Source organism: Vibrio sp. ED002 (genome assembly GCF_023277445.1).
GTDB classification, from domain to species: domain Bacteria; phylum Pseudomonadota; class Gammaproteobacteria; order Enterobacterales; family Vibrionaceae; genus Vibrio; species Vibrio jasicida.
In genome coordinates, this window is sequence record NZ_CP080238.1 from 3,114,260 (window position 1) to 3,171,930 (window position 57,671).

The 57,671-nt window shown below is 45.5% G+C and carries 49 protein-coding genes (2 of these 49 running past the window's edge); 27 read left to right on the forward strand and 22 right to left on the reverse strand.

The window, feature by feature from the left end; all coding sequences use genetic code 11:
* Positions 1-379, reverse strand: the 5' portion of a protein-coding gene (locus ITG12_RS14520; RefSeq protein WP_038878983.1) for a YtjB family periplasmic protein. It extends 227 nt beyond the left edge of the window; the window shows 379 of its 606 coding nt (coding positions 1-379); its start codon is at positions 377-379; its stop codon lies off the left edge, out of view.
* Between the two features lie 91 nt (positions 380-470).
* On the opposite strand from ITG12_RS14520, the gene serB reads away from it, so the two are divergent.
* Positions 471-1,451, forward strand: a complete 981-nt coding sequence (serB, locus tag ITG12_RS14525; protein ID WP_038865916.1) for a phosphoserine phosphatase — start codon at positions 471-473, stop codon at positions 1,449-1,451.
* Between the two features lie 56 nt (positions 1,452-1,507).
* On the opposite strand, the gene ITG12_RS14530 is transcribed toward serB, so the two are convergent.
* The gene (locus ITG12_RS14530) at positions 1,508-3,856 is read right to left on the reverse strand and encodes a PilZ domain-containing protein (protein WP_248873159.1); all 2,349 of its coding nucleotides are present in this window, start codon (positions 3,854-3,856) and stop codon (positions 1,508-1,510) included.
* Between the two features lie 151 nt (positions 3,857-4,007).
* Here ITG12_RS14530 and radA point away from each other — a divergent pair, with 151 nt between their 5' ends.
* Positions 4,008-5,387, forward strand: a complete 1,380-nt coding sequence (radA, locus tag ITG12_RS14535; protein ID WP_038865921.1) for a DNA repair protein RadA — start codon at positions 4,008-4,010, stop codon at positions 5,385-5,387.
* Positions 5,388-5,604: 217 nt separating this feature from the next.
* Positions 5,605-7,692 (forward strand): elongation factor G, encoded by a 2,088-nt coding sequence (gene fusA / locus ITG12_RS14540; protein ID WP_038865922.1) that lies wholly within the window; start codon positions 5,605-5,607, stop codon positions 7,690-7,692.
* 117 nt (positions 7,693-7,809) lie between these two features.
* Here fusA and ITG12_RS14545 read toward each other — a convergent pair whose 3' ends face one another.
* Entirely contained in the window at positions 7,810-8,736 is a 927-nt protein-coding gene (locus tag ITG12_RS14545; protein WP_039976176.1) for a LysR substrate-binding domain-containing protein, read from the reverse strand.
* Positions 8,737-8,833: 97 nt separating this feature from the next.
* On the opposite strand from ITG12_RS14545, the gene ITG12_RS14550 reads away from it, so the two are divergent.
* Complete coding sequence (locus ITG12_RS14550) at positions 8,834-9,043, forward strand: DUF1127 domain-containing protein (protein ID WP_038865927.1); 210 nt, start codon at positions 8,834-8,836, stop codon at positions 9,041-9,043.
* 63 nt (positions 9,044-9,106) lie between these two features.
* On the opposite strand, the gene ITG12_RS14555 is transcribed toward ITG12_RS14550, so the two are convergent.
* From ITG12_RS14555 to ITG12_RS14590, 8 genes are all read right to left on the reverse strand, one after another.
* Positions 9,107-9,958: a hypothetical protein gene (locus tag ITG12_RS14555; RefSeq protein WP_038865928.1), complete on the reverse strand. Its 852-nt coding sequence runs from the start codon at positions 9,956-9,958 to the stop codon at positions 9,107-9,109.
* A gap of 3 nt (positions 9,959-9,961) precedes the next feature.
* On the reverse strand, positions 9,962-12,352 hold the full coding sequence (locus tag ITG12_RS14560) for a fimbria/pilus outer membrane usher protein (RefSeq protein WP_038878992.1): 2,391 nt from the start codon (positions 12,350-12,352) through the stop codon (positions 9,962-9,964).
* A gap of 10 nt (positions 12,353-12,362) precedes the next feature.
* Complete coding sequence (locus tag ITG12_RS14565; RefSeq protein ID WP_038865930.1) at positions 12,363-13,046, reverse strand: fimbria/pilus periplasmic chaperone; 684 nt, start codon at positions 13,044-13,046, stop codon at positions 12,363-12,365.
* A 95-nt stretch (positions 13,047-13,141) separates the two neighbouring features.
* Positions 13,142-13,735 (reverse strand): hypothetical protein, encoded by a 594-nt coding sequence (locus tag ITG12_RS14570; protein WP_038865931.1) that lies wholly within the window; start codon positions 13,733-13,735, stop codon positions 13,142-13,144.
* A gap of 206 nt (positions 13,736-13,941) precedes the next feature.
* Positions 13,942-14,577, reverse strand: coding sequence for a response regulator transcription factor (locus tag ITG12_RS14575; RefSeq protein ID WP_038865932.1), 636 nt, complete (start codon positions 14,575-14,577; stop codon positions 13,942-13,944).
* A gap of 332 nt (positions 14,578-14,909) precedes the next feature.
* Positions 14,910-16,601 carry an AMP-binding protein gene (locus ITG12_RS14580; RefSeq protein ID WP_038865934.1) on the reverse strand — a complete coding sequence of 564 codons (1,692 nt, stop codon included), beginning with the start codon at positions 16,599-16,601 and terminating at the stop codon, positions 14,910-14,912.
* A 153-nt stretch (positions 16,602-16,754) separates the two neighbouring features.
* Positions 16,755-17,570: a transglycosylase SLT domain-containing protein gene (locus tag ITG12_RS14585; protein ID WP_248873160.1), complete on the reverse strand. Its 816-nt coding sequence runs from the start codon at positions 17,568-17,570 to the stop codon at positions 16,755-16,757.
* 11 nt (positions 17,571-17,581) lie between these two features.
* Positions 17,582-18,445, reverse strand: a complete 864-nt coding sequence (locus tag ITG12_RS14590) for a LysR family transcriptional regulator (RefSeq protein ID WP_038865937.1) — start codon at positions 18,443-18,445, stop codon at positions 17,582-17,584.
* Positions 18,446-18,777: 332 nt separating this feature from the next.
* Between ITG12_RS14590 and ITG12_RS14595 the strand changes: the two genes are divergently transcribed.
* The 14 genes from ITG12_RS14595 to ITG12_RS14660 are packed head-to-tail and all read left to right on the forward strand — an operon-like array spanning position 18,778 to position 30,326.
* Positions 18,778-18,981 carry a Flp family type IVb pilin gene (locus ITG12_RS14595; protein ID WP_038865939.1) on the forward strand — a complete coding sequence of 68 codons (204 nt, stop codon included), beginning with the start codon at positions 18,778-18,780 and terminating at the stop codon, positions 18,979-18,981.
* A gap of 27 nt (positions 18,982-19,008) precedes the next feature.
* Positions 19,009-19,452, forward strand: a complete 444-nt coding sequence (locus ITG12_RS14600) for a prepilin peptidase (RefSeq protein WP_038865941.1) — start codon at positions 19,009-19,011, stop codon at positions 19,450-19,452.
* 16 nt (positions 19,453-19,468) lie between these two features.
* Complete coding sequence (gene cpaB / locus ITG12_RS14605) at positions 19,469-20,314, forward strand: Flp pilus assembly protein CpaB (protein WP_038865943.1); 846 nt, start codon at positions 19,469-19,471, stop codon at positions 20,312-20,314.
* On the forward strand, positions 20,314-21,663 hold the full coding sequence (locus ITG12_RS14610; protein ID WP_248873961.1) for a pilus assembly protein N-terminal domain-containing protein: 1,350 nt from the start codon (positions 20,314-20,316) through the stop codon (positions 21,661-21,663). The genes cpaB and ITG12_RS14610 overlap by 1 nt, the downstream gene beginning before the upstream one ends.
* Positions 21,660-22,136, forward strand: a complete 477-nt coding sequence (locus tag ITG12_RS14615) for a hypothetical protein (protein WP_038865944.1) — start codon at positions 21,660-21,662, stop codon at positions 22,134-22,136. Before ITG12_RS14610 ends, ITG12_RS14615 begins: the two co-directional genes overlap by 4 nt.
* The gene (locus ITG12_RS14620) at positions 22,136-23,371 is read left to right on the forward strand and encodes a chromosome partitioning protein ParA (protein WP_045405536.1); all 1,236 of its coding nucleotides are present in this window, start codon (positions 22,136-22,138) and stop codon (positions 23,369-23,371) included. The genes ITG12_RS14615 and ITG12_RS14620 overlap by 1 nt, the downstream gene beginning before the upstream one ends.
* Positions 23,368-24,645 (forward strand): CpaF family protein, encoded by a 1,278-nt coding sequence (locus tag ITG12_RS14625; protein ID WP_042603172.1) that lies wholly within the window; start codon positions 23,368-23,370, stop codon positions 24,643-24,645. Before ITG12_RS14620 ends, ITG12_RS14625 begins: the two co-directional genes overlap by 4 nt.
* A complete protein-coding gene (locus ITG12_RS14630) occupies positions 24,645-25,547 on the forward strand; it encodes a type II secretion system F family protein (protein ID WP_248873962.1) in 903 nt (300 codons plus the stop codon). The genes ITG12_RS14625 and ITG12_RS14630 overlap by 1 nt, the downstream gene beginning before the upstream one ends.
* On the forward strand, positions 25,544-26,404 hold the full coding sequence (locus tag ITG12_RS14635; RefSeq protein ID WP_104037343.1) for a type II secretion system F family protein: 861 nt from the start codon (positions 25,544-25,546) through the stop codon (positions 26,402-26,404). Before ITG12_RS14630 ends, ITG12_RS14635 begins: the two co-directional genes overlap by 4 nt.
* Positions 26,404-27,102 (forward strand): tetratricopeptide repeat protein, encoded by a 699-nt coding sequence (locus ITG12_RS14640; protein ID WP_038865949.1) that lies wholly within the window; start codon positions 26,404-26,406, stop codon positions 27,100-27,102. The genes ITG12_RS14635 and ITG12_RS14640 overlap by 1 nt, the downstream gene beginning before the upstream one ends.
* Positions 27,103-27,116: 14 nt before the next feature.
* Complete coding sequence (locus ITG12_RS14645) at positions 27,117-27,602, forward strand: TadE/TadG family type IV pilus assembly protein (RefSeq protein WP_038865950.1); 486 nt, start codon at positions 27,117-27,119, stop codon at positions 27,600-27,602.
* Positions 27,602-28,126, forward strand: coding sequence for a tight adherence pilus pseudopilin TadF (gene tadF, locus ITG12_RS14650; protein ID WP_038865953.1), 525 nt, complete (start codon positions 27,602-27,604; stop codon positions 28,124-28,126). Before ITG12_RS14645 ends, tadF begins: the two co-directional genes overlap by 1 nt.
* 2 nt (positions 28,127-28,128) lie before the next feature.
* Positions 28,129-29,637, forward strand: a complete 1,509-nt coding sequence (locus tag ITG12_RS14655; protein WP_248873161.1) for a pilus assembly protein — start codon at positions 28,129-28,131, stop codon at positions 29,635-29,637.
* Between the two features lie 5 nt (positions 29,638-29,642).
* Positions 29,643-30,326 carry an OmpA family protein gene (locus tag ITG12_RS14660; RefSeq protein ID WP_248873162.1) on the forward strand — a complete coding sequence of 228 codons (684 nt, stop codon included), beginning with the start codon at positions 29,643-29,645 and terminating at the stop codon, positions 30,324-30,326.
* A 106-nt stretch (positions 30,327-30,432) separates the two neighbouring features.
* Here the strand turns inward: ITG12_RS14660 and chrA are convergent, their stop codons facing one another.
* The gene (gene chrA / locus ITG12_RS14665) at positions 30,433-31,572 is read right to left on the reverse strand and encodes a chromate efflux transporter (RefSeq protein ID WP_248873163.1); all 1,140 of its coding nucleotides are present in this window, start codon (positions 31,570-31,572) and stop codon (positions 30,433-30,435) included.
* Between the two features lie 90 nt (positions 31,573-31,662).
* Here chrA and ITG12_RS14670 point away from each other — a divergent pair, with 90 nt between their 5' ends.
* Positions 31,663-32,622, forward strand: a complete 960-nt coding sequence (locus tag ITG12_RS14670; RefSeq protein WP_248873164.1) for a LysR family transcriptional regulator — start codon at positions 31,663-31,665, stop codon at positions 32,620-32,622.
* A gap of 10 nt (positions 32,623-32,632) precedes the next feature.
* Here ITG12_RS14670 and ygjK read toward each other — a convergent pair whose 3' ends face one another.
* From ygjK to mrdA, 7 genes are all read right to left on the reverse strand, one after another.
* Positions 32,633-35,005, reverse strand: a complete 2,373-nt coding sequence (gene ygjK, locus ITG12_RS14675) for an alpha-glucosidase (RefSeq protein WP_248873165.1) — start codon at positions 35,003-35,005, stop codon at positions 32,633-32,635.
* A gap of 15 nt (positions 35,006-35,020) precedes the next feature.
* Entirely contained in the window at positions 35,021-36,076 is a 1,056-nt protein-coding gene (gene ygjJ, locus ITG12_RS14680; RefSeq protein ID WP_248873166.1) for a protein YgjJ, read from the reverse strand.
* A gap of 354 nt (positions 36,077-36,430) precedes the next feature.
* Positions 36,431-37,873 (reverse strand): amino acid permease, encoded by a 1,443-nt coding sequence (locus tag ITG12_RS14685; RefSeq protein WP_104037336.1) that lies wholly within the window; start codon positions 37,871-37,873, stop codon positions 36,431-36,433.
* A gap of 203 nt (positions 37,874-38,076) precedes the next feature.
* Positions 38,077-38,526 (reverse strand): beta-galactosidase subunit beta, encoded by a 450-nt coding sequence (locus tag ITG12_RS14690; protein ID WP_063344817.1) that lies wholly within the window; start codon positions 38,524-38,526, stop codon positions 38,077-38,079.
* A 3-nt stretch (positions 38,527-38,529) separates the two neighbouring features.
* Entirely contained in the window at positions 38,530-41,628 is a 3,099-nt protein-coding gene (gene ebgA / locus ITG12_RS14695) for a beta-galactosidase subunit alpha (RefSeq protein ID WP_248873167.1), read from the reverse strand.
* A gap of 340 nt (positions 41,629-41,968) precedes the next feature.
* Positions 41,969-42,955, reverse strand: a complete 987-nt coding sequence (ebgR, locus tag ITG12_RS14700; protein ID WP_248873168.1) for a transcriptional regulator EbgR — start codon at positions 42,953-42,955, stop codon at positions 41,969-41,971.
* A gap of 241 nt (positions 42,956-43,196) precedes the next feature.
* Entirely contained in the window at positions 43,197-45,095 is a 1,899-nt protein-coding gene (gene mrdA / locus ITG12_RS14705) for a penicillin-binding protein 2 (protein WP_038879032.1), read from the reverse strand.
* Positions 45,096-45,551: 456 nt separating this feature from the next.
* Here mrdA and galE point away from each other — a divergent pair, with 456 nt between their 5' ends.
* The 4 genes from galE to galM all read left to right on the forward strand — a co-directional run bounded on the left by galE (position 45,552) and on the right by galM (position 50,219).
* Positions 45,552-46,571, forward strand: a complete 1,020-nt coding sequence (galE, locus tag ITG12_RS14710) for a UDP-glucose 4-epimerase GalE (protein WP_038865969.1) — start codon at positions 45,552-45,554, stop codon at positions 46,569-46,571.
* 95 nt (positions 46,572-46,666) lie between these two features.
* Positions 46,667-47,719 (forward strand): UDP-glucose--hexose-1-phosphate uridylyltransferase, encoded by a 1,053-nt coding sequence (locus ITG12_RS14715; RefSeq protein WP_248873169.1) that lies wholly within the window; start codon positions 46,667-46,669, stop codon positions 47,717-47,719.
* Between the two features lie 228 nt (positions 47,720-47,947).
* Positions 47,948-49,108, forward strand: a complete 1,161-nt coding sequence (gene galK / locus ITG12_RS14720; RefSeq protein WP_248873170.1) for a galactokinase — start codon at positions 47,948-47,950, stop codon at positions 49,106-49,108.
* Between the two features lie 52 nt (positions 49,109-49,160).
* Positions 49,161-50,219: a galactose-1-epimerase gene (gene galM, locus ITG12_RS14725; RefSeq protein ID WP_248873171.1), complete on the forward strand. Its 1,059-nt coding sequence runs from the start codon at positions 49,161-49,163 to the stop codon at positions 50,217-50,219.
* Between the two features lie 183 nt (positions 50,220-50,402).
* Here galM and ITG12_RS14730 read toward each other — a convergent pair whose 3' ends face one another.
* The gene (locus tag ITG12_RS14730; protein WP_042603189.1) at positions 50,403-51,401 is read right to left on the reverse strand and encodes a substrate-binding domain-containing protein; all 999 of its coding nucleotides are present in this window, start codon (positions 51,399-51,401) and stop codon (positions 50,403-50,405) included.
* A 259-nt stretch (positions 51,402-51,660) separates the two neighbouring features.
* Positions 51,661-53,070, reverse strand: coding sequence for a PTS glucose transporter subunit IIBC (gene ptsG / locus ITG12_RS14735; RefSeq protein WP_038879045.1), 1,410 nt, complete (start codon positions 53,068-53,070; stop codon positions 51,661-51,663).
* Positions 53,071-53,450: 380 nt separating this feature from the next.
* Between ptsG and ITG12_RS14740 the strand changes: the two genes are divergently transcribed.
* The 3 genes from ITG12_RS14740 (at position 53,451) to ITG12_RS14750 (ending at position 56,416) form a co-directional block, all read left to right on the forward strand.
* Entirely contained in the window at positions 53,451-55,220 is a 1,770-nt protein-coding gene (locus tag ITG12_RS14740) for an SgrR family transcriptional regulator (protein WP_038879048.1), read from the forward strand.
* A 121-nt stretch (positions 55,221-55,341) separates the two neighbouring features.
* Positions 55,342-55,674 (forward strand): tRNA-binding protein, encoded by a 333-nt coding sequence (locus tag ITG12_RS14745; protein WP_005436572.1) that lies wholly within the window; start codon positions 55,342-55,344, stop codon positions 55,672-55,674.
* Between the two features lie 145 nt (positions 55,675-55,819).
* On the forward strand, positions 55,820-56,416 hold the full coding sequence (locus tag ITG12_RS14750) for an outer membrane beta-barrel protein (protein WP_005436574.1): 597 nt from the start codon (positions 55,820-55,822) through the stop codon (positions 56,414-56,416).
* Positions 56,417-56,456: 40 nt separating this feature from the next.
* Here ITG12_RS14750 and ITG12_RS14755 read toward each other — a convergent pair whose 3' ends face one another.
* Positions 56,457-57,008: a gamma-glutamylcyclotransferase family protein gene (locus tag ITG12_RS14755; protein WP_038879051.1), complete on the reverse strand. Its 552-nt coding sequence runs from the start codon at positions 57,006-57,008 to the stop codon at positions 56,457-56,459.
* Positions 57,009-57,208: 200 nt separating this feature from the next.
* On the opposite strand from ITG12_RS14755, the gene ITG12_RS14760 reads away from it, so the two are divergent.
* Positions 57,209-57,671, forward strand: partial view of an NnrS family protein gene (locus tag ITG12_RS14760; protein ID WP_038879240.1) — the start only. It continues 722 nt past the right edge of the window; only the first 463 of its 1,185 coding nucleotides appear in the window; the start codon lies at positions 57,209-57,211; its stop codon lies beyond the right edge, outside the window.

Below are 57,671 nucleotides of genomic sequence, written 5' to 3' on the forward strand. Positions count from 1 at the left end.
GTTGGCGCCCGATAGAGGCTGTCGCCAGCGGTGTATCTAATCCTAGCACTTCACGTACCGAAAGCGCCTCTTCACTGGAAGCCAAACGTACACCTTGCGCATCATAGATGGTGGCATCAAATACTAAACGGTCTTGCGCAAGTTGGTTGGTTAACTTAAGTAGACTTTCTTGATCTTTATTTATGATCATTTCACTAGCGGATAACGACGCTTGCGAAATCAAAACTTTTGTCAGTGTTTCAAGCTGCTGTGCTTGAATCTTCTCGTTGCCCTTACTGATCACGACACTGTTTTTTATGGTGATAAATAGCATCACGCATAGCAGGATCAGCGCTAGGATTCGTAGGGCATTCCTCACTGAGAACAGGGATTCACTCATGCTGTTTACTCGTCCATTCAAAACAAAACAAAGACTTGCCTTTTTAGCTTGTTGAGGTAACGTTTTAGCAAAGTCACAAGGGATTATATACATGGACGCGTCAAAAAGCTTGCCTATCAGAAGGCATACGACTCTTTTAAAACGACTACCCGAAACTCGCTTTGCCACCCAGCTTGATAAAGCCAAGGCTAACTGGATTGTGTTTGGTGAACATCTTGAGCCCCGTAACTTCGAAGACATCGATTTTTTTACTGGTTTCTACAATCCAATCTTAGACACTTGGAAAGTTGGGCAGTATGAAGTTGCATTGATGGCTGGGCAACTCACTCCAGAGCACGAAATCATTTTGAAGAACCTTAACCTTGATTATGCGTCGCTTAATGAAGTGCCGGATCTCTCTACGCCAGGGCTGGTGGTTTTCGATATGGATTCGACGGCGATTCAAATCGAGTGTATTGATGAAATCGCTAAGCTGGCAGGCGTTGGTGAAGAAGTGGCAGAAGTCACCGAACGAGCCATGCAAGGGGACTTGGATTTCGAACAAAGTTTGCGTCAGCGCGTGGGTAAACTGAAAGGTTCCGATGAAGCGATTTTGGAACAAGTACGTAGCCAACTACCATTTATGCCTGACTTTGAAGCGCTGATTGCGACCTTTAAAGCATTAGGTTGGAAGACGGCGATTGCTTCCGGTGGCTTTACTTATTTTTCTGATTTCATCAAAGACAAAGTTGGCTTGGACTTTGCTCAATCGAACCAATTGGAAATTATCGATGGCAAGTTGACCGGTCAGGTACTTGGCGATGTTGTCTCTGCACAAACAAAAGCGGATATCTTGGTTGAACTTGCAGAAGAGTATGACATTGAACAACACAATACAGTGGCCGTAGGCGATGGAGCCAATGACTTGGTGATGATGTCTGCAGCAGGGCTAGGTATTGCTTATCATGCGAAACCAAAGGTCGAGCAACAAGCGCAGACATCAGTTCGATTTGCGGGGCTCGGTGGAGTGTTATGCATTCTGTCAGGCGCTTTGGTTAAGCAACAGAAAATCAGCTGGCAAGCAAAGCCATAAGCTCAAGGTTTAAGACCGACCAATAGAAAACACCGCCTATAGTTGGCGGTGTTTCTTTATTCGGTGAGTTCAAGCCTGACGACGACCTCTTCCGTGATGTCTTCAAACTCACTGTAACCGACGAGAGCAGTCAGTTCTTTTTCTAACTTGCTGGCTTGATGGACACCAAATTGAGTCAGGTCGCTCAAATCTTGGCGCAGCAAAGAGGTCATTGGATCAAAGATCGGCGCGGTTGAAATACGTGTGGCATAGAACTCGCCCATCATGCGCGCTTTCTTAATAAATTGAATGCGCTCTTTCACACTGGTGAAATCTTGGTGCAGTTTAGACTCGAGGCCCGTGATCTTGCTGCCTACCTTCATCAGGCTGATATAAATGTCTTGATGTCTTGCTTGTGCGCCATCGATACGCTTGATGGGGTCGGCAATCAATGTGCTGGAGCGACCCTTAAACAGAGGTTCTAGCGAGAACAGTTGATTGTGGCCCAAGCGAGCGTACAACTCGATGTGTTTTGGAAGTGGGAAGTTCACCCCTATCACTGGTGTTTTAACCGAAGAGGTGGCACTTTTACTAATAAAGATCGGAGTACTCAAGGTACGAGAAAGTAACACGCTGTGCAGCCTTTCTAGCAATGGGTTACTTGGTAGCACCTCTTTTTGTTGAATGAGTTTGTCTTGGTTGTGTTCAATAATGCTATTAAAGAAAGCAATCACGCGCATGGTTTTGCTGTCTTCGTCTATCACCATTTGCACACTACGGCCATCAGGACTCACTCGAATAATACGATAAGGTACCTCGGATAGGGGCAGTTTCTTATCGTAGAGCTGCAACTCACGGAAATTGATGTGAACCTCTTGCCCTGAACGCAGCGCAGTAGGTTCATCTAACCTGATGCCCAAGCCACGTTTGGAAATATCCATGGTGAAACCAGCGGCTTTTAGGTTGCCAGCATCCAATACCAACGGTGTTTTGAAACGGTAGCGAGGTTCCTTGCGACGTGATTGCGCATCGAAATAGATACCTTTAGGACTGCCAATGATCTTCCTCGGCTGACGAAATGAATTTAATGTGTTCGCAGGAACACGAGGTTTCTCCGTCAGTAGGTAATCTTGACCGGATTTATCATCAGCGATCTCTTGCAAAATACCGACATGTGTTAGTCTTTGTGAGCTTTCAGCAAGCTCAGAAGAGAACGCTGCAAGGTCATTTTTCTCTTGTTCAGAGAGTTCAAAAATTGAAATACGGAACGCACGCCAACTTGAACGTTTTGCACCTAAGTGCCAAAACAGTTGGCGTTGTTCTCTAGTCGCTTCTGGACGGAGCATTGAATAGAAGTAGGTTTTATTTTCATGCTCATGGGTAAAGGAATAAAGCACATTGGTTGTTCCTTTAACTCCAGGCGTAATAAGCGATGCCATTCTTTGCTCATGGAACAACGAACCAAATACTTGCTGATTACGTTCATCGTGCCAGTACTGCCATAACTTTTGGTTATTTGGCGTTAACATGGCTAACTTAAGTTCGCTACCTTCGAAGAACAGAGGTAGATTGCTCGTGTGCTTGAGAGCAATGTGCTCGTAACCACGAGTTCGAGCGCGAATGATTTTATCTTGGTTGTCATGACGAGCTCGTTTTGCTGCACTGTTTAGTGCTTCGTCAATCACACGAGCGATGATGTTGGTTTCCGTCAGGCGAATCGTTCTTAGGTAGCGAATCGAGTCATTTTCATAACAATCATCTACGGCCAGAACACGATAGGTCATTGGCTTTTCAATGCCAGCGACCTGAGACTTGCTCGCAAACTCAGTAAAAGTCACCTGAATGACTTCTCCCAGACTGTATTTAAAAGCGCTAGGGACTTTGAATTTCGCCCCCGAACAAGAAAGGTCGATGCTCAACCCATGGATAACTTGCTCTTTTGAACGAACGATTTCCACTTGGGACTGTACTTTTAAACGCTTCTCTTGACGTTTTAGGTCATACCCAAGGTGCACAGGCTCTGCAAGAAAAGGGCTTTGCGGATCGGTCAGCGATCGTTCTTCACTCTTACCATTATTTTTGCTCATCACACGGAAGTTATTGCGTGTGTTGACCAAAGCCTCCCACATGCCCTCGGTGTAACCACCGTACTTTTTCAGGTTCTTGTGGTAAGCGTTAAAGGCGACGTCATCCAGCCAATGTGGAATGCCATCTAATAAGTATTCACGACATTCACCTTTCACTCGACCTCGCAAATCAATGCTCTTTTTACAAGGAGCCATGACACGGTTGAGCTCCATCTTTACTAGAATTTTGGCCGATGGTGGCTCTCCTTCAGTCAATTGACCCAGGACGAAATCAAAGTCATCAGCGCCATAAACAGGGATGAGGCGTTCTGCGAGCGAGAGAATTTCAGATTGCTGCATTATTTCTGTTAAAGTATGTCGTTATTCGAATTATATCGGCTAAGCAAAGCAAAACTTGAGTATATCAATAGTTCTGCTCATATAAGGTCTGACATGGCTGTGCTTGGTCACATTTGTTGAAAAAACCGAGTGTTGAAAAAATCGAGGCATCATGGCGAAAGCAAAACGAGCATATGTTTGTAATGATTGTGGCGCAGACTTCCCGCGTTGGCAGGGGCAATGTAACGCATGTGGCGCGTGGAATACGATTACTGAAGTTCGTATTGCAGCCTCTCCGACGGTTGCGCGCAATGAACGCTTGAGTGGTTATGCTGGTTCAGCAACAGAATCGAAAGTTCAAACCTTATCGGAAATCGATTTACAAGAAGTCCCAAGATTCACCAGTGGTTTTAAAGAACTAGACCGTGTTCTAGGCGGTGGTGTTGTTCCTGGCGCTGCGATTTTGATTGGTGGTAGCCCTGGTGCGGGTAAGTCGACCTTATTACTGCAAACCATGTGCTTACTCTCTTCTCAAATGCCAACCTTGTATGTGACGGGGGAAGAGTCTTTGCAACAAGTCGCGATGCGAGCCTCTCGCCTTGGGCTGCCGAAAGACCATCTAAAGATGTTGTCGGAAACGAATGTCGATAAAATTTGCCAAATCGCCGAGAAAGAGCAACCTCGCATTATGGTTATCGACTCGATTCAAGTTATGCACGTGTCTGACGTTCAGTCGTCACCGGGCAGTGTAGCGCAGGTACGTGAATCAGCAACGGCATTAACGAGATACGCAAAGCAAAACAATGTCGCCGTCTTTATTGTTGGTCACGTAACAAAAGATGGTACCCTTGCCGGCCCGAAAGTACTTGAGCACATTATTGACTGTTCAGTTCTGCTCGATGGTGGCACTGACAGCCGCTTCCGTACTTTGCGTAGCCATAAAAACCGTTTCGGTGCTGTGAACGAGCTCGGCGTATTTGCCATGACGGGGCAGGGACTGAAAGAGGTCAATAACCCTTCGGCGATTTTCCTATCCCGTGGTGAAGAGGAAACATCGGGTTCTTCCGTTATGGTGGTGTGGGAAGGTACGCGTCCTCTATTAGTAGAGATTCAAGCGCTAGTGGACTACTCACAACTGGCAAACCCGCGTCGTGTTGCGGTTGGCCTAGAACAAAACCGCCTGTCTTTATTATTAGCGGTACTGCATAAGCATGGTGGTCTTCAAATGGCAGACCAAGATGTGTTCGTGAATGTCGTCGGTGGTGTAAAAGTGACAGAAACCAGTGCTGACCTTGCGTTAGTTATGGCGCTTTTATCGAGTTTCCGCGATCGCCCGTTACCGAAAGATGTTGTCGTGTTTGGTGAGGTTGGCTTGGCGGGTGAGATTCGCCCAGTACCAAGTGGCCAAGAGCGTTTAAATGAAGCATTTAAACACGGCTTTAAGAAAGCGATAGTGCCAGCGGCGAATATGCCTAAGGGTGGAATTCCTGGTATGCAAATCCATGGTGTGAAAAAACTCTCGGAGGCCATCGAAGCATTTGATGAGTTGTAAATGCCATCTTGTGCCCCAATTTAAGGGGTAACAATAATGTTGAATCCATCCTCATTATTCTTGAATTAAGCACACAAATTGCGAAGTTTGACTATTATTTGAGGGTGGAAAATCGACGTTAAAATTTTTTTTGTTCCAATGGCACGCAAAGGTATCCGTCTTGACAGATTGTGATATACTCTGCGCGCACTTTATACCTTATTAACAGAGTAAGACAATGACTGATTTATCAAAATACAGAAACATTGGTATTTTCGCGCACGTTGATGCGGGTAAAACTACCACAACTGAGCGTATCCTGAAGCTTACTGGTAAAATCCATAAGACTGGTGAAGTACACGACGGCGAGTCTACAACTGACTTCATGGAGCAAGAAGCTGAGCGTGGTATTACAATCCAGTCTGCAGCAGTAACTTGTGAGTGGAACGGTCACCGCCTGAACGTAATCGACACTCCTGGACACGTAGACTTTACAGTTGAAGTATACCGTTCACTTAAAGTTCTTGACGGTGGTATCGGTGTATTCTGTGGTTCTGGTGGTGTTGAGCCTCAGTCAGAAACAAACTGGCGTTACGCGAACGACTCAGAAGTTGCTCGTCTGATCTTCGTAAACAAACTAGACCGTATGGGTGCAGACTTCTTCAACGTTGTTGACCAAGTTAAGAACGTACTAGGTGCAAACCCACTAGTTATGACTCTACCAATCGGTCGTGAAGACGATTTCGTTGGTGTTGTAGACGTACTAAACCGTAAAGCTTACGTTTGGGATGACACAGGTCTACCAGAAAACTACGAAATCCAAGACGTTCCTGCGGACATGCTTGATGACCTAGAACAGTACCGTGAAGAGCTAGTTGAAACTGCTGTAGAGCAAGACGACGACCTAATGGAAGCTTACATGGAAGGCGAAGAGCCGACTATCGAGCAACTAAAAACTTGTATCCGTAAAGGTACTCGTGATCTAGCGTTCTTCCCAACGTTCTGTGGTTCTGCATTCAAAAACAAAGGCATGCAACTTATCCTTGACGCTGTTGTAGATTACCTACCAGCTCCAAACGAAGTTGATCCTCAGCCTCTAACAGATCCAGAAACTGGTGAAGCAACAGGTGAAGTAGCTACAGTAGACGCTGACGCGCCACTAAAAGCACTTGCGTTCAAGATCATGGACGACCGTTTTGGTGCACTAACATTTATCCGTATCTACTCTGGTCGCATGAAGAAGGGTGACACAATCCTTAACTCTGCAACTGGTAAGACTGAGCGTATCGGTCGTATGTGTGAGATGCAAGCTGACGAACGTAACGAACTTACTGAAGCTCAAGCTGGTGACATCATCGCTGTAGTAGGTATGAAGAACGTTCAAACTGGTCACACTCTATGTGATCCTAAGCACGAATGTACTCTAGAAGCTATGATCTTCCCAGAACCAGTAATCTCTATTGCTGTTTCTCCAAAAGACAAAGGTTCTACTGAGAAAATGGGTATCGCGATCGGTAAAATGGTTGCAGAAGATCCATCATTCCAAGTTGAGACTGATGAAGATTCAGGTGAAACTATCCTGAAAGGTATGGGTGAACTTCACCTAGACATCAAGGTAGACATCCTTAAGCGTACTTACGGCGTTGAGCTAGAAGTAGGTGCTCCACAGGTAGCTTACCGTGAAACTATCACTAAACCAGTTGAAGATAGCTACACGCACAAGAAACAGTCTGGTGGTTCTGGTCAGTTCGGTAAGATCGACTACCGTATCAAACCAGGTGAGCCAAACTCTGGCTTCACGTTCAAATCAACAGTTGTTGGTGGTAACGTACCTAAAGAATTCTGGCCTGCAGTTGAGAAAGGCTTTGCGTCAATGATGGATACTGGTGTTCTAGCTGGCTTCCCAACTCTAGACGTTGAAGTTGAACTATTCGACGGTGGTTTCCACGCAGTTGACTCATCAGCAATCGCTTACGAAATCGCAGCGAAAGGTGCATTCCGTCAGTCTATGCCTAAAGCAGGCGCGCAACTTCTTGAGCCAATCATGAACGTTGACGTGTTCACTCCAGAAGACAACGTTGGTGACGTAATCGGTGACCTTAACCGTCGTCGTGGTATGATCAAAGACCAACAAGCTGGTACTACAGGTGTTCGTATTAAAGCTGACGTTCCTCTATCAGAAATGTTTGGTTACATCGGTCACCTACGTACTATCACTTCTGGTCGTGGTCAGTTCTCTATGGAGTTCGCACACTACTCAGCATGTCCAGCAAACGTTGCTGAGCAAGTAATCGCAGAAGTTAAAGAGCGTGACGGTAAGAAGTAATTCTTAAGTTAACTCTTTAAAATCTCAAAGCCTCGCCTAGTGCGGGGCTTTTTACTATCTGTTCTCTCACTTTCTATCAATAGCACTTGTTACTGGGCTCGTCATTAAATCTTAGTTTTATTGAGCCAAGGTTATGGTCTCAAAGTCTCTAACCGTGGTCTTTTCAAACTCAGCAATCTCTTCTTTTATCCACTGGCTAAACGATAGTGCTTTTGGTCGTTTCAGGTAACCAGTGGGAGCGCAAAGGTAATAAGCATATTTGGGTTGAATTCCTATATCGCCAATTCGAACCAGTTTACCTTCTTGAATATAACGATACGCCAAGCTGTGCTTAACCAAAGCGACACCTTGTAGAGACAGTGCACCTTCCAGTACTAAATGAGATCCACTGTATTTAAGGGTTGGCTTGGCTGACTTATGGCCTAGTGTCTCTAGCCACAAACACCAATCTAAATCTGGCCACAAATCCTCAATCAGTTCTGCTTTGTGTAAATCTTCAACCCGATAGATTCCGTGTTCCTTTTGATAAATGGGATGACAAGCCGGATAAAAAGCCTCATCCATCAACCACTGAGACTCTAAGTTTGGGTAATCGCCACGGCCGTAACGAACACACAGGTCAATCTGACTATCTTGAAATGATACCAGTTCATTGGTGGGCTCCATCAGTAGTGATAACTCAGGGTGCCTTTGTCGAAAAGCGGTAATACGAGGAACCAACCAATGATGGGCGAAAGATGGCAAGGTTGAAATAGAGAGGTGATTCGGGTTGGGATCTTGGTTAATCAAACGCACACCTTGTTGAAGGTGATTAAACCCTCGTTCAGCTTGAGCAAAAAGCAAATTGCCCTCTGGAGTGAGAAGTATCTTACGGTGTTGGCGCACAAATAAATCGGTACCAAGAAAAGCTTCCAATTGACGTATCTGTTGGCTAATCGCTGCTGGAGTCACAAACAAGTGTGTTGCTGCAACTTTAAAGCTGCCTTCCTTTGCTGCGATATAGAAGTAATACAGTCCCTGTAATGGTGGCATCCGCTCTTTCACATTAGTTTTCCTTAACTCAATGTCAGATTCTATCGTTTGAGCATTACAGGGTAGTCGTTGATTATTAAGTGGTCAATGTGAATCAAAAGGAGGAGATATGAACAATACAGCACAAACTTGTGGGCGATGGGCCTCGAAACCACGTCAGCGTTTAGTTCAGTATATCTTTTCCAAGTTAGTCGTATGGAGAAAGAATTACCGTACACGGCGTCATCTATCAGACCTTCCAGAGCATCTTTTGGATGATATTGGTTACAACGAAAGTGAAGTACAAAAGGAAATTCAGAAACCGTTTTGGCGAGATTGAACGCTAGCTAAAGAAAAAGCCAACGGGCAATTCACCGCTGGCTTTGTACTTGGTGGTTTCACTTTAAGGCATCGCTTTCACTTCTACCGTAATCGTGTCCTGGTATCTTCCCGCACGGGCAAAATCAATGTTGCCTAGCGTTACTTCGAGAGGTAAACCCCACCGCTTAGTATCTTCATTATTAGAGAAGGTATAAACCGACTTCTGGTTTACCTGGGTATGGTTAAACTTGAGGGTATAGGGAATCGTAAAGTCTGGTTCTGACTTTTGTTTTAACTCACCATACTTTTGTTTAATGACTAAGCGAACGTTTGAATTAGACAGAAGATCAAAATCAGACCGGTAGGTTCGGTTGGATTCAAGTTCACCTAACTGGAAGCGATAACCTGAATTGCCGGAGCGCTGAAGGTTGGGAGTATTCGGTGCAGAGTTAAATGCGACAAAGGCGGGTACCTTTAGTTTTACTTTTGCATTCTTGGTCTCTTCTTTTCTATCTAGTGAAATGGAGGCTTCTAGCAGGCCGGTATAATTCCCAGAGGCAGATGTTTTGGCCTCTGGGACTTTAATCCAAAACTTGGTTCTCTGGCTATTATCAAGTGGAAGTTGGAACCCTTTATTAGGAAAGTGGCTTAATTGACGAAAGTTTTTGTCTAAGATCGTCAGGGGCAAGTTTCCACTTATTGAGCTCAAGTAGCTAGATTGCTTATTGTTAACCGAGACCATGGCCATCGGAAAGCGGCAGCGTTGGATGTCTCTTGAGAGTTCAAGATAGACGGGTATATAAGCGCCTAAATCGCGTTTAAATTCGACGTTACTTCTGTCGACATTGAGCGTCCATTTGCCACTGCATTCCGCCCAGACTGAATGGGAAAGTAGGGCAAAACCAAGCACTGAGAGTTTGATTAGGTGTTTCATTGTTTATCCCTCTTTAATAAGTAAAGTGGGTAGATAAATCAGATTTTCATTTGTATCAGGGACGTTCAGTTTCGTTGGGGAGAAGCCATCTATCATGATGGTGTAATCGCCCGGCGCAACGCCTTCTACAACAAATCTACCTGATCGGTTAGTGAAAAATTCATACGTTTTCTGTTGTCCAACTAACTGACCTTGGAATAGTTTTAATGGTTTATTCTGGCTAAGTTCAATCGTACCAATGATGGTTTTCGATGCCGCAGACCCTATTTTTATGAGGTGTCCGGTTTGAGACCCTGGAGTAATGCTGTACTCACTGTCGCCAAAGTCATACCCGACGGGCGCATCAGGCACATTGATAAATATCGTTGATAACTGGTGCCCACCAGACAATTGAACCGCATTATTTATTGTAGAAGTTGATATGGCTTCTGCGGGATCATCCGCGACAGCATTGATCTCGACGTCTGCGTTTAGTGACTCATGAACTGCGACAATCGCAACTGGGCCATTTATTGGGCGCGACCACGCCAAGTTACCGTCTGCTAATGTCAATGCCGTACTCGCGCGAACGGAAGCCGTTTGGTAACTGTCTGCGTTATCAAATTCTAGGTGGGAGACCTTGGCATCGGCAATAAATCGGTTGGCAACATAATCGCCTTCAACGGAATAGGTTTGTGAATCTGCATCGCCTTCCGCGGTCATAGCATAGCCATAGCTGCCAGTGTAATCATCGGATGGACGTTGGAATTGTGCTCGATAAGTATCGGGCTCATTCGAATAGGAAACATTGGCGTTATATTCCCCAGAAACCGAATTCCAATCCCAATCCGCGGAGAAGGTGAAGCGCGTTTCATCAATATTGTCGTTTGGGTTCTCCTCTTTTTCTACACCAGCAGAGAGCGAGAGGCTATACCATTGCCACGCAATTTCTGACGAAACTAGCCATTCAATTTCCTCCTCTTCAAAATCACGATAGTCCCCAGTTAAGATGAGATTGAGATCATCCGTAATGGTAAATACATAGTTAGAGAACACTCGTAACCCTGTCGCTGAAGGGCCAATTTGCCAAGGCAGTGAAAAATACTGATCTTGATATTCAGCACCTAAGCGAAAGTTTGGTGAGCCATAACTGTCCGTTCCCCAAAGTTGATGAGAGTAATCCAGGCTGTAAATGCTGCCAGTTTCATCATTGGGTTTGTTGTTTTGAGCGGAAGCCCTTAACCCCAAATTCCCCCAATCTGAACCAATGGTAGCGATAACACCAAGTTGTTGCCCATCTGGGTGATACAAGCCGTTTACGCCAAGCGTTAAGGTATCGCTGATACCGTAATCGTAATACCCAGACGTTACCCATTGCTCATCATCGTATTTGAAGTTGTTGTCCTCAATCGTCGAAATCAGTCCTGAGTAAAATCCAAAATCAGAGATGCCTTCACGCAGTAGGCGAGAATTGAAAAATTGGCTATAAACAATGGTGTCTGTGCGGCCTGATTGATAACTGATGTCTAACCGAACATCATTAGTGCCAGAGACCAGCGGAAGGTCATCAAGGGTGTATCGGCCTGGTGGAAGTCGGATTTCGGTGAGGAAAATATCATTGATGTAAATCTCCACATCAGCACTTTCGTTAAGCACTAAAGGTTGTGTACCACCATTTTGAATATTGCGAGTTGGTTGAAGGTCTTGATACAAACGCTCAAATGCAACGCCGCCTAACGGTGTACTAGGTAAATGACCGGCACTGGTTTGAGTCACATCACCGAAGGTTAAACGCCAAGGCGTGCTCGGTTCATCGAAGAAGAGTCTTGCCTCCCCACGATAAACGTCAGAGTCAATATCGTCGCCATCAGTAATAAAACCCGAGACGTCGATATTGGCACCACGAACCCCACCTATGTTGGCCTTCACCAACCATTCTCCTAACCATGTCTGCGTATTTTCACTGTCTGAATCGCTAAACAAGGTGTAATCAGTACTGGCATTGAAGGTGTTTTGCATGGTCCAAAATGCACTCTCTGAATATTGCGCAGGCTCGTATTTACTGCCGAAAGAAAGCAGAAAATCAGCCGCTGCGGATTCATCAATCACGAGGTTGATGCTTTGATCTGATGAATTGAATTCTGCTGCTATTCCCATCTGCTTCAATTGCTCGACCGTGACATACTCATCTGGTAAGTTTCGGAGGGCGTCGAGCGTACCAGCATTGACTAATTGCTCAGTTGCTTGTGTCAATTGTTCTACATTGATGGAGCCAACTGTGATCCCATCCGAATACGCATCGATTTCCCCAAGGGTCCTTTCCCCCCATATCAACGGAAATGGAAATAACCAACTTTGAGCAGTTGCAGTTTGCAAGGTCAGCAAGAAGATAAGGCCTATAATGAGATTCTTCATGAAAACCTCATTAGTCTAATGTTTTTACGGTGACTTTCTTTGGTTGTCCTAACTTGCTAGGAAGGGCGTATTTCACCGTGCTACCCGGCATTAAATAAGCACTACTCTTATTGCTCAACACTTCCCAATCGATAGTCTCGTTTGACTTGCCTCCGGAGAAATTGAATTCCATCCCGTTCATATTCAGTACGCGTTTGCCATCGTTGGTTAACGCAACTTGGTTATTTTGAATCGACGCTTTTGGAATGGATTTGCTGGATGCTGGTGAAACGAAGGCAAGGGTCGCAAACTCTAATAACATTGAGATCGAACTGTCATCCGTCTCGTCTTCGACCTGATTTTCAAGTTCAATCTGAGTAAAGATAATTCGGTAGGTGACTGTCTGGCTGATGTTACCTTTCGGCATGTGACGGACGCGGAATGTTTGTGATTTTTGTCCATCGATTTTGGCTTGAGGTGGGAGAACTAAGAAGTCCTCTTCTGATGGCGTTAAGATTTCCTCCCCACTAGAGAAATCAGCTTGATAGACACTCACTTCAAGCAAAATGGGCTCTTCTTCTACATTTGTTACTTTATAAAGCCCTTGGGAACCCCGTCCCACATCATCAAGCTCTAAGTAAATCGGACTTACCTCATAAGCAAATAAGACAGAACTGAACAATAAAGAAAAGAGAAGAGTGGTGATCCTAGCCATAGATTTATCTCCCTATAACAAACTTGGCTCGATAACCGAGCCAAGTTTTTTTGCCTTTACCTTTAAAAGATATTATCTATAAAGATGTCGTTCGGTTAAGGCATTACTGGACCTGATGCAGCAAGGCTTACTTTGATACGACCTTTATATTTACCAGCTCGTGCAAAGCCTGAATCTTCAGGTTTCACGTAAATTGGATGCTTGTTGATCTTGTTCACCAAGTGCTCACCAACTGATGGAAGCGGAGTTGCCATTTGCTCCATGCCATGGTGGTTTTTAGTGTTCGCAACGGTTTCAGAGCCAATTTTTACTTTATAGTTAATTTTCATGCCCATATTGTGTTTAGTAACACCGCGAAGTTTGTAAGCAGTTACTGAGAAGTCCAAATCAGTACCGTAGTTACACCAAGCGCGTAAGTTACCAACTAACACTTTCTTGTTGTTGAACCCGTTATCCCACGAATCTGAGTGCACTTTGTTTGCTTTACGCAGAACATTGTTTTTCACATCTTTCTTACCGATTCGTAGTAAACAACGTTTTGGCACACGACCTTCAATACGAATCGTTTTTTGGTCAGTTTTGCTCAGCGTTGTAAAGTCTACTGGGTTGTTAAACTGAACCGCAGAAGCGCCAAAAGAAAGTGAAGCAGCAGCTGCAGCTACAGCTGAAGCAAGAAGTAACTTTTTCATAACTCAATCCCTCGTTAGTAATGAATGCATATCGTTGCATCGCTCTACTAGCTTATGAGGGGAGGAGTCTCTCAACCTCACCGACAAAGGTGAGATGATGTTATTAGTTAGGGTGAAAAAGGGGTGAACTTGGTTCAACTCAATTTGATTTCACCCTGTCTAATGTTGAATTAATCAATAATCCTTTTTTATTTCTTATAGTTAGCTTAGAACTGATCTTTTGCCATCGCCATTAACTCGTAGCGAGAATGCACATCTAATTTATGCAATACGTTGGACGCATGAGTTTTGACCGTATTCACACTCACATTTGAGTGTCTTGCAATTTGCGTATTAGAGAGACCTTGAAGCATGAGTTTGCAGACTTCACTCTCTCTTTTGGTAAGTAAGAATTTAGAGCTAAGCTCTTCGGCCGCGACGACAGGGTTTTCAGTCCCCTGTTGGTAGTGATGAATGGCTTTATTTAAGATGTGGCGCGGGAACCAAACATCGCCATTTGCGACCGCAGAGACGGCTTTGGGAAGCAGTTCCAGTCCATGGCAAATCTGCCCTGAGTAGCCTTTTTCTAGCCACTCTAATGAGGTTTGGGAGCTGACATTAACGGCGATCCACTTTTCATCTCGTTCGTTAGGCGCAATACCATATCGTTTAGGGCATGGCATGGTCTGTACGTCGAACAATATGATTGAGTTGAGACTGTTTTCATCCAACTGGGTGAAGCGGTCGCTATTGACGAAGTTGACGTATGGAAAGGAAACCTTAATTAAGTCGCGAATCACCCTAGAGTATGAATTATCTCGACTTAAAAGGTGTACAACAAAATGCTGAGTACTGAATTCCATGGCAAATATTCCTGTAGGTCTAGTCTTTGATTTTTTATTAACCTAGTTCTCAACGCGTTGATGTATAAAAGTATTTAACGAATAGACTGCGGCATATGATTCATGCATTTTCATATTGTTGTAAGCAAAACTACGCTAACAAATCATGTGCACCTGTATTAAAAAAGGTTAGTACCAAATGACTAGAATACAAATATCGATAAGACAATAAGTTAGGAAAATAAGCGGTGAAGCTAGAGCGGGCGGAGTATGAAAAGGTATGAAAAGAATCACCCCTGATGCGCAACTTTGTCAGCATCAGGGGTGATATTGGGGTGAGTTAGGAAGGATAATTACAAATCTTCTTCCCAAACAACGAGATCGCCTTTCGGCCAGTTGTGACCAATTTCATGATACTTTTGTTCAAGCACATGACGTTTTATCTTGAGTGTTGGTGTGAGCACGCCATTCTCTATACTCCACGGGTCTTGGATCATCAATACCCCTTTAATCTGCTCATGAGACTCTAAATCTTGGTTCATTCTCTCAATCACTTTACGAGTGGTACGAGCGTAGCGCTCTCGATCAAAGTTCGGGAAGTCATGTGGCACGACCAACAGAATCGGTGCAGGCAGACCTAAGCCGATCAAGCACATCATTTCTACACGGCTGTACTCAAAGAGCTTATTCTCAATTGGTACTGGAGCAACAAACTTACCCTTGGCGGTTTTAAAGGTGTCCTTTTTACGACCTTGAATGGTGAGGTAGCCTTCCGCATCAATAAAGCCGATATCGCCTGTATGCAGCCAACCATCGCTGTCAAATGACTCTTGAGTTGCGATGTCGTTTTTGTAATAACCCGAGAATAAGCCGTTACCACGAACCATGATTTCATCATCGTCAGCAATTTTGAGTTCAATACCTGGGCCTGCATTACCAACCGAACCAATTTTATCTGCTCGAAATGGGTAGTTGAGGGTGCTGTAAGCGAAAGATTCAGTCATGCCCCAAGCTTCGGTAATGTTGAGGCCGACACTGCGGTACCACTCCAATAAGGCAGGAGATACTGGCGCAGAGCCACATCCCAATACACGTGCTTGATCAAGGCCAAGGCCGTCAGCCAGCTTCTTCTTAATAAGAGAGTTGACGAAAGGAATCTTCAACAGAATATTGAGTTTTTTCTGTGGCAGTTTGTCTTGAATACGTTGTTGGAACAGTGTCCATAAGCGTGGTACGGAGATAAACAGCGTAGGGCGGTGCATCTTCACGTCTTCGATAAAAGTATCGAGTGACTCTGGGAAAGCAGTCGTTACGCCACCCATGACTGACGAGCCAAAGATGTATACCCGCTCAGTAATGTGCGCAAGCGGCAAGTAAGAGAACAAGCGATCGTTTTCTTGTATACCAATATGGTTGATCAGTTGTTGTACTGACCAACTGAACGCGCCATAGGTCAGCATTGCGCCTTTAGGCAGGCCAGAAGTACCAGATGTATAAACCAGAGACATTAGCTTATCATCGTAGTGCTGAGGACGCTCCTCACTCGGCTGCGCATTAGCGATCAATGCTTTAAATTGATGTTGGCACTTCGGCGCGGTATCGTAAGGTAAAGCAATGCTGATCACATCAGGCATGGCATCAATGACTTGTTGGGTCGCGGCCGGATCATCCAACTTACCGCCTATGATCGCTTTACTTTCACTGTGTGTGAGGCAGTACTCAATGGTATCTGCACCCGCAGTCGGGAAAATAGGTACGCTGACGTAATCGCCGAGCATCATGGCAAGGTCACAGATAAACCATTCGGCACAGTTTTTTGAAACCAGCGCGACTTTATCGCCCGGCTGAATCCCCAAATTGCGCAAAGCGGTAACCAATTTTAGTGCTTGGTCGGCCACTTCGGCGTAGGTGAACTCAACAAACTGTCGGTTGATGATTTGTTTTAAGTAGACTTCATCTGGGCGCTCCGCTGCCCATTTGAGAATCATTTCATTTGGTGGTGGGAGAGCGCAAGTCTGCTCACTTAACTCGTTAGGCTGAATCATTCTCTAACTCCATGTTAATCGCAGGTTTGTTGTTGTTAATGTAATGTTAACGATAGCATGAGTATGATTATTTGGGGAGAGAAAAAACAGTAACTTGCTGTCAAGGATCACAGCTTATCGATTCTTTGGGCCAAAGTACGGTTAAGTCCATCATTAAGGTGTATTGGTGAGGTGCTTTTTATAGTGCTGATAAAGCTTCATCACTTTCGCGACATAGAGCCGAGTTTCCTCAATTGGCAGTGCTTGTGTCAGTCGAAAATAGACATCTTCATCATTTAATTTATTCATTTCTTTAGTAAAATTTGGAATGGACTGTGTATAAGACAAGTAGCGCATTAAATTCGATAAACCGCAGTTGTAGGCCGCAATTGCGAGTAAGGTTCGACTCTTTTCTGAGTGAATAGCGTGTAAATACTCCGTTTCGAGAATATGTAAATATGCCGTGCCTATATCGATATTAAACTCAGGCTCAAACAATGCTTCTCTTTCTATCCTTCGGCCAAAATAGAGCTGCTGAGAGACTTCTAATGCTCCACCGTTTTCCATCACCTGCATCAAGCCAATTGCATCGGCATGAGATACCGCATTGGGGTTAAATGCGCTTTCCGTATGAATGACAGCAAGAATAAGAGCAGGATCAATCTGCCATTGTTTTGATGCTGCGACGATGGTGGGTAAATACTGTAACGCGGCAGGCGATGTTGGCTTTTTGATGAACGAATAAACGGTTTGGGAAGAAGGCGTATTTTTTCCTCGAAGTTCAATAACGTGATTTCTTGAACTGGTAGAGGCGGTTGGAGCAGGTTTCAGCCTGAGCTTTTTATTGTTCAATGATTGCCGATTTTGTTGAGCAACGGAGTTTTTGTCTACCGCAGTCATTTTTGCTTGAATTGGGTAAGAGGCATAAAGCAAAACAATGCTCAAGACGATGAGAAGGTAGTTTTTGAATAATGGAGAGTAGAAAGACATCTCGACTCCAGTTAAAAGTGTTTGTGCCCTTTTCTTAATTTATCGTGCAACCATTGATGGTATTTGCCGTAGTCAGAGTGTATTGGCCAAATCAACGAGGCGTACAGCTGCTTCCCAAACAACGCACTTTCGCTGGGGGCCTTTGCTAACACCCCCTGATGCATGGAGTTATCAATCGTATGTTGCGGAAGGAACGCCATGCCTTTCTTAGCAATACACAATTCCATGATGGTACTGATGTCATCGAGTATCCACATGTTGTTTTTGGCTACATTCGAAAGGTCGATCAAATCTTCGCACCCATCCAATAAGAGTAGTCGAGACTCAGTGGGCTTACCCTCTTGAATTAACTCTCGATGTACAATCCAATTGCAGTTGACGGTAAAAAGCTCATCAATATTAAAGTCTAATTTGGTGCGGTGATAAGGGTTGCAGATGGCAATATCGATTTGGTTATTATTGACGTATTGACCCAGAATTCGACTTGGTTTAGTGACGACAGTAAGTTCAATTTCAGGAAAGGCTTCTGAGAACTCAATGAGTGCACTTTTGACTTCGTTGTTAAACACCAGAGAATCAATGCCGACTCGCATATGGTATAGATCAGTTCTCAACAGGGATTCGGCGATTTGGCTCAGTTCGTTGTACTTGTTGATGATGGGCGTTGCCAGCTGATAGATCTTCTTTCCCCGTTCTGTTGGTTCAACTTGTTTGTTGCTTCTGTCTATTAGCAGATAGCCTAGCTCCTCTTCTAAGCTCTTCACCGCACCACTTACCGTCGATTGAGACTTACCTAACTTTCTCGCTCCACTGCTGAAAGAACCATAAGTGATCACGGCATGAAAAGAGATCAGATTGTCGAAGGGAAGTTTCATCGAGGTGCTTCCTCTTTCCTCTAGTCCTTAAGTTTTAGCTTAATGGGTATGAAGAAGGCTTAACTAACAATTTAGCTAAGTGTGATATGCGTCACAGTTTAAGTTTATGGTACAAAATCTTATTTTTGCCAGTCAAAGAAGAAGAGTGATAGCTAATTGACTGAACTGTAGATAGAAGTTTTTTCTGATACCTCTAAAGAATAAGGACAATTGGAATACAGAGTATTGGCAGAATCGGTCACACCGATGTTGTTCATTTTTGAGACAGTGATCCGGTGTCTACGATCAAAGTGCTAAGCAATTAGTACGAAACAAGGAAAGAGGGACAAACCATGATTACTAAACTTTATGTAGACATTACAAACTACCTAAATGAACTTAAAAATGATGAGCAGGGCGTTACTGCTATTGAGTACGGATTAATCGGTGTTGCAATGGCGGCATTCTTGATTCTTACCTTCGCTTCTGATGGATCTCTTATTACGGCATTGGATGGAGCGTTTGATGACATTGCTGCTGACTTGGATGCATTCTGAAACTAAAACAGGTTTTCCAATTATTGAATGTTGTTTTTATACATCACGTTAGCAACAGTCTGTCTTGTTGTGTCGCTTTCTGATATCAGAGAGCGAACCATCAAAAACAGTCACGTATTGGTGATTGCCGTTTTAGCGATTGCGATTGGCATTGCAGACTTTTCACTATCAAGTCTTTGGGTTTTAGGTATTTGTTGGTCTGCTTTGCTTTTCCTCCATGTAATTAGGGTACTTGGAGGAGGGGACGTAAAACTTATTGCTGCTTTTTCTTTCTCACTCCCAACTCAAAGCCTTTTAGAGGCATTGATTTTCGTTGGGATATACGGAGGGATATTGGCAGTAACCTACCTGATACTACCGCGACCATCTCACGTTACTGGAGAGGGTAAGAAATCTCAGATCGGGCTCCCCTACGGTGTTGCAATTTGTTGTGGGTTTTATACGGCACTTCTTTTGAAAACATCCGTTTAAAAAACGGGAGGGGCGTATGCGATCTCGTATAGGGATGGTTTTTGCACTGTTAGCATTACTGGTTGGAGGCATCGGACTTTACAACCATATGACTGCCCAGCCTCAACAGCAAAATCCAACCGTATCCCAACCAAGCAATTCAGATGAGCCACAGGCTCATTATGTTCAGGTCTGGCGTGCGAAGAGCAATCTAGAGCGCGGAACACCTATTGAAATCGATGATGTTCAAAAAGAGCAGATGTTGCTTAATATCGCTTTAGAAGAGGGGATTAACTCCGATATAAAGCTGGATTTCTCACCGTCTACTCTCCTTTCAAAAAACATTGAAGCTGGAAAAATCGTCTTCTCTGAATATCAAGTTAAAGAAAACGATCCTCGTTATATCGACCTTCTCATTACCGAAGGGAAAGAGCCGTATTCTTTACTGGTGAGTACTCGTAACTTGGTCAAAGGTTATATCCGTCCAGGTACTAATGTTGATGTACTTTCCGTGGGCTCCCCAAAAGAAAACTTATCCGATGAAGATACCGACGCAATTGATTTTAGTGGCGTGAACGCACAATTGATTTTGAGAAACGTCAAAGTGCTCAGTGTCGGTAATACCAAAGAGCCAGTGGACTCCCGAGTTAAATCAAATGTCTCAAGTGAAGATGATCATCAAATAGTCATCGTTGTTGAAGTCGAGCCCAGTGAGATCGCCAAGTTATCTATCGCGCAGAAAACGATGCATCTAGAGGTATACCGAAGCCATCGCTACAAAGAGCCTGTTTTCGCGGAAGTTCGTGATGTGATCGGCAATTATAGTGGCGTGACCGAGTTAAGAGGATCTTCTCGTCAATCTGCCCAAGGAGAGGAGCTGTGATGAAAACAAAAAGGATATTCTCATACGCTTGGTTTTTGGCGTTTTTATTTAGTTTTTCCGCTTTCTCTGGCGATCGTTATATCACGGTCAGTGATGGTCAACACATTGAGGTGAAAGAACCGATCTCGACCGTATTTGTCAGTGACCCTGAAATTGTCGACTACAACGTTGTAAATGAAAATACCGTCGTTGTTTTTGCCAAGGAGGTCGGGCAAGCCAGATTCATCATTTACGGTAAATCGAAGAAAGTGCTGCTCTCTGACCGAATTATTGTCGATATTGATCTGTCGTTGGTCCGACGTCAAATCAAGCTTCACTACCCTGAACTCAACATCAAAGTTGAATCGGTGGGTAATCAGGTCGCAGTGAGTGGAGTTGTTGAGTCGGAACAGCAACGTGATGATATTTATCGAATGGTCGCTACTTTGCTCGGAAGAGACAAAACGGAGAAGTGGGAAGAGACCCAAGTCTTGGAGTTTGAAAGTGACGCTTACGATGTTGAAGAACCTCAAAGCATGATCTTTGCTCGCAATATGACGTGGGAAGGCATATTAGAACTTATTGAGGTCGCGACGGATCAACAGGTCAATGTGAAAATATCGGTCGCTCAAGTGACAGAAACGTTCGCTCAAACTGTAGGTGTGGATTGGTCTTCTGTTGGGGCGGATGTCGGTGAGTTTTTATTCCAACAATTTGATGCTGCCGATCTCACCACTTTGATCACTGCACTTGGTAATGAAAACGTTGCCCAAGTCCTCGCCGAGCCAAACCTTACCGTTATCTCAGGAGAGTCTGCGAGCTTTCTCGTTGGTGGCGAAGTGCCCGTGATTGTTACCACCAATAATAATATCAACATTACCTTCCGAGAGTTTGGTATCAAACTCGACCTTACCGCGAAAGTCCTTCATGAGGGCAAAATTCGAATGCGCCTCATGCCTGAAGTTAGCGAAGTAGAAAGATACATTCGCTCTGCTGGGCTGGAAGTACCCCAATTTGCGACTCGAAGAGCGATGACCACGATTGAACTTGGTGATGGCGATAGTTTTGTACTTGGTGGGCTGATGAGTAGTGCCGATTTAGAAGAGCTGCAAAAAATTCCACTGCTTGGCGATATTCCTGTTCTCGGGGCTGCGTTTCGCAAAGCCTCTACAGATAGACGACGCACGGAGCTGATCATTGTTGCGACCGTTAATCTTGTCAAACCAATGAAGAAGAAAGATATCCAAATGCCCTACATGAGCAAAACGTCGACACTTCGCCGTTGGTTGAAAATTTCGGATAGTGAAGAAGGCAACAAAGGCAATGACCCAACCATTCAATTGCTGTCTCAGGGAGGTTTTATTCAATGAAAACTTTATTTGTGGCAGTGCTAAGCGCGTTATTACTTTCTGGGTGTGCTGAGCGTTATTTCAATGGACCAGGAGCGGAAGCGCTTATTTACCCTGAAACCCATATCTATCAGTTTACGGTGAAATCTACTCAACAAACGGAAGAAAAGTTGAACATGATTTTTGACACGGTTGACGAGATAGATTCAGGGGCGAGTTACCTTGTTGAATATCGGAGCAATAAGGGTAAAAAAGTGGTTTATAAATCACTTAAAGACAAGACGGCGTTGCGTTTGAGAGCGGATGAGTTTGTTGTGCGCCAAAACAGTTCGCTGTCGAATGACATCCAACTGACGATTACTTACCACGCATTAGTGACGCACCAGTGCGCACCTTCTGAGATAGAAGAGGTGAATGTCAGTCGGAATTGCTTTTCTGAAGTAGCTCGGATGAAGCAAGTCTCACACAAGGAACGTATCGTGGAGGGATTGTGATGTTTGACTTAGGAAAATCTCTCAAAGAGAGCAAACCGCAAATCATAGAAAGTGCACATGGGCCAACAGGGTGTGTACTGCTTTACCAGAGCTTAGAATGTATGTCTTTGGTTCAAGAAATGTTCGAGTTTGAAGGGTGGAGTGCACCAACGTGTGTAAAACAGAGTTCAGTTCCTAAAGGTTTTTACTCAGAGCAAAGCGGAAATATTGTCATTCTTGAACTCACGGAGTCATCTGACATTGTCACGGATGCTCAAGCGTTAACCAACCAAATGCCGACCCACAAAGGTATTATTGTCATCGGTACAGAAGACTCCATCTGCGTCTTACGTCAGCTCAAAGAGTTAGGGTTCTATTATCTTTATTGGCCAATCAACAAGCATGAGTTTGCTGATTTCGTCATGAATGTACATCGTAATTTGCAGACTTACACAGGGGTAAGTAAACAGCGAAAAGCAAAGCGTGTTGCAGTTGTCGGAAGCAAAGGTGGGATAGGGACGTCGTTTATTGCCACTGAAATTAGCTCGAAGTTAGCCTCCAATAATATCGATAATGTGTTGGTCGACCATCAATACAATGACAGCAATATTGATGTACTCCTTGCGTTAGATGACTTCAAATCTCGCTCCATCGACGAATACTCTGTCCCTATCCATGAGTTAGATACGGAAGGGGCATTAAGTCATCTGACCAAAGTGCGTAAAAACCTACGTTTACTTTCACTTAATAGTGACCGATCTCAGTCAGACATTTTCAGTTATAGCCAGACACTTTGCGAATTATTGAGTCGAAACACCAACTTTATGATTGAAGACTTCTCGGGAAGCGTCGACTTTCGTGTTGACCCCAATATGTTGATTGAAAATTACGACGTAGTCGTGGTGGTTTTTGAGCCTTCGGTTTCTTCCGTCCGCAATGCCAAAGCGTTACTTGAACAGCTTGAGAATAAGCAGCTTTCAATGAGCAAGCGGATCCGGATTATTACACTTGCAAATCACCACCGACCAGAGAACACGTTTGTTATCGAACAAAATGATCTCCAGAAATATCTTGGTTCTGAAGTCAATCTTGATATGGGGTATTGTCGCTCACTGGCTCACCTTCTTATTGAGGGCAAGCGCGCGCACAAACACGACCGAAATATCAATCATGCTATCGATGATCTTACTCGTTTGATCAATGGACAATCCACTCAACATGCTAGCGGTTGGCTCGCTAGATTGGGGGTAAGATGAGTTCAAATAAAGAGATCTACACGGCTTTTCGGTCACAGATTTTTGAGGCTTTAGATGTTGAAGCAATACAAAGCCTTTCTCGTTCGGAAATTGAAGGGCAAATCCGAAACGCTGTCGATGTTTTAGCGACGAACTTTGATCGTCCAGTCACGACCATGATGAAGTCAAGTTTGGTCAAAAGCATGCTGGATGAACTCTTTGGTCTTGGGCCTATTCAATCGCTGGTTGATGACCGAGCGATAACTGACATCATGGTAAATGGCCCCAATAACGTCTTTTTTGAGAAGCATGGCAAATTAGAAAAGTCGGACATTACCTTCATCGATGAAGAGCAAGTCCTGACGATAGCAAAACAAATTGCTGCGCGGATCGGACGTCGTGTGGATGAGCTTTCTCCTACCGTAGATGCGCGTCTTGAGGATGGTAGTCGTGTCAACATCGTTATTCCACCCATTGCTTTAGATGGCACCTCAATTTCGATACGTAAATTCCGCGAACAAAATATCGGGCTAGAAGAGCTTGTTGATTTTGGTTCACTGTCGATGGACATGGCGAGATTGTTATCAATTGCTTCCCGTTGCCGAATGAACATTCTGATCTCGGGTGGTACGGGTTCAGGTAAAACCACCTTATTGAATTCGCTTTCACAATACATCAGTGAAGACGAGCGTATTGTGACAATTGAGGATGCGGCAGAGCTTCGTTTAGAGCAACCCAACCTAGTTCGCCTAGAAACGAGAGCGGAGAGTGTGGAACACACGGGCTTAGTGACTCAGCGTGATTTGGTTATTAATGCGCTTCGTATGCGCCCTGATCGAATCATCCTCGGTGAGTGTCGCGGCTCAGAAGCATTTGAGATGCTCCAAGCAATGAATACGGGTCACGAAGGCTCCATGTCGACACTACATGCTAACTCGCCACGAGATGCAATATCACGCGTGGAATCCATGGTAATGATGGCGAACTTAAATCAGCCTCTCGATGCTATTCGACGCGCGATTGTGAGTGCTATTGAGCTGGTGGTTCAAGTGAACCGACTGCGTGATGGTTCAAGGAAAATAACCAGCATCTCTGAAATCGTAGGGCTCGAAGGCGATAGCGTGGTGATGGAGGAAATCTTCCGTTTTCAATACGACGAAGTGGGTTATGGTGAAGCAGTAAGAGGACGCTTTATGACCGAGGGCCTTATGCAGCGCTCCGAGCTTGTTAAGAAAGCACATTTTTACGGCTTGTATGAAGAGCTAATGCAAGCCTTCCAAGGAGCAAGATCATGATGTTATGGATTGCTTTTATCTTATTTGGTATTGCCGTTTTGCTTTTAACGAGTCACCGAAGAAGCAAAATAGGGAATTATTTTCCAGAGACTGAAGTCGACGAAGATATTATTGCGGCGATTAATTTGAACGCATTGATGGAACAAAAGCGTTGGCAGAGATTCAAAAATAATTTATCTCCCGCAATAAAGGTTTTAGGGCCAAGAGCAAACTTCATTATTTTTGTGTTTATCGTTCTTTCTGCTTATTTAAGCTATTACGTCATTTATGAAGTTCTCAATATTGAATCAATGCTACTTTCTATTGGTATTTTTACATTTTCAGTAGTTTGGGCCTATTACTGGTTGCAAAACAAACGTCGCTTAGATTTCGAGAAGAAATTTCCGGACGCATTGAACATTTTGATGAGTGCCGTAACCGCTGGTGAGAGTTTAATGCACGCTTTTTCTTTTGTTGGCGAAAACATGGAAGGAGAAGTCGGGCGAGAATTTAAAGAGATGGGCGATCGACTTAAGCTGGGGGAAAATGCAGAAAAGGTGTTACTTCGCTCTTGTAAAGCATTCCCTTATCCAGAATACATCTTCTTTACCATTACGATACGCGCCAATATTAACCGTGGTGGACAACTAAAAAATGTATTGGCAAGGCTAATTCGCATTTTGGTTGATGCCAGAACGTTAGAGTCGAAAAAAATGGCGATGACCTCTGAGGCACGCATCTCCGCTAAAGTAGTCGCTGCAATACCGATCGCATTTGCATTTATGGTCAATCAAATTGATCCGAGCCACATCGACTTTATTCTTAATGACCCTCAAGGGCGGATGGTACTTTACTATGTTGTAGGTAGTGAGGTGTTAGGTTTATTCGTTGTTTGGCTTCTTGTAAAAGGAGTAAGACGATGATTTTATCGCTGAGTATTTTATTGATTATTTTTTCGTTGTCATTTTTGATCTATGACTATTATTTCACTCGTAAAAAAGAGTTGGTACTGAGCAAGTATCTTAAATATGGCCAAAAACAACCGGCAAAGAAAAAAATCGATTCCTTCATTGTTAAATTTGGTGAAGGAAATAAAAAAGATTTAGAGCAAAAACTTCTTAACGCCGGATACTACAATAAAGATTTAGCGAAATATTACTTCCCTTTAAAAGCAGTTGTTTTTCTTTTAGTAACCGTATTTATATGGTTGTTAGACATGGCATTAATTAATAAGTTATTAATTTCAATCATTGCTGTTATTAGTATCATCATTGTTCCAGATCTGTTGCTCGAGATGCGAAAGCGCATGTTAGTGCGAAAGGTTTCGAAAAACCTTCCTTATGTCCTCGATATTATGTCTGTTTGCGTGCAAACCGGTATGACAATTGAAGCGTCGTTTGCGTATTTAGCACAAGAGCTAAAAATCTTCGATAAAGATTTATGTTATCAAATCAATAAAACATCAGAAGCCGGCAAAGTACATGGGATAGAAAAAGCATTGCATGATCTTTCCGTTCGCTTGCCTGCACCAGAAATCAACAGCTTTGTCTTAACGATTATTCAAAACCTTCACTATGGCGCATCCGTTGCGAATGTTTTAAGTGATTTAGCCGAAGATATGCGTCGGATTCAATTACTCGAAATTGAAGAGAAAATGGGTAAATTGTCAGCCAAAATGAGTGTGCCTTTGATCTTGCTGATCATGTTTCCAATCGTCATTTTTATTCTTGCTCCTGGCTTTTTACAAATCGACTTTACGAGCTTTAGAGGGGGTAAATAATGAATAAGGCGACTTTTTTGAGTATTCCACTACTTTTGCTGTTTGGTTGCTCCTCCACAATAGAGAGTGAAGAGAGTGTGGTGCAAAACATGGAGCGTGTTGATAACCATACAGGCCTGATTAATCACTATAAAGGGCATCTAGAAAAGCGACCTGAAGACGTCCAGATCATGCAGGAATTGGCAAAAGTGTATTTTGATAAGGGCGATATCGAGTCGGCTAAGTTTTATGCTGACCATTTGCTCAATCAAGGGGTGAAGAATAGTGAGCTCCTGCAATTAAGAGGTCAGATTCATAGCCAAGATGGTGAAGATTCTTTGGCTCTGAAACGCTATAAAAGCTCGATTGAAATGGGCAACAACAGCGGAGAAATCTATGTTTTATCGGGCATCTCCTATTGCAATACCGACCAGTTCTCTCAAGCAAAAAATGCGTTCAATCAAGCTCGTCTAAAAGGCTATAACGACGTGGCGGTGAAAAACAATTTAGCCGTAGTTTATCTTGCACAACGACAGTATGACGACGTGATATCGCTATTGGTTCCTGTTTATCAAGAGAACCCAAGTAACCAGAAAGTGCGAGCGAATTTGGCTATCGCACTGTTCAAAGTAGGGGATGTCTATCAAGCGAGAGATTTACTTGAAGGAGCATTTACCGATTCTCAAGTAGCGCAAATCTCGAGGAAGTTACACCGGTAATAAGGGTGGACGGTATGGAGTATTCTCGAAGAAAGGTAAAGGGCGTAACCGTAGTTGAATTTGCATTAGGGGCCGGGGTTCTTGCTCTTGCTCTCGTCATGCTTTTTGAAATGGGATTTAGAATTTACGTAACCAACTTGGTTGAGTATGCGTTGAGGGAGTCAGTCAGAAATACAAAGGTGTTTGAAGGCGGAAACTCCTACGATAACTACAACCTAACATTGGATTCGGCGATGAAGGACGGAGGGGCATTATGGACGTCACTCGTTCCTGCTGAAAACTTTGAAGTGTCTGGTCGGTACTATTTGACATACGCCGATCTGATTTCAGGTACCAGTTATTCTGATGCCGAGATGGGAGAAGACGATCAAGGGTATGCAATCGCTGAAATTACGTTGACCTATAACTACACGCCAATTTTGAACGTATTTTCCAACGATGTTATCCCGATTACTAAAAGCACACTGATTAACCTAGAACATGAAGGTTGGGAGGAGTGATGATGAAAATACGATCCCGACAAAAAGGTGTTTTTGCTATTGAGCTGTTTTTTGTTTTGATTGCTCTCATTAGCATCTTTTATTTCATGACGGACATCAGTGACAAGTTATTAGCTCGTGCTCAACTTGATCGTGGGAGTTTTGCGCTAGCTAATATCCTTAAAGAGCGAAGTCGTTATTACGACGAAAGATTACCTTTAAACGCAAGTGATGAAACGGACATGCAGACACTTGCGTCACGTCTACTTGATACGACACCAGGCAGCGTCGCTATCAAAATTGAAGCATTGCACAATAAGGCGACGTTAAATGCTTTTGAAAGTAACGAGTACAAAAATCTCGGCTGTGAGGCTGCGGGTTTAGATACGAAGTCAGAGTTAGCACCCGTTGAGAATGGCGTGATTTTCTCTTTGTATCAAGTAACGCTTTGTCAGCAAGAAAACTCTTGGTTTACCCAGCTTTGGGGGAATTCAGGCGCATCCACGATGACAATCACATCCAGTTCTGTTGTGGTGGGGAGGTAACGATGAATTTCACTATTAAACAACGAGCTCCAATTCATTCAGGTCGCAATCAAAAAGGGATTGCGGCAATTTGGTTCGCACTGAGTTTAGTGCCTGTTTTTGGTATGACATTTTTCGCCGTAGAGGGGACGCGTTATATCCAAGAGACAAGTCGACTGAGAGACGCAGCGCAAACTGCTGCATTGGCCATTACGATAGATGACAAGTCGAACCAAGCAGATGCATTGGCGACGATGTACATCAATGACTATGTACGTGATATTTCCCATGTTGATATTCAAACGGTTAGGACGTACGAAGAGCCAACAGAAGACAACGATAATACGGAAAAAATTCAATATTCCGTGCAAGCGGTTACCACTCACAACTCGTGGTTTGCCAGTAACTTAATCCCCTCCTTTGAGACTCAGGAGAAACTCGCTGGGCAAGCTGTCGCGGCGAAATATCCTTTTTACTTAGGGGATAAAATCATTGATTTGGTTTTGGTGACTGACTTTTCTGGGTCGATGAACAACAGCTGGGATGGCGAAATTAAAATTGATCTCCTCAAGGATGCGGTTAAGCAAATTTCAAACCGCATCTTAGTTCCGCGAGAAGGCGAGAGTGAGGTACTGAATCGTATTGCCATCATTCCATTTAACCTTCGGGTGCAAGAGAAGATAAATGACAACCTCTACTCTACCAGCCAGTTAAGGTACAAAGGTAGTTATCGACAAAGCGTGTCTAATGTGAAATACGAACAAGTAAACTGGAATTACTGGTCTCCTTACACAGAAGAAGCTGTTGAAGAGTGTGCCAACAAGCGTACTGATTGTCCCAACAAGAAAAGTTGGGAGCGTGAACAAGCGAAACGAGTTGCTGATGTAGTGAATACCAACAATAACCGTTTGGAGATTCCTGACTATGTCGGTTACTCAAAATCGGTTAGACACATGTTTGACGATAAAGTCGCGAATAACAATTTGACGTTTCATTTTAGATCGAACAACAACAAGCTTTATAACTCCAGTATGACACGGACTGGCCATTCGGGCTTTTATACCATTCCACTGACTGCCAACAAAACAAACCTCGACAAGGTACAAACCATGAGTTCGGGTGGGAATACTGCTGCCTATCAAGGCATGCTGCGTGGCTTGCAAATCATGGAAGATGGACGTCCAAACGGCAATAGCGAAGAAGAAACAGAGCAATACAATGACCGTCTTAAAATGCTGATAGTAATCAGTGATGGTATGGAGTATCCATACACAGAAATCTTGCCCGGTTTAGTGAACAAAGGTATGTGTGATAAAGCGCGTGAGCACTTCCAAACCGAGAACGGCAATTTGTACATTGGCGTCATTGGCGTGAACTTCAGTGCATCTTCGCAAAGCGGTTTCCAAGATTGTGTGTTGAATCCGGATGAAGACATCATCGATGTAACAGAGACGGAAGACTTCATTAAGAAAATCGAAGAACTAATTCAGAAAGGATCTCGTGGTAATGGTGTATCGAGACTATATGGGTGAGAGATATGACCAAAACAATGCTAATTACAGGGATGCTGGTGTCCGGTTTCACGACCGTTAGTGCGAATGCCAGTGAAGTCAGTTCAAAAGTGACCGAATACTGCGGGACGTCTTATTATGAATACTCGCACTCGATTCAGGTTGGCGACGTGACGGGTGTGGCATCGCATCGTGATGGCTATTTGCAGGTAACGGATGTGAGTAATGACCCCGCACTGAAGTGGGCGCTGATGAAGAACTCATCACTGCTCACTAACCCGAATGATTGCCTGACGTATATCTCCAATTTAGGTATTGCTCAGTTTAGCGGAGAGGTCAGCGATAAAGGTAAATTGATTGCGCGAGTGCACTTCGCCTTTGACAAGTTTAACCTTACCCCGTTGGCCAGAAATGTATTGAGCGATGTGGCTCGTCAACTTGCTCAAACGAACTATCAAGTAACAGTAGAAGGGCACACCGATTGGATTGGCACCAAAGCGTATAACCAAACCTTGGGTCATAACCGAGCCAAAAGCACCGCTGGTGAACTGCACTATTATGGGGTGAGTGAGCAGAAAACCACGCTTAAATCCTTTGGTGAATCTGAACCGATAGCAACCAACAATACCTCTTCGGGTCGTTCTAAAAACCGTAGAGCAGATGTTTACATTCCAGCGGATGAACAGGAAAAACCACCAGCAACGGAATAGGTGTTAACTACTGACTCGATGGACTTAAAAACGCCCGCCTCCAATTGGAAGCGGGCGTTGTATTTTTGTCTTTGTCTTTGTCTTTGTCTTTGTCTTAGCGATGTGATTACATCATGCCAGTCACAATGCCTGCCGCGACAAAGAACACAATCATCCAAAGTACCGACAAGTTAAGTTTCTTATGTAAGTAGAAGCCAGCTATCACAAGAGCGATGTCAATTGGAGCAACGACAGCGCTGCTGAATACCGGTTGGTAAAGTGCTGCTAATAGTAAACCAACGACCGATGCGTTTACGCCGTTGATTGCACCTGACACTGCAGGTTTACCAGCCAGCGCTTGCCAGTTCTTTAGCACGCCAAGCAGCAATAAAAAGCCTGGTAAGAACACACCTAAGGTTGCGATTAGCGCGCCTAGGATAGGGGCATCAGATAGTTCGTAACCAATGTAAGTTGCGAAGGTAAACATCGGTCCCGGTACTGCTTGCGCTGCGGCGTAGCCCGTTAGGAACGTGTCTTGGCTGAGTTGATCGCCAACGATGTTTTGCAATAGCGGAAGTACCACGTGACCGCCACCGAACACTAAGCTACCTGCTTGGAAGAAGTCGCTAAATAGCCCAAGCATCGGAAGGGTATGAGCCACAAACGGCAAACCAACTAGAAGTACTGCGAACAGCGCCAATGGTGCAATGGTTGGTTTAAAAGGTTCGGCAGGGGCTGCGGATTCTTTCTTTAGATATTGAGTACCAATCAAGCCCGCGACTACAAGTACCAGCATTTGAGTTGCGATACTCGGTGCAACCAATAACGCAATCGCGGTTGCCACACATAAGCCTGCTGTTAGTTTGCTTTGACAGAAGTTTTTGTACATTCCCCAAGTCGCATCCGCCACCACAACGACCGCCAGCAACTTCAAGCCATGAACGATGTTTTGGAACAACGCCGTATCGGTGATTTGGCTGCTTACCATCGCAAGCGCCAACATGATGATCACAGAAGGCAGCGTGAAGCCAAGAAACGCCATGCATGCGCCGCCTAAGCCTCCGCGTTTGTAACCCAGAGCAAAGCCAACTTGGCTAGAACCAGGGCCAGGTAAGAATTGGCTCAAAGCCACGATCTGTGCGTATTCGCTGTCATCAATCCATTTGAGCTTTTCAACGAACGTTTGACGGAAGTAACCGATGTGCGCCGCAGGGCCACCGAAACTGATCCAACCAAGCCAAAAAAAGGTTTTAAAAATGGTAAACATGTTGAGCCTGTTAAATCTTCAATAAAACTGCATCTACTGTAAAAAATGTACTAAGATGATTCAAATTAATAGTTTTAATTTCATCTATGAATGAAATGGGATGAGGTTTGTTCTGTGAAAGATGACATCCAGTGGCGCAATATCGACTTAAATCTGTTGGTGACCTTTTCTTATCTGTATCGCTATCGAAGTGTGAGTTTGGCTGCTGAGAAAAGCTTTGTCAGTCAGTCTGCCATGAGCCACAGCTTGTCGCGTTTGCGAGTGCTGTTTGATGACCCATTGTTTGAGCGTAAAGGCCATAAGATGGATCCAACCGAGCACGCGCATCATATCGCGCCGACGGTGCATCATTTATTGGACTCGATTGCCAAAGACTTACTGACGAAGTCCGCTTTTCAACCAGAAAACTACGCTGGCGTGTGCCGCATTGGTTTAACCGACTACGCCGAATTTATCTTCGCGCCATTGCTTTATGATGAAATCCGTAAGCGTGCGCCAGAAGCCCAAATAAGTTTTATCAACGTCAACCGCAGCAATTACGTGGCGATAACGGAACACGATAAATTAGATGTCATCATCGGCAGTATGCCTGTGCTCGACGATAACTTTGAGAGCCAGTACCTCTACACAGAAAAGCACGTGTGTCTGTGTGATAAGCGAGTTTTGAAAGGTGAAACACAACTGTCGATTCATGCTTTTGCCAATATCGAGCAAGCCCTAGTGAGTCCTGATGGCAGCTTGAGTACACAAGTAGACAAAAAGCTTGCTGAGCATGGCTTGAGCCGAAAAGTCACCGTCGCTTCACGTAACTTCCTAACGATTCGAAACTTACTTAAACAGCGAGAGTTGGTTGCGATTGTACCGGAGAAAATGGCGCAAGCGGAAAGGTTCTCGGACGACTTGGTGAGCGTCCAGCCGCCGATTGCGGTGGCGGATTTTGATATCGCGATGTTGTGGCATACCAGCCGTAACAACGAGGATAAAGGAATTTGGCTGCGTCAGCTGGTAGCAGAATTGATTACAGGGAGCAACGAAAGCTCCCTGAATTGACGACTGATTTCTACTCAGTGAAGAAGTCGTTGTACAGCATATAAAGGTGCGCCGCGCTCCATGAAAAGTTCGGTGCGCCTTGTTGATCGCCGGTCAGTGGGTTGTAGTTCTCACGAATCGGACCATCTTGCACAAGGCCGTCCGCATGCTGGAAGAAGGCCGTTGCCATCTCAACGGCATCATCACGATAGCCATATCTGTCCATGCCTTTTAAACCGAAGTAGAACTGATCGACCCATACGCGTCCACGCCAGTAAATATCAGGGCCGAAGGCTGGGTTCGATAGCGCAGCCGTACCCAGTGGCACATACGTGTTGAACTCATTGCTGTCTTTCATCACTTTCACGACAGAATCGGCATGGGTTTGAGTCGCCGCACCATTAAATAGAGGAGACCAACCTTCAGGTCCCATACCGCGCTCGACAATCGGTTTGCCAGCACAGCCATTTGCTAGTGGTTTGTCTTCGATGCGAATGTCGTAGAAGAAACCCGTCGACTCATCGAACATACAAGTGTTGATGTAGTTCGCCAGATGTTTTGCCTTCGCTCGGAAGTCTTTGGCTTCGTCTTCTTTGTCTAACATGTCCGCCATTTCGGCCAGATATTGGTTATCGCTGTACATGTAGCTCGCTTGGTCGACGGATTCTTGTAGCAGTGAGTAACCCAGTAAGGTGCCGTCTTCAGCGCGGTTTTGGGCAAATTCCACATCCCAATCGCTGCGCTTACCGCCTTTGTCAACGTAAGCATCCAGCTGTTCTTTGTCGATAAAGCCAAATACCGCTGCGTCATCGCGGCCAGATTCCCAAGAAGCAGCGGTTTGGGCTGGGCTCTCGATATAATCGTAATTACCTTCAGCCATCACTTTTGCCAGCGCTTTCTTACCCACGACCGTTTCATGTTCTTCGCCGCGAACCACCGTAAAGTACATTTCACCTTCTGGCGTGTTGTGCGCTTTGTCTACCGCAGCGCCATATTCAGGAACGCCGTTGCCGTTGTTATCGCGGTTACGCAGCCACCAATTGTGGTACGCCACAAGCTTCGGATACATCTCTTCGATCCATGCCTTATCGCCGGTGGCTTTGTACACTTCCATGACCGCCCACGCAGCGAGGCTTGGCTTGGTATTACGTTCGTTCCAGTTGCCACCATCGCCGCCACGTTCAGGGCTTAGGTTGTAGGCCAATAGATCCGGTACATAACCTTCATCCCAAGGGCGAACAGGATCGTCTGCTTGAATTTGATAAGCGAACATCGCACGAATGTTGTCTTCCGCGACATCTGGATTGAAGTGCGCCATCGCATAAGCTTGCTTCCATGTATCCCAAGGCCAAGTTTGGTTACCTGAGAACCAACGTGCTGTCACGGATGGGGTTACCGAATCAAACTTCATCGCACCTGCGACACCGCGCCAGTTGCCGTTCAAGGTTTCCATTGATTTCACCGCCACGCGTTCTTGCTCTGGTGTGGCGTGTGGGTTGGTTAAACCTTTGGTTAGATAGTCTTCCCAACGCTGCTCAGAAGCCGAAAGGTAAGCTTCTGGGTTTGCCAAAATGTCTTGAATCTTAGCTTGTTCAGCTTGGTTTTCTTTTGCTGTCAGGACATGAGAGTAGGTGGTGTAAATCGTGGTTGAACCGTCGATTTTCGCCGTCGAAGTAAATTGATGACCATCTACTTGAGTGTCCATGTCGATGGACTTATGGATTTGGTATTCAGACTCGCCAGAGGTCAGCAGATCCCATGTTGAACGCACTTTGCCAAATGTCACTTTTAAACCGTCATCCGTCGCGACGATCGTGCGGTTGTAATTTGGGTACTGCTCATCAATGGTTTTATCTGATTGGGATTTGCCTTCCTTCGCGTGGTATTTCTCAAGCAGTTGCCCGTCCCATACGAGTTCAACAGGGGCGTCTGTGGTGATGTTGGTTTCCAATAGAGAAGTGCGGTCAGAAGCAAAGCGCAACGTCATCTCCACAGTGGTATCATCAGAGGTTAGCTTTTGCACCAATGCGCCCGGCAAGCTGTACGCTTCCATTTCGAAGGCGACTTTTTTGCCATCTTTGTACACGCTTAAGCGATCAAAATTATTGGCCATAAAGTTGATGTATTCTTCGGTCAGGAGCGCAGTGCCAGGAAAGCCACCCATACCTTCTGCATTGTCAGGTAATAGATGTCCATGCCATGCACCCATATCGAAAAATGGATTAAAACGCTGGTGGTCATCAAAGTCGTAATCGCGCATGTATTCTGGAGAGCCAGTACGGTCAATCACATTCTTAAACTCGCTCGCTTGCAACGGTGCTTCTGAAGTTGTGACGGTATTACAGCCAGAGAGTGTCACTGCTGAACCAACGGCTAAAGCAATTAAGGTTTTACGTAAAGTCATGTTTGGTTCCTCGGTTTACCAGTAGAAATATTGCATTGCGAAAACTTGAGCATCGCCCGTCACGTTGTCATCCCCGACAGCGAAGCGACTATCAAATGCGGTTGCCCATGTGCCGTTGGCGTATTCCCACCATACGCCGGCGTTGATGTAAGAAGTGATTTCATCCTCCGCAGTGTCTGATTCAAAATTGGCGTAGTTGTAGGCCGCTGATAGATAGACACCCGGAGCGGCTTCATACCATGCACTGGTTATAAAGCCTGATTCGCTGCCGTCTGAGACTTGGTTACCTTTATCGGTGTCGTGCCATACACGCGCGGCAACGTTCTTGTATTCCGCACCAATGAGGAACAGTTCACCACCGTCGTTGTTACGGACTTCTGCGCCGCCCATAAGCGTTAAGTGCTCGGCAATGTCGTATTGGATGTAACCGTTGACCATGGCGTTCTTATTGATCCATTGATCAGCAAAGCGGTCGTATTTACCAAAGTTGACCCAAGAATCATCTTCCGAGAAGTCCGACTCAGGAGCCGCTGAAATGCTGTAGCGGAATTTACCTTCAAGGTTTTGGATCTTAGCGCCCAAGAACACGTCTCGTGTATTGGAGATCACGTAGCCATATTCGACTGTCGCATCGCCCCACCATTGAACGTCATCCAGAGAAGAGTCCATACGGCCAATCATAAACTCGGTGTTGCCATCGGTGCGGTAGCCGGCATAGAAACGGTTGAAGCCACCCTCGAAGCCTCCCCAACCATGGCCTGTCGCCCAAGCATTGCCATCGTCATCGGCTTGAACTGTCCAGCCTTCCATATACGCAAGGCCAAACCAGTTACCGTATTGGACAGCGAGGCCACCCTCGATGTAAGTGCCGTCTGCGTAGCGGCCTTTGTTTTCGCCTTCTAACGCGACATGGCCACCAACGCCTAATTCGCCGTAAAAGTCGAAGCTGACTTCTGCGTCGGATTTTGGAGGTTGAGTAGGGCTATGGTCAGCTTGGCTTTCAGATGCATGGACATTGACAGCGGTAAGAATCAATCCGGACAAAACAGTTTTAGTAAAATAAGTCTTCATTTTAATCACTTCTTAATTGAGTAGGATTTATGGTTTGCTGACGTGGCTGAATTTATATGGCTTTGCTCTAAAGGCTTTAGGAGCAGCTCGTGTGCAAACTTGGGATCAATTTTATCGCTCAAATGGTATTTGATTAAATGCTCTATAGTTAAATTGTGATCGATATTTAGTAAAGTTTTACTTGCTGTTTTTATGGATTGAGAGCGCTTATATAGGAAGAGAGAATGATGGTTTTTGCTATGTAATTACGTCCTAGAATGCGCTTGAAGTGTGGTGGTTTTGCCGGGGAAGCAGGACAAAAACAGAAAGAGCATCATGAGATGCTCTTTGAATAATAGGGGGATTAACGCTTATTTATGATTGTGTTACTGGCTCTTGCGCCTTTTCTTGCGTTGCTTGTTGTTTGATAGCTTGCTTCTTTTCAAAGCGAGAGATCCACCACCAAGCCAGAGCAGAGAAGACGGCAGTCATAAACACGTTGATGAAGAACGCACGTACCAAGTCAACGCCTGTTGGGAATGCCGACGCGGTCATACTCACCACAAAGATTGCAATTAGTACAGACACCACACTCATGCCCACTTTGCGTGAACCCATACGGAAGTCGCGCGGTGTATCATCGTGTTTTAGACGGAACACAAAGTACGCCACCATGATGAAGATTGGCGGTAGCATCGCCGTACCTGCGGTTAGGTTGATCGCTTGGTTCATCATGTCTTGCACGGATTCTGAACCAAAGCCGTTGACGATCAGCATCACCACAACGAACGCGAATTGCCACCATGCTGCACGTACTGGTACACCATGCTCGTTTAGCTCTGTGGTTTTCTCGCCGTATACACCTTTTGGAATTTCAGAGAAGTGAATTTTTACTGGTGCCGCAGTCCACATCATCATTGAGCCAAACATCGCGATGAACAAAATGATGCCAACGAAGCGGCCAACCAATACTGTTGAAATGTCGAAGTATTGAGCCATACCGGTAAAGATTTCTACCATGCCGCCTGCGTATGTTAGGTCTTCACGCGGAACGAACACGTTCACCAAAAGTGAGCCAATAGCGTACATCGCACCAATCAAGACGCCCGCCATGATGATCACTTTGATGAAGGCTTTTTGGCCGCCTTTTACATCTTTTAGGTACGCCGCTGCGGTTTCTGCACCGCCTGCTGCTTGGAAGATCCAACACATAATGCCTAACGTTGCCCAGTTAATGGTTGGGCTCATTGCTTCTAGTGTGATTGGTTCTGCTGGCGTGTAAGTGTCGCCGCCCAGCGCCATTAGCGCGCCGAGAACGTAAATGCCGAATAGGGCAAACACACCGTAAGCAACCAGCTCAGAAATTTTACCTAACCAAGATGCGCCTTTGGTTGAAATGTGGGTCGCCGCTGCGAACAGAACGATCGAAATTACCGACGTGACCATTGGTGAGAAGGTGTATTCGTAACCAAGCATCGCGTAAGACGCGTAAGCAATCACGTTTGGTAGCAGAGACACAAACCAAAATAGGTTCACGAACCAGTAGAGGAACGAACCTAGGTAAGCGGCTTTAGAGCCAAGCGGTTGTTTAAGCCAGTCGTACATACCTGACTCAGAGTTTTTATTCGCCGATACGAACTCAGCAATGATGAATACAAATGGAATGAAGTAGACGATCGTCGCTAACAGGAAGATAGGGGCAGAGCTAAGGCCAAGCTCAATGTTGTTGTTCACGATGTTACGGACGTTAAATACCGCCGCAAATGTCATCGACAGCAAGGCGAATTTGCCAATGGTGCCGCGCATAGATTCAGACATAGAGTCCTCCGATGAATCACGTCAATTCCCTTCGTAACTCAGTGATAGTGCTATTGACCGTTTTATCATCCTTGGGCGAATACTATTTGTAATCGCGTTGGATTGCTGAGGTCTACAACTGATCTGTGATCTGAATTACTTTGGGTTTATTTAATTATTTTGTTGTTAGGCCAAACGCGTTGTCTGGCCTTGCCTGTAAGCCGTTATTTATTTAGGAAATAGCCATCTTCGATGGTCACTTTGAGCACCACTTTTCTTACTCGGTTGTCACCGTGGAAGCGGTACGCTTTATCGTTATCAAAAATTGCCACTTGGCCTTCGTAAAGCTCACGAGTCTCACCTTGACCGGAGAGAAATTCGCGGTCAGTTTCATCTCGATATGCTTGCTCTAGGCGTAAATCGGATTTGTCGGCGAACTCCACAGTTTCGCGACCTTCTAGGTAGTAATGCACGTCGAAGTAGCGGCGGTTCCCTTCAAACAGGTCGGTTTGTTTTGTGCCGTCTTCAACCATGTAAACCAGAGAGTCACCAATCGAATACATCACGCCGTCTTTGATGTTGGCGATGTTCTCAATTGCTTCCACGCAGCGGTTCCATTTACGACCGTCGCGGTACACGACTTTGAATTGTTCTAAGTTGTCTAACACGATCATGGATTACGCCTCGTTTGCTGTTTGAGTATTGGATTGAGTGAAGAACACATTGTCGAAATCATGGTTTGCCATGGCTTGTGCACTGCAATCGCCTGCTTGAAGTGGCATCAGCGTTAGGCCATAGCGGAATTCATCCATGTACACGCGATATGAATCAAGCACTTCGCTGCCCCATGAGTTTGAGCCCAGTCCCATCACTTGATGGTCAAGGTTGAGCGTGATGTAGCCGCTCTTTTCTAGCTCAATGGTGTGTTGCGCTTCGTGCAGGTTTTGGTTGGTGTAGAACCAAGCGCTGAAGTTGATTTCTTGCTGTGGTTTCACCAACAACCCCGTGCCGTGGCGATTCGTCAGTGACGCCCAACGAACGTGTTGGCGGTTGCCGTTGTTTTGTGGGTACGGGTAGTTCTCAAACATGTCGGCTACCGTGCTGTGGTAAACATCAATCAAGTTCGCTTGGCGGCTGTCTTGGTAGTTTTCTTCAGGGCCACGACCGTAGTAACTCACTTGGTCAAAGTTGCCATTGATGCCCAAATCCAAGCCAATTACAGGGATAACGTGCGGGTAATCGCCATAGCGCTCTCCGCTCAGTTCCACATTCAAATGACCTTGTGCGTTGATTTGGTAGCGGTAGGTACAGCGCATGCCAAAGTCGAACACCGGTGGCGCAATGATGCTGGTGGTCGTAATCGAAACCGATTCATCCATTGCTTCGACTTGTAGTGTGCGGAAGTGCTCTTGCATGATTTGTAAGTGCGCTGGGTGCCACAAACCTTCGTATTCTTGTTTGTGGTTATCAATCATTGGCTTGAAGAAGTTCAGTCTAGGTTCTGACTGAATCAGCTCTTCACCATTGACGCGCCAAGAGGTCAGCTTGCCGTTGACTTTAGAGAAGGTCAGCGCGAAGTTGTGACCTTCAATCACGTGCTCTAAGCGGCTTTCTGTGGTGACTAACGCTTGTGCATTGTGGCTAACAAATTCGGCTTCGCTTGTTGTGTTCTCTTTCAGTTGGAATTGGTACACCGCGATATCGTGGTTTGCTTCGCTGTACAAAGTGCGGCTGTCTTTACGCACGGTGAAGTTAATAAAGGCCTCGCGTTCGTCCAGTTCTGGCAGGTTAATTGTGATTTCACGAGCGCTGTTTGCTGCAAGTTCTTCGACCTTAAACTGCACGCTGCGCAGCGTTTCACCTTCCGCTCGGATATCCGCTGTGATGGTGTAATCATCAAGGTTGGTAAACCACAATTTGTTCTCTATGGTGAAGGTGTTTGTCTTGCCTTCTACTGCTTGAATTTTCACTGGAGCGATGACTTGTTTGTACTCTTTCAAGCCCGGTCCAGGTGTTTGGTCTGGGTAAATCAAACCATCCATACAGAAGTTGTAGTTATTCGGGTAATCGCCGTAATCACCGCCGTATTTGTAAAATTCTTGGCCGTTTTCATCACGTGCTAATACGCCGTGATCACACCATTCCCATACGTAGTGACCTTGAATGTGGTCGTGCGCATAGAACACGTTTTGGTATTCCGTTAGACCGCCAGGGCCATTACCCATCGCGTGTGCGTATTCACAAATGATGCGTGGTTTCTCGTGTGGGTGCTCACCAAAGTGATTCATGAGCTGCGCACGTGAGTACATGGTAGAAATCACGTCGACAACTTCTGCATCACGGTCTTCTTCGTAATGCACCAAGCGGGTGTCATCAATCGCTTTGGTTGCGTCGTACATTGCGCGGATGTTGCAGCCGTAACCGGACTCGTTACCTAGTGACCACATGATGATGGAAGGGTGGTTCTTTTGGGCGTGAACGTGGCGTTCTGCGCGGTCTACAAACACACTTTCCCATGCAGCGTCGTTGGTGATGCGGCTGAGATCGCCAACGTTCGCGAAGCCGTGGGTTTCTACGTCGGTTTCTGCCATTACGAACAAGCCGTAAATGTCACACAGTTCGTAGAAGCGTGGGTCGTTAGGGTAGTGCGCGGTGCGAACTGAGTTGATGTTGTGTTGCTTCATCAAAATCAGATCTTTCTCGATGCGCTCCATGCCGACTGCACGACCTTTTAGGTGGTCGTTATCGTGGCGGTTCACACCGTGCAGCATTACGTATTGGTTGTTGATGTAGAACAGACCATCACGCACTTTGATATCGCGGAAGCCAACGCGCTGCGGGATCACCTCAATTACATTGCCTTGTGCATCTTTCAGGGTGATAAACAGTTGGTATAGGTATGGATTTTCCGCTGTCCAATGGATTGGGTTCATCACATCAATGGCAAAGCTTGTTTGGCTGTTGTCTTGGATAGTCAGTGCATCACATTGGCCACTAGCAATCACAGTTCCTTTGTCTTGGAGCGTGTATTCCAGCGTGTAACCGGGCGCAACCGCAGTAGACAGGTTTTCTAGCTCAACTTGGTAGCTTAAAGTGGCACTTTGGTAATCGTCGGCGAAATCAGTACGAACAGTCAGATCTTGGACGTGAACGTGCTCTTTTCCGACAAGGTAAACATCACGGAAGATACCCGCCGTCCACCACATATCTTGGTCTTCAATGTAAGTCGAATCTGCCCATTGCATGACGCGCACAGACAATAAGTTCTCGCCTTGTTGAACGTAAGAAGAAATGTCGAACTCAGCGGTTAAGCGACTGCCTTTGCTAAAGCCAACGTAATACCCGTTTACGTAAACTTCGAAGTACGTTTCAACACCATCAAATTTGATGATGGTTTGTTTGTTGTCCCATTGCTGACCAAGCGTGAAAGTACGTTGGTATGCGCCAGTTGGGTTGTCGGTTGGGACAAATGGGACGTCGATAGGGAATGGGAAACCTTCGTCAGTGTATTGAAGGTCACCGTGGCCTTCAATTTGCCACATGTTCGGAACGGTAATGTGTCCCCAGTCTTCCATTTTTTGAGAGTAAAACGCTTCAGGTACCAAAAGCGGGTTAGTGAAGTAGTTGAATGTCCATTGACCACTCAGCAGTTTAAAGCGGCTGCTCAGCTCGCGTTGGAACGTTTGTGCGTTTTTAACTGAATCGTATGAGAAGAAGTAAGCACGTGGTGCCATACGGTTCTCATGTAGGTGAAGGAAGTTTTCCCAGTTGTTCACGTTTGTTCTCCCCTCGGCTTAGCTTGGTCATTTCGGCGCGGTATCGTCAGCGTCGAATCTGCCCAAAAGAAATGCAGCCGATGTATTGTGAAAAGGCTTATGAGTTATCTGGGAAAGATATTAGTAAAAGTTTTACTAAAATGAATTAGTGAAAACGTTTAACTTTAACTTGATCACGTTTTAAATAGCGATCGGTGAGCAAGATGTGATCAGCATAAAGGAATAGCATCCCAAGCTTATTTGCTGGGTAAAACGAGTAAAAAATGACGGGATTTAGATAAGGGAAATAAAAAAGCACTGAGTATTCAGTGCTTTATAAAATAAGAATAAAGAGGGAGAACTATTTAGTCGTGCCGCGCAGTTTGAGTTTGCTTGGTACGTGAACTTGCAATGGCAGCGCACGACCATCGCGGTATTTTTCTACCAATAAGTTTACCCCTTGTATGCCCATCATCTCTGAGTGAATTCGCACAGTAGAAAGCGGTGGGAAGGTAAAGCGCGCGGTTGGAATGTCATTCACACTGATCAGAGCAATGTCTTGTGGAATGTTCAAACCGAACTCATGGATGGCACGTAAAACCCCAATCGCAATCGAGTCTGATGCGATGAAGAGTGCTGTCGGAAAGTCGCCTTTTGCTAACATCGCTTTGGCTAAGTCATAACCTGATAGGCTAGAAAAATCGCCGCGGTAAATGTCATTCTCTGACACGACACCTTTTAGGTTGCCGTATTCCACAAACGCGTTTTCGCGAATGTCCGCGGTGTTTGGTTCGTCTTGTCCACCAATGAAACCAATGCGCTGGTAACCTTGTTCGACGAAGAAGTCGACGACTTGCTTACTGATGCGAGCAAGATCGATATCAACGCTGTCGTACATGCTTTCGCTGTCTGAGAAGTCGATATAACAAATGCTGTCTGCGAGGCGCTTAGGTAGTTTATTGATGATCGCTTTATCGGTTTTACCAACCAAAAGGATGCCGGTGATCTTTTGTGTTTCGACGTCAATTTCGCTGTTGTAGCAATTGGTTAGCGTAATGCCCAATCTATCACATTGGGTTTCAATCCCGTGGCGAATGGACAGGTAGTAGGGGTCATTCACTTCTGCTTCTTGCTTGTAGTTATACAAAGCTAAAAAGTGGTGTTTTTGTTTCGCCTCTTTGGTGGTTTTTTTTGAACTGCTGGTGCGGTATTCCAACTTTTCAGCAATTTCTAAGATGCGGTGTTTGGTTTCTTCTTTTACGCTCAGAGTCGGATCGTCATTCAACACGCGTGATACGGTTGCAAGTGAGACGCCCGCTTCTGTAGCGATATCTTTTAGTGTTGCCATGTTCACTTCCCGTTGGCAAAGCTCACTGTCCCAGTGAGATAAGCAATAATCCCACCATTGTAAACAGCTACTTATGGATGCACAAATTTTTAGTAAAACTGTGCGAGTGGGTGAAATAAAGTGACTACATGGAAAAGAGGTTTTTTAAGCAAACAAAAGCCCGAGCGGCTAGGACTCTCCGGTCGGGCTTTGCTGTTCACTATTGCTACTTAACATGAGTAGCAAGGCGATAAGGTTAAACCTAAGACTTTTTACCTTTGGTTTTATCTGGTTCGACAAGCAAGTGGTCAAATACATGGCGAATGAACGGTGCCCCGACTTTTGAACCACCGTTTCCGTGCTCAATCACCACTGTCGCCACGTATTTTGGATGGTCATACGGAGCAAACGCAGTGAACAACGCGTGGTCAAGTAGGTGGTTCGCGAGCTTTTTCGAGTTATAGACCTCGTCTTTGCGTAGGCCAAATACCTGGGCGGTACCGGATTTGCCACCACTGCTGTATTCCGCGCCTTTAAATGCGCGACGACCAGAGCCATGTGCGCCATTGTTTACCAAGCGCATCGCATTGATTGGAATGTCCCAGTATTTATCTGGCACACCTTCAATTGGTGGTAGATCTTTCGGTGCGACTTCAACTTGGTTTTCAAAATCTTCACCGTGCTCAATCACCGCTCTTAGCAGATGTGGTGCTTTCATCTCGCCATGATTGATAAGGAATGAAGTGGCTTTGGCGATTTGCATCGGAGTGGCTGTCCAGTAACCTTGCCCAATACCAATCGGCACAGTATCCCCTTGATACCAAGGCGTACGGTGACGGGCAATTTTCCATTCTCGTGTCGGCATGTTAGCACTGCTCTCTTCATAGATATCAATGCCTGTCGGTAAGCCGAAGCCGAATTTGTTCATCCATTTAGAGATGCGGTCAATACCCAAATCAAATGCGGTTTGGTAGAAGAACGAGTCAACCGATTCCTCGATTGCCTTGGTAACATCCACGTTGCCGTGACCCCAACGTTTCCAATCTCGCCAAGCTTTTGAATTCGGTTTTGAACCTGGAATACGCCAAGAACCGTGATCGTTACGCACCGTACTTGGCGTGATCACATGTTCTTCAAGCCCAGCGACTGCCATAAAGGGTTTGACGGTTGAAGCGGGTGGATAGACACCTAGCGTGGTTCGGTTTACGAGCGGGTGGGCTGGATCGTTCAACAATGCGCTGTAGGCTTTGCTGGAAATGCCGTTCACAAATGGGTTTGGGTCATAGCTTGGGCTAGATGCCATCGCAAGGACGCTATTATCTCTTGGATCGAGTACAACAGCGCTGCCCTGACGATTATCCAATTGCTGATAAACATACTCTTGTAGTTCGATATCGAGGTTTAAAACGATGTCTTTCCCTGCAATTGGCGGCACGTACTTAATGGTACGAATCACGCGCCCGCGACTGTTTACTTCTACTTCTTCATAGCCTTTGGTGCCATGCAAAATGTCTTCGTAGTAACGCTCCACGCCCAGTTTTCCGATGTTCTGAGTCGCTTGGTAGTTTTGTGCTTTGCCTTCTTTGTCTAAGCGTCGTAGATCGCGGTCATTAATATGAGAAACATAGCCTAGAACGTGTGTTAATTCCTTCCCGTAAGGGTAGTAACGTTTAAGATCTGCAGTTACAAATACACCATCAAATTCATGTTGATGCACCGAAAAACGTGCAACTTGTTTGTCGTTGAGTTCGTTCAAAATGGTGACAGAACGAAAACGGCGAGTGTGCTTGTAGCGTTTTTTGAATGACTCAATTTGTTCTGGTGTGATGTCGATGTAATGAGCGAGTTTCTCAAGCAAAGCATCGGGGTCGCCTGCTTGCTCAGGGATCATATCGAGGTTGTAAACTGGGCGGTTTTCAGCAATCAAAACGCCATTGCGGTCATAGATAAGACCGCGAGTGGGTGCGATAGGAAGAATCTTAATGCGATTGTCATTAGAGCGAGTTTGGTAATCTTTGAAATGATTAACTTGCAAGTTGTAGAGGTTCGCGACCAATCCTCCCAGCAAAATAACCATGCCGAGAAAGGCAACGACGGCACGGTTTTTAAATAACCTTACTTCTTGATTATGATCTCGAAATTCGTTTCGCTTGCGTAGCATGAGGGCCCTTCAGATTTGTTTTTGTTCTCAGCATGCCCCGATAAAAGGAAAAAGACGCAGATTTGAGCCTTGTTACAAAAGGTTACATTTGGGGCGAGGCTACTGTAGCGGGCTTTATCTCTTGCTTTGTAAGAGCAATGTCAGGTATCGATTGCGGAAAATCATCTTTCTTGTTTGCGTGAATTACCGTGTTTTTCTTACATTGTGTAAACGTTTATATATGTAAGTATCATAAATCTTTCCCATTTTTCTGCTCTAACTCAGTTTCCTTTATTTTTATTGATTTTAAATCGTGATGTAATTTTGTGGAAACGTTTACACTATTTTGAGTTTGATCACGGATCTGGATCGGTTTTGATTGGTAGACTTTTAGCCAGTTAAGAAATGAGCGAATTTGCTTGGTGAGCAGGCTCAACCAATTTCCAAGCATCGAGCAGCAAAAGTGGAGAAGCAAAAGTGAAAGTTCTTGTCACAGGCGGTATGGGGTACATCGGCAGTCACACATGTGTCCAGATGATTGAAGCAGGTATGGAGCCAATCATTGTCGACAACTTGTGTAATGCCAAAGTGGAAGTGTTAAGCCGCATTGAAGCGCTAACTGGTAAGCAACCGGCTTTCTACCAAGGCGACATTCGCGATGAAGCCTTTTTGGACTCAGTATTTGCCAAGCATGACATTCAAGCTGTGATTCACTTTGCTGGCCTGAAAGCGGTGGGCGAATCTGTCGCGAAACCATTGGAATACTACGACAACAATGTGAATGGCTCATTGGTGTTGGCGCGCAGCATGCGTAAGGCGGGCGTGAAAAGCATTGTATTTAGCTCATCGGCAACGGTTTACGGCGATCCTGACATTGTGCCGATTACGGAAGACTCTCCAACGGGGGCGACCACTAACCCATACGGTCGCAGCAAGTACATGGTGGAAGAGTGCTTGAGCGATTTGTTCAATGCAGAAAACGATTGGAGCGTGACTTTGCTGCGCTACTTCAACCCAGTTGGTGCGCATCCATCGGGCACCATGGGTGAAGACCCTCAGGGCATCCCAAACAACTTGATGCCGTTTATCGCGCAAGTGGCAGTAGGCCGCCGCGAAAAACTGTCGGTATTTGGCAATGACTACCCAACGCCGGATGGCACAGGCGTGCGTGATTACATCCACGTGATGGATTTGGCTGATGGCCACATCGCAGCGCTGAAATCGGTTGGTGAAAAAGCAGGTTTGCACATTTACAACTTAGGTACGGGCAAAGGCTCTAGTGTGCTTGAAATGGTAGAAGCATTCGCAACGGCTTGCGGCCATCCAGTGCCTTACGAGCTTTGTCCTCGTCGCCCGGGTGACATCGCAGAATGCTGGGCAAGTACAGATAAAGCGGAGCGAGACCTTGGTTGGAAAGCGACGCGCAGTGTTGCGGAAATGACGGCAGATACGTGGAAGTGGCAGTCAAATAACCCGCAAGGCTATTCCCCTGCGTAATTGATGCTGCAGCGTTGTTGATTGACCGCCTAGCTGCAACTCCAATTTCATTGGGGAATGCAGATGAAAGAAATTCTAAAAGTTGAGTAAGTAAGATGTCGAATATTGAATTTAACCCAGTGGATCACCCACACCGTCGTTACAACCCACTAACGGGTCAGTGGATTTTGGTGTCACCGCATCGTGCAAAACGCCCATGGAGTGGCGCTGATGAGAAACCTGCGATTGATGAGCTACCAAGCTACGACGAGAAATGTTTCCTTTGCCCGACCAACGAGCGTATTTCTGGTGATGTAAACCCAGATTACCAAGGCACGTATGTGTTCCAAAATGATTTTGCAGCACTGATGGTGGACTCTCCAGATGCACCTGAGTCAGATAACCCACTGTTCAAAACACAAGGTGCGCGCGGTTTGAGCCGAGTGATTTGTTTCTCGCCTGATCACAGCAAAGCCTTGCCTGAGCTACCAGTCGACAAAATCCGTGGCGTGATTGACACGTGGAATGATCAAATCGAAGAGCTGGGTAAAGACTATGTTTGGGTTCAAGCATTCGAGAACAAGGGCGAGACCATGGGTTGTTCTCAGCCTCACCCGCACGGTCAAATCTGGGCAAACAGTTTCTTGCCAAACGAAATCGAGCGCAAAGAACACAACTTAAAAGCGTACTACCAAGAGCATGGCAGTAACTTGCTGGTGGATTACGTGCAAGCTGAGCTTAAAGACGGTTCACGCACAGTGGTTGAGACTGAACATTGGATTGCTGTTGTTCCTTACTGGGCGGCGTGGCCATTCGAAACCATGCTACTTCCTAAAACGCATATTCGTCGAATGAGTGAGCTAACCGATGAGCAACGCGATGACCTTGCGGTTGCTATCAAAAAGCTAACCAGCCGTTATGACAACCTATTCCAATGCTCTTTCCCTTACTCAATGGGCTGGCATTACGCGCCGTTCTTTGAAGAAGGCACCGATATCGACCATTGGCAACTGCATGCGTTGTTCTACCCGCCACTGCTACGTAGTGCAACGGTTCGTAAGTTCATGGTTGGCTATGAAATGCTGGCAGAAAGCCAACGCGATCTAACGGCAGAACAAGCGGCGCAGCGTCTGCGTGACCTAAGCGATGTGCATTACAAAGAGCAATAAACCAATTAATGAATAGCCGGAGTTATCGCTGGTTTTACCTAAAGCTCGGTCAAATTCCCTTTTATTCGGGAGGGGAGGGCTAACCCCCTCTAACTCCCCCTTATTAAGGTGGAGGATTAGACCCCCCTTATTAAGGGGGAAGATTAGACCGAGTGAATACGAAACTGGAAATCAGGATTTAACGCTGGTTACACCAATACCAAATTTATAATTTAAGAGAACGTCCCTATGTCTGATCTAATCCAAAATGTGAAAACCTCTTTTGAACAAGTGCTGGGTTACGCCCCAAGTCATATTATTCAAGCGCCTGGTCGTGTAAACCTGATTGGTGAGCACACTGATTACAACGACGGTTTTGTACTGCCATGTGCGATCAACTACCAAACCGTTGTGGCGGCAGCGAAGCGTGAAGACAACCTAGTGCGCGTGGTTTCTGTGGATTACGGCAACGCCGTGGATGAGTTCGACATTACGCAAGAAATCACCTTCCAACAAGACAAAATGTGGGCGAACTACATTCGCGGTGTGGTGAAGTGTCTGCTTGCTCGTGGTTACCAATTCACTGGTGCGGATATTTCTGTTAGCGGTAACGTCCCTCAAGGTGCGGGTTTAAGCTCGTCTGCAGCGTTGGAAGTCGTGATCGGTCAAACGTTCAAAGTGTTGTTCAATCTAGAAATCAGCCAAGCGGAAATCGCACTAAATGGGCAGCAAGCAGAGAACGAATTCGTCGGTTGTAACTGCGGCATTATGGACCAAATGATTTCGGCAGAAGGTCGTGCAAACCACGCTATGCTATTGGACTGCCGTAGTCTAGGAACTGAAGCTGTATCGATGCCTGAAGACATGGCCGTGGTGATCATTAACTCAAACAAAAAACGTGGCTTGGTCGACAGCGAATACAACACGCGTCGTGAGCAGTGTGAAGAAGCCGCGCGTATCTTCGGTGTGAAAGCACTGCGCGATGTGACGATTGAGCAGTTTAACGAGAAAGTGTCCGAGCTGGATGAAATGGTCGCAAGACGCGCTCGTCACGTGATCACAGAAAACGATCGCACGGTAGAAGCGGCGCAAGCACTTCGCGCACACGACATGAAGCGTATGGGTGAACTGATGGCTGAGTCTCATGCTTCCATGCGTGATGATTTCGAAATCACAGTCAAAGAAATCGATACGTTAGTTGAGATGGTGAAAGAAGTGATTGGCGAGCAAGGTGGTGTGCGCATGACGGGCGGTGGCTTTGGTGGTTGTATCGTTGCTATTGTACCGCCAGCATTGGTTGACGAAGTGAAAGCAACGGTAGAAGCGAAGTACCAAGCAGCAACGGGTCTAAAAGAATCCATCTACGTGTGCCAAGCGAAAAACGGCGCAGGTTTAGTCGAAGTACTTTAAGTGCAAAATTGCTTTAAGTTCAAAGTGCTTTAAGACGCAGTAGGAGCGAGAGATGACTGAGCCATTAACTATCACGATGACACAGCAGGCCGCCTTTGATGGCGCGCCTGCCAACGTTGTCGAACTGAAAAATAACACAGGCATGAGCGTTACCTTTATGGATATTGGCGCGACATGGCTGAGTTGTCGTTTACCTTTGGCGAATGGGGAGTTGCGTGATGTGCTTCTCGGAGTGGGGACGATGGGGAGTTTTATGCAGCAACAGTGTTACATGGGTGTCACTGTTGGTCGCTACGCAAACCGCATCGCCAATGGTCTTTTTGAAGTGAATGGCGAAGTATTTCAAGTGTCTACTAACCAAGCGGGCAACTGTCTGCATGGTGGTGAAGAAGGTTTTGATAAACGTCGTTGGAAGATTGAGTCTCACTCGAATCAGCAAGTGACGTTCTCTTTGTTGTCTGAAGATGGCGACCAAGGTTTTCCGGGTAATCTAGAAGTGCAAGTGACGTATACGCTGACTGATGATAACCAAGTGAGTATTGCGTACTTCGCTAAGACAGATAAAGCAACACCGATCAACTTGACCAACCATGCTTACTTCAATTTGTTGGGGGCAGAAGCGGACTTAGATTGTCGTTCGCATCGCTTAACCATCGTTGCAAGCCAATACTTACCAACCTCTGAGGTCGGTATTCCGCTGGGTGAATTGCAAGATGTGAAAGGCACTGGATTTGACTTTAGAAGTGAAAAACCAGTTTCAGAACACTTCTTACAAGATGAACAGCAGGTTGCCGCCAAGGGGTATGACCATAGCTACCTATTTGATGCTCATCGTGATGTTTCAAAACCGGTTGCGTTGGTGGTTTCTCCTGATGAAAAAGTGCACCTGTCAGTGGTGACAAACAAGCCTGCGATGCAATTGTACACGGGCAACTGGCTAGCTGGCGCACCAAATCGCCGTGGCGGTGAATATAACGATTACGCGGGTCTGGCGTTAGAAACGCAGTTTTTACCAGATTCGCCAAACCATGCTGAGTGGGCGCAGCCAAGCTGTATTCTTGAGCCTGAACAAGAGTACCGCTTCTGCACCACTTATCAGTTTGCTTTCTAGGTAAACTGAGCATTTTCGAGCTTTTGGGTTACCGTAGGCTTTTTGCTCACAGTAGGTCAAAAGCTCATCAAAAGTTGGCAAAATAACGCTCTCTACAAACACCCCAAAAAGAAAAAGCTCTGTCACTTCGGTGGCAGAGCTTTTTACTTTGTAACCTATCTTGGTAATTATTAGCGCTATATCTTAAAGGCGATCCACCGAGTTACGGCGCACTAAAGTCGGGCTAAAGATGATGGTGTCATCTTCCACTTGTTCATCACGCGATAACGCTAATGCCAAACGCGCAGCACGCTCTGCCATCATTTCGATTGGGTAACGAATCGTGGTCAAACTTGGATTAACGAAGCGAGCAATTAAGCCATCGTCGAAGCCAACCATGGACACTTTTTCCGGTACGTCGATACCATTTTGGTCTAACGCTGCCAGCGCGCCTGCTGCCATGTAGTCGTTGTACGCCACCACGCCAGTGATTGCGAGTGATTTGGTCAGCAGGTTGGTCATGGCTGTTTCGCCACCGTCACTGTTTGGCTCGCCATATTCGACATAGCTTTTTGATAGCTCGATATCGTGATCTTTCAGTGCCGCTTGGTAACCTTGTAAACGCTCGTCGGTATCTTCGATGTCATGGGATGAGGCGATACATGCGATCTTGCTGTGACCATGACGAATCAGATATTCCGTCGCTAAGTACGCGCCCTTGCGGTTATCAAGAGAGATACAACGCTCTGCCAACTCTGGGATATGGCGGTTGATCAACACCATGCCTTTGACTTCTTTGGCGTAGCCGATCAGCTCTTCATCTGATAGACCTTTAGAGTGAATCACAATGGCTTCACAACGGCTGTTGATCAGAAGTTCTAGCGCTTGGCGTTCGTCTTCTGGGTTGTGGTAGCCATTACCAATCAGAATGTGTTTGCCGTTTTCACGCGCCACGTTATCTACCGATTTAACCAGTGTGCCGAAGAACGGGTCTGAGACATCACCCACAAGTACGCCCATGGTGTTGGTACTTTGGCTGACGAGTGCACGCGCCGCTGCGTTTGGACGGTAGCCCAGTTTGCTCATTGCTTGCGTCACTGCGTCGATAGAAGATTGGCTTGCTTTCGGTGATTTATTGATCACGCGAGAGACGGTCGCGACCGATACGCCGGCTTCTTTCGCGACATCCTTGATTGTTGCCATGAGGGACCTTTCTTGGGCTAAATAACGTTAATTGGAGTATTAAACACCCATTGTGTAATAAGTGCAATCAACACCATTTTTATATTGGGATGAATTTGTTCTTACTCTATGAATTTATTGAATATATGTGATGTGTAAACGTTATCTTGAGTCGGGCGTTGATTAGTCGCATGAAAACAAAAATCGCGGTCATTGATGTGACCGCGATTTGTCGTTTCTATTTTCTCTTTACAGGCCACAGAAAATGGCGCTCAGAATGCTAGTTGTTGTTCATCCAATCAACCATTTGGGTTTTGTACACATCGCTGTTGCCGCCAAAGATAGCTTGTACGCCTGTACCGACTCGCACCACACCCGCTGCACCAAGTGCTTTCAATTTCGCTTCGTCGACTTTGTCTTGCTCTGCGACTTGGATGCGCAATCGAGTGATACAAGCATCGGTGCTTAAGATGTTTTGTTTGCCGCCAAACGCGCTAACCAACTCACTGGCAAACTCTGAACTGGTGTCATTGACGGCTTTGCTGCTGTCTTGATCTTCACGACCTGGTGTTTTCAGATCGAACGTTTTAATGAACCAAGTGAACACTACGTAGTACAGCGCTGCGTATGCCAAACCTAGTGGGATGATCATCCAGCCTTTGGTCGAAATACCAAAGAAGGTCACGTAGTCGATAAGACCTGCACTAAAGCTGTAGCCATGTTTTACGCCCAGCATGATACACAGTGGGTAAGCCAGACCCGCAATGATCGCGTGAATCACGTAAAGCACAGGCGAGATGAACAAGAACGCAAACTCGATAGGCTCAGTGATACCAGTTAGGAACGACGTCAGTGCAGCTGAGATCATAATGCCCATAACTTTGGTGCGGTTCTCTGGTTTTGCTGCACGGCCAATCGCAATTGCCGCCGCAGGAAGACCAAACATCTTGAATAGGTAACCACCTGCTAGGTTGCCCGCATTTGGGTCGCCAGCGAAGAAGCGAGGGATCTCTCCGTGGAATACTTGACCAGCAGCGTTCACAAACTCACCGGCTTGAAGCTGAATAATCACATTGATCACATGGTGCAGACCAAATGGGATCAGAGCACGTTCCGCGGTGCCGTAAGCCCAGAATGCCACCAATGGGTTTTGCTCGGTTGCCCATGTGCCAAACCAATCAATACCGGAGCCAATTGGTTGCCAAATAAAGGCAATCGCAATACCCAAAAACAGCATAGAAAATGACGTGACGATCGGGACAAATCGTTTACCCGCGAAGAAGGCCAAGTAAGCTGGCATCTTAATGGTATAGAAACGGTTAAACATATACGCACCAACTGCACCGGAGATGATGCCACCGAGCACACCTGTGTCGATATGGTCCACACCCAGCACGCCAGCCATGACTTTTAGCGTCGCGACTAATACGTAATAACCAATACCTGCCGCAACCGCACCAACACCATCATTGTTGGTAAATGAGATAGCAACGCCAAGCGCAAAGATAAGCGGCAGGTTACCGAAGACCGCGCCCCCCGCTTCTGCCATCAATTCAGAAACTACGGGTGGAATGAACCCAAATTGCGCCGAGCCAATACCCAAAAGGATACCTGCCGCGGGCATTGAGGCTATAGGCAACATGAGCGCCTTACCGACCTTAGAAAGGTTGGCAAAAAAGTTAGCAAACATAAAAATACTCCAACTTGTTAGATAAAAATCTTGAGTGGCGCAGTCATGAATAAACTGTGGGAAGCGGGGAGATTAGCGATAGCATCGTGATTATGGTTTGCGGGGGTTGGAGCATAAACATAAAAACTGGTTGCTATCGCTAAAGCTTTATAAGTGGTGTGCTGAGCTAAAAATAGAGGGCCTTAACCAATTGAAGGGCACTGTCTCGATCGCTCAACCATAGGACTGCGTCAGAATCTAAGTGTATTTTGGGTAAAAATAAGGCATGAAAAAACAGAGTGAATTTTGTTTTTCTTGTTCCTGATAACTAAGTTTTTAGACCTTTTTACTTGAATGAATACATTAAACGCTAATATAAGGAACAGAATTTTAGTTTTGGAGTGCCTGTTTTGGAGAGTATTAATCTTTTTCGCTACTACGAACGTGTAGAGAGTTTTGAGCTGCGAGAGGAATACGCGGTGACGCTTGCCGAGATTGCAGACAAGATGTTCACCAGCGCAAGGCATGCCCGAGCTATTCTCAAGCAGATGAATGCGCTCAACTGGATCGCTTGGATACCCAGAGTGGGGCGTAACCAACGTTCGACCTTAATTCGTAACATCGATCGTACAGAGGTGAAGCGCTCTATCGCTCTTGAATGGATCAAAGAGAGCAAATACGACCGAGCACTTGAGTTTCTTGACTTCGACCAAGTCGTGTTTGAGCAACTGCTCAAGCAAACTTCCGGCGCCCAAGTGACAGAAGGCAAAGTCAGTGTACAACTCACCTATAACCGCTCTTTTGCTACGCTCAATCCAATCACACCGCAACGAAACAGCGAGCGTTTCTTAATTCGTCAAATTCACGCTTGCTTGGTTTCTATGACACCTGAAGGTGAGTTAGTCGGAAACATTGCGCATCATTGGCAAACCGATGAAGAGTGGCGAACTTGGACGTTTTATCTTCGTCCGTCCGTTTGCTTTCATCATGGCGGTAAAGTGGATGCAGAGCTGATGGTGAAGCTACTAAACCATTGGCAGCAGCTTCCATATTATCAAAATGAGCTCGATCACCTTGAAACGGTTTCCGTCGAGTCGCCTTATCGATTTTCCGTTCAACTTACTCGGCCAGACAAAGGCTTCGCTGCATTGTTGAGTGATCTGAAATACTCTTTACAGCCTGTCGAGCAACTCAATAACCTATCTTCCGATAGCATCGGCTGTGGCATTTTCTCTCTGGAATCGCATACGAACAATAAGCTTACCTTGTTGGCGAATGAGCGCTTCCACGGATTTCGCTCCCTCACTGATAAAGTCACCATCTGGTCGTTAAACAGTGACAAGAAGGAAGGTGCAAAGGCATCCAACTACCCACACGATTTACCTAAGACAGAGCAGTACTCGAAAAAGGTCATCACCAACTCTCCAGATGAAGAAGTGGATGAGCGCATCATTGATACCAAACACACAGCATCGAAAGATCGCGTGGAAGAAGGGTGCTTGCTTATGATTTTCAATCACAATCATTCTAACTTATCACACGCTCAGCGACGTTGGCTGAGTGATGCATTGAGTGGTGAGAACATTTGGCAGCAGTTGGAGCGCAACGAAACCACCTTCGGGGCTGAGATCGCACATAACTTTTTCCCCTTCTGGCACAACGTCAAATACCTGAGAAGTGATGAGGTAGTACTACCGAGTTCAATCCGAATCGCCTGTTATTCCCATCTTGGTATTCAACGCAGTGCGAGAGCCGCTGAGCAAATCTTGATGGAACATGGCATCAAAGTTGAAGTAAACGTTTATTCGTTTGAAGCATTTATTGAAAAAGCGTCTGGAGAGGGCTTTAGTGAAGAGATCGTCTTGAGCAGCTTTAACTTGGATGACAACCGACAAGTCTCGGCTTTACTGTTTTTCCTCAGCGATCCTGTTTTGCACGCCACGATCGGATCTGACGTCAGCGACTGGCTGGTGGTTGAGATCAACCAAATTCGACAGTTTAGCGCTCCGGAAGATTACCTCACCCAGTTAGAGCAACTTGGCTCTGTGCTGATCTATGAAGGTGTGGTTAGTCCGATGCTTCACCACCGACAAACACTTAGCTTCCAAGACATATTCAAAGGTGTAGAGATCACGGCGTGGGGTTGGCCGAAGTTGAGTGAGATTTGGTAAAGGACGATTGTAAACAGCACGATCTTTGCTCATCAAAATGCGATCTTCACCTCTTGTATTTAAAGTACTAACTGATAACGTAGAGTTTGTTTTAGTAAAATTTTACTTGAGGTTTTAATCAATGGAAACGATCGCTTACTCAGACTTCGCAAAACTAGAAATTCGCACCGGAAAAATCATCGAAGTGGCTCGTCACGAAAACGCAGATAAGCTTTACATCGTGCAGATCGACATCGGTGAGAAAACACTGCAAACCGTCACCAGCTTGGTGCCTTACTACACAGAAGAAGAGTTGATGGGGAAACAAGTGGTGGTGCTGTGTAATCTTGCGAAAGCTAAGATGCGTGGTGAAACCTCCGAGTGCATGCTGCTGTGTGCTGAAACCGATGATGAATCAGAAAGTGTTCTGCTAACGCCTGAACGCGCGATGCCAGCTGGTGTGAGAATCGTTTAGTATCTAGTCATATATTGTTTATATAACAGTTATTTATGTTTTAGATCTCATTTTATAAATGAATCAATAGAATCATATTCACCTTTATTTATAATCTCCGCGCTTTTAAAAGCTGTCTAACAGTATGAAAAATTAGGAAATTATAATGAAAAAAGTATTGCCATTATTGGCTTTAGGTGCAGTGGTTGCTTCGGCGTCGGTTCAGGCGGAAGGTAATTGGTACATTGGTGCGGATATTTTAAATTCAGACCTTAAAGTTGAAGGTGACTCGTCAAGCTCTTCAGCTACGGGTCTTGGTATTGCGGTAGGTAAAGAGCTGCAATACTCAGAAAACTTCAAACTGGCACTAGAGGGCGAATACGTCTACTACGGTAGCTTTGAAGAAAAAGCATCTGGTTCAGGTAACTGGGCAAAAGTGACTGTTGATGGTTACGGCTTCAACCTAAATGCAAAACCGAAATACCAATTCTCTGGTACTGGTTTTTATGTTGGTGCAGTTGCAGGTCTTGGTGTGATGGGTGTAGATTTTGAGTCTAAATCAAACCTTGCAAACCTTAATGTGAAAACTGACGGTAGTGATGTTGGTTTCAACTACGGTGCAGAAGTGGGTTACGAGTTCGCTTCAGGTCTAATTATCTCTGGTGGTTACCGTGTTTCTACAGTAACGATCGATGTTGAAGGCGGTGGTGATATCGACTTTGATTTCGACAGCCTATACGCTGGTGTTGATTACAAGTTCTAATCTCACACAAACAGAATATGAGAATAGCAAAAGGGAGCCACTAGGCTCCCTTTTTAATTAGGTTATCAATCAACTCATAATGATGATCTTGTACGCCCGCTAAGTTGCCGTATTTGGGCTGGTGGCGGTCGTTTTCTTTGGCATGATGCCAACCAACGGTATGGCGAACGAAGTGCTCAGCAAAGGCGTGGGAGACTTCTAAGCATCCAGCGAGGACCGTATCAACATAGCTTTGCATGATGGGACTGAGCGAGCAGGGTGGTAACGGATCGTTTTTCACATAAACCCAAATGCTGTGCTCAGAGTTAAAAGTGGCCTCTGTTTCAATCTGATCAGGACGGATTTGAATGCGATGGTAGCCACGCTCGCGTCGGTCAAAATCCGCTAGCGCTTGATCGTCGACTTCAAGCAGTACGCCATTGACTTGCCCTTCGCCTTCATTCACAACCAAGGGTGACAAAATATAGCTGTCGTCAACTTTGCCCCAATAGCGCACCAGTCCATGAGCGATGACTGGGATGGCTTCTCCCGTTTGACCCGTTAACTTACGCGAGGCGGCATTGATTAAACTGCCGTAGCCAAATATATACATCTCGATTGCTTCCCTTGCTTCGACGAAATAACTGTTATCCGTTATACCTAAACACTACCAACCAAGCAACGTGTGAAGCACAGGTTTTACCTCGAAAGGATAGTTTGATTTTATAACATGTATTTTTTATGCATGTTTGTGTTAATATCGAACGCGTAGAATTTTTGAACGGTATCAAATGGGTACTTAAGGGCATCACAATGCTGAATATCACCGATAAAAAAGTGGAAGAAAAAATCCCTGCATGGCTGCGATTAGGGTTTAGACCGTTTTTCCTGTTTGGCTCTATTTATGCTGTTGTCGCAATTGCGGTATGGGTATGGATGTTCCAAACCGGACAGCCAAGTGCATTGAGTGTTCCGGCGTTGTGGTGGCACGTTCATGAAATGTTGTTTGGTTTTTCAATGGCAATAGTAGTGGGCTTTGTGCTGACTGCAGTGCAAAACTGGACGGGCATTAACGGCACGAAACACTACACCTTGTTAGCGATATTTACATTGTGGCTTGCACCGAGAATACTGCTTTGGACACCAGCACCACTTTGGTTAACCAGCAGCATTGAAGCGCTGTTTTTGCTGTTTGTAGCGTACGAAGTGGGCATTCGTGTTTACCGTGCGAAAGGTTGGCGGAACCTGTTTTTTGTGCCGTTATTCTTGCTCGCCA

Excerpts from the sequence above, each read along its gene's own strand:
- ITG12_RS14600 (WP_038865941.1), top strand. The coding sequence starts at position 19,009 with ATGTTGTTTTTATACATCACGTTAGCAACAGTCTGTCTTGTTGTGTCG.
- ITG12_RS14645 (WP_038865950.1), top strand. The coding sequence starts at position 27,117 with ATGGAGTATTCTCGAAGAAAGGTAAAGGGCGTAACCGTAGTTGAATTT.
- ITG12_RS14585 (WP_248873160.1), bottom strand. The coding sequence starts at position 17,570 with ATGTCTTTCTACTCTCCATTATTCAAAAACTACCTTCTCATCGTCTTG.
- ITG12_RS14565 (WP_038865930.1), bottom strand. The coding sequence starts at position 13,046 with ATGGCTAGGATCACCACTCTTCTCTTTTCTTTATTGTTCAGTTCTGTC.
- chrA (WP_248873163.1), bottom strand. The coding sequence starts at position 31,572 with ATGTTTACCATTTTTAAAACCTTTTTTTGGCTTGGTTGGATCAGTTTC.
- ITG12_RS14550 (WP_038865927.1), top strand. The coding sequence starts at position 8,834 with ATGAACAATACAGCACAAACTTGTGGGCGATGGGCCTCGAAACCACGT.
- ITG12_RS14755 (WP_038879051.1), bottom strand. The coding sequence starts at position 57,008 with ATGTATATATTTGGCTACGGCAGTTTAATCAATGCCGCCTCGCGTAAG.
- ITG12_RS14620 (WP_045405536.1), top strand. The coding sequence starts at position 22,136 with ATGTTTGACTTAGGAAAATCTCTCAAAGAGAGCAAACCGCAAATCATA.
- ygjK (WP_248873165.1), bottom strand. The coding sequence starts at position 35,005 with ATGACTTTACGTAAAACCTTAATTGCTTTAGCCGTTGGTTCAGCAGTG.
- ITG12_RS14685 (WP_104037336.1), bottom strand. The coding sequence starts at position 37,873 with ATGTCTGAATCTATGCGCGGCACCATTGGCAAATTCGCCTTGCTGTCG.
- ITG12_RS14560 (WP_038878992.1), bottom strand. The coding sequence starts at position 12,352 with ATGAAGAATCTCATTATAGGCCTTATCTTCTTGCTGACCTTGCAAACT.
- ITG12_RS14575 (WP_038865932.1), bottom strand. The coding sequence starts at position 14,577 with ATGGAATTCAGTACTCAGCATTTTGTTGTACACCTTTTAAGTCGAGAT.
- ITG12_RS14615 (WP_038865944.1), top strand. The coding sequence starts at position 21,660 with ATGAAAACTTTATTTGTGGCAGTGCTAAGCGCGTTATTACTTTCTGGG.
- ITG12_RS14595 (WP_038865939.1), top strand. The coding sequence starts at position 18,778 with ATGATTACTAAACTTTATGTAGACATTACAAACTACCTAAATGAACTT.
- ITG12_RS14640 (WP_038865949.1), top strand. The coding sequence starts at position 26,404 with ATGAATAAGGCGACTTTTTTGAGTATTCCACTACTTTTGCTGTTTGGT.
- ygjJ (WP_248873166.1), bottom strand. The coding sequence starts at position 36,076 with ATGAAGACTTATTTTACTAAAACTGTTTTGTCCGGATTGATTCTTACC.
- mrdA (WP_038879032.1), bottom strand. The coding sequence starts at position 45,095 with ATGCTACGCAAGCGAAACGAATTTCGAGATCATAATCAAGAAGTAAGG.
- galK (WP_248873170.1), top strand. The coding sequence starts at position 47,948 with ATGTCTGATCTAATCCAAAATGTGAAAACCTCTTTTGAACAAGTGCTG.
- ITG12_RS14730 (WP_042603189.1), bottom strand. The coding sequence starts at position 51,401 with ATGGCAACAATCAAGGATGTCGCGAAAGAAGCCGGCGTATCGGTCGCG.
- fusA (WP_038865922.1), top strand. The coding sequence starts at position 5,605 with ATGACTGATTTATCAAAATACAGAAACATTGGTATTTTCGCGCACGTT.
- ITG12_RS14590 (WP_038865937.1), bottom strand. The coding sequence starts at position 18,445 with ATGAAACTTCCCTTCGACAATCTGATCTCTTTTCATGCCGTGATCACT.
- ITG12_RS14630 (WP_248873962.1), top strand. The coding sequence starts at position 24,645 with ATGTTATGGATTGCTTTTATCTTATTTGGTATTGCCGTTTTGCTTTTA.
- ITG12_RS14690 (WP_063344817.1), bottom strand. The coding sequence starts at position 38,526 with ATGATCGTGTTAGACAACTTAGAACAATTCAAAGTCGTGTACCGCGAC.
- ITG12_RS14555 (WP_038865928.1), bottom strand. The coding sequence starts at position 9,958 with ATGAAACACCTAATCAAACTCTCAGTGCTTGGTTTTGCCCTACTTTCC.
- tadF (WP_038865953.1), top strand. The coding sequence starts at position 27,602 with ATGATGAAAATACGATCCCGACAAAAAGGTGTTTTTGCTATTGAGCTG.
- ITG12_RS14530 (WP_248873159.1), bottom strand. The coding sequence starts at position 3,856 with ATGCAGCAATCTGAAATTCTCTCGCTCGCAGAACGCCTCATCCCTGTT.
- cpaB (WP_038865943.1), top strand. The coding sequence starts at position 19,469 with ATGCGATCTCGTATAGGGATGGTTTTTGCACTGTTAGCATTACTGGTT.
- ITG12_RS14570 (WP_038865931.1), bottom strand. The coding sequence starts at position 13,735 with ATGAAAAAGTTACTTCTTGCTTCAGCTGTAGCTGCAGCTGCTGCTTCA.
- ITG12_RS14625 (WP_042603172.1), top strand. The coding sequence starts at position 23,368 with ATGAGTTCAAATAAAGAGATCTACACGGCTTTTCGGTCACAGATTTTT.
- ITG12_RS14750 (WP_005436574.1), top strand. The coding sequence starts at position 55,820 with ATGAAAAAAGTATTGCCATTATTGGCTTTAGGTGCAGTGGTTGCTTCG.
- ITG12_RS14635 (WP_104037343.1), top strand. The coding sequence starts at position 25,544 with ATGATTTTATCGCTGAGTATTTTATTGATTATTTTTTCGTTGTCATTT.
- ebgR (WP_248873168.1), bottom strand. The coding sequence starts at position 42,955 with ATGGCAACACTAAAAGATATCGCTACAGAAGCGGGCGTCTCACTTGCA.
- ITG12_RS14660 (WP_248873162.1), top strand. The coding sequence starts at position 29,643 with ATGACCAAAACAATGCTAATTACAGGGATGCTGGTGTCCGGTTTCACG.
- ITG12_RS14610 (WP_248873961.1), top strand. The coding sequence starts at position 20,314 with ATGAAAACAAAAAGGATATTCTCATACGCTTGGTTTTTGGCGTTTTTA.
- ITG12_RS14745 (WP_005436572.1), top strand. The coding sequence starts at position 55,342 with ATGGAAACGATCGCTTACTCAGACTTCGCAAAACTAGAAATTCGCACC.
- galM (WP_248873171.1), top strand. The coding sequence starts at position 49,161 with ATGACTGAGCCATTAACTATCACGATGACACAGCAGGCCGCCTTTGAT.
- ITG12_RS14670 (WP_248873164.1), top strand. The coding sequence starts at position 31,663 with ATGAAATGGGATGAGGTTTGTTCTGTGAAAGATGACATCCAGTGGCGC.
- serB (WP_038865916.1), top strand. The coding sequence starts at position 471 with ATGGACGCGTCAAAAAGCTTGCCTATCAGAAGGCATACGACTCTTTTA.
- radA (WP_038865921.1), top strand. The coding sequence starts at position 4,008 with ATGGCGAAAGCAAAACGAGCATATGTTTGTAATGATTGTGGCGCAGAC.
- ITG12_RS14715 (WP_248873169.1), top strand. The coding sequence starts at position 46,667 with ATGTCGAATATTGAATTTAACCCAGTGGATCACCCACACCGTCGTTAC.
- ptsG (WP_038879045.1), bottom strand. The coding sequence starts at position 53,070 with ATGTTTGCTAACTTTTTTGCCAACCTTTCTAAGGTCGGTAAGGCGCTC.
- ITG12_RS14580 (WP_038865934.1), bottom strand. The coding sequence starts at position 16,601 with ATGATTCAGCCTAACGAGTTAAGTGAGCAGACTTGCGCTCTCCCACCA.
- ITG12_RS14655 (WP_248873161.1), top strand. The coding sequence starts at position 28,129 with ATGAATTTCACTATTAAACAACGAGCTCCAATTCATTCAGGTCGCAAT.